This is a genomic window from Kribbella polygonati (assembly GCF_050320105.1).
GTDB lineage: Bacteria > Actinomycetota > Actinomycetes > Propionibacteriales > Kribbellaceae > Kribbella.
The window spans coordinates 8547141-8602568 of sequence record NZ_CP190129.1; the positions used below are offsets into that span (position 1 = coordinate 8547141).

Consider the following 55428-nt stretch of genomic DNA (forward strand, 5'->3'; position numbering starts at 1 on the left):
ACGACGCTTCCGGCCGACCGGTCGGGAGACTGACGGGGCTAGTTGAGGAGGACCATGTCGCTGTTCGCGGACATCCGTCGACGGTTCGACCTGCGTCCGGCCAAGTCCCTGAACCTGGCGGGGTCGCCCGCCCGGATCGCGCCGGAGGCGTCGTCCACCGCACCACCGAGCGGACGGAGGGAACCGCTCGGCACAGCTGGTACCGACCACAGCGCCTATCTCGCGATCGCCGAGGCGCTGCGGGACGGTGCCGATGTCGTGCCTGCGTCGGACGAGACCGGACGCCGCCTCGCGGCCGACGGAGTCTCGCTGGTGGAGGCACTTGATGGGCTGAGTGCGCTGTACCGCTCGATCGCCGGGGGCGAGCCGGCTTTCGCCGCGGTACGCGCACTCAGTTCCAGCTGGGCCGAGGCATCGCTTGTCTACCTGCACTCGCTGTCCTGCGAGGACCCGCTGACCGGGCTGTCCAGCCTGGCGCACCTGCGGTCCCGGCTCGGCGAGCTCTACCGAGAGGCGGAATTCCGTGGAACTTCCGTACCGCAAACCCACGCACTGGTGGTTGTCGAACCGCTCAATCCGGAGGGCACCTCGCCGTTCGACCGCGAGCTCCGGCTCGTCGACGTCGCGGAGTGCCTGCGGATCGTCTTCTGCGGCGGTGACGTACTGGGCCGCGTCGGCTCACGCCGCGCGGCGGCGCTCGTCGGCCGCGAGCCGAACCTGCCGGAGCAGGTCGCGACGGTACGAGCCCTGATCACCCAGTGGCGGCTGGACACCGACGTACCGCAGCTGGCCCGGATCTGGATCGAGGGCCTGCCCGGTAGCGACGCGATGGCCGGGAGGCTCCTCGACGAGCTGGCCAGAACCTGAGACCTGCGTCCGGCCGCCAACAGGGGGGCGGCCGGGCGCACTTCGACCGGCGGCGGATCGCCTAACACGGGGTGGGCGATCCGCCGCCGCTTGCCGTCAGCAACCGCTCGACGAGCTCGGCGTACCCGATCCCGGCGCCCTTCGCGGCGACCGGGACGAGGCTGCCCGGCGTGAGTCCGGGGAGTGCGTTGACCTCCAGGCAGTACGGCGTACCGGACGCGTCGCAGCGGAAGTCCGCCCGGGAGTACGTCGTACCGAACCCGAGCGCCCGGTGTGCCCGGAGCGCGAGCTCCTGCAGCTGCTCGGCGAAGTGCGGCGGTACGTCGGCCGGGCAGACCTCCCGGACCGCGCCCGGCTGGTACTTGGCCTCGTAGTCGAACACCGCCGTGGTCAGCTCGATCTCCACCACGGGCAGCGTCGTCGCACCGATGACTGCGACGGTGAACTCGCGCCCGCTCAGGAACGGCTCGACCAGCACCTCACCGTCGGCGCGCAGTTCCTCCAGCGAGTCGACCTTCCGTACGGCGACACTCGACCCGTCGGCGACCGGCTTCACGACCACGGGTCCACGCGCCAGCAGGTCCTTGACCGCGACCGGCGGCTCGGGCTGCTCCGCCGCGTTGTAGAGCACCCGCGGCGGCACCGGAATCCCGGCCGCCTCGAGTACCGCCTGGCTCCGGCCCTTGTGCCAGGCCACCGCGCACACGTCGTGGCCCGCGCCGGTGAACGGGACTCCGGCCAGCTCGAGCAGCGCCTGGACGTGACCATCCTCACCCCAGCCGCCGTGCAGCGCGACGAACACCCGATCGGCTCGCCGCAGCTCCTCCAGGACCCGCCCGCCGGTGAGGGCGGCGTACATCCGCTCCCTGAGCGCGGCCCGCTCCGCCGCCGACGGTGGCACGGACGGCACGGGTACCGCGGCATCGTCGACGGACACGCGCTCGGCCAGCACCGGCTCCGGCGCCGCCGGGTCGATCAGCACCACCTCGTGGCCGCGCTCGGTGAGCGCCTTCGCGACCGCCCAGCCGGACGACCGGGACACGTCCCGCTCCGAGCTCTCGCCGCCGCACAGCACCACGACTCGCATGGCCTCTCCTTACTTACTGCTCGTAGCTGTCGAGGAAGCGCCCGATCCGGCGGATCGCCACCTCCAGGTCACCAGCTTCGGGCAGCGTCACGATCCGGATGTGGTCGGGGTCCGGCCAGTTGAAGCCGGTGCCCTGGACGATGTGGATCTTCTCCCGGAGCAGCAGGTCGAGCACGAACCGCTCGTCGTCCTTGATCCGGTGCACCTCCGGATCGATCCGCGGGAACGCGTACAGCCCGCCGAGCGGTTTGACGCAGGAGACGCCGGGAAGTTCGTTCAGCGTCTGCCAGGCGGTGGTCCGCTGCACCTCGAGCCGGCCGCCCGGGCGGACCAGGTCGTCGATCGTGTCGTCGGCCAGCGCGGCCTCGATCACGTGCTGGGCGAGCGCGTTCGGGCAGAGCCGCATCCCGGCCAGCATGGTCAGGCCTTCGAGGTAGCTGGCCGCGGCCGCGCGGGGTCCGGAGACGATCAGCCAGCCGGCCCGGAAGCCCGCGATCCGGTGACTCTTCGACAACCCGCCGAACGTCAGGCAGACCAGGTCGGGAGCCAGCGCGGCGAAGTGGTGGTGGACGGCGCCGTCGTACACGATCCGCTCGTAGATCTCGTCGCTGAAGACCATCAGTTCGTGCTTGCGGGCCAGCTCGGCGATCTGCCGCAGTACGTCGGGGGAGTAGACCGCACCGGTCGGGTTGTTCGGGTTGATCACCACGATCGCCTTCGTCCGCGGGGTGATCTTCGCCTCGATATCGGCGAGGTCCGGCTGCCAGCCGGAGTCCTCGTCGCAGCGGTAGTGCACCGGTACGCCGCCGGCGAAGCGGGTGACCGCCGTCCAGAGCGGGTAGTCGGGACTCGGGATCAGCACCTCGTCGCCGGTGTCGACCAGGGCCTGGATCGCCATCCCGGCCAGCTCGGAGACGCCGTTGCCGAGGTAGACCGAGCGCTCGTCGATGCCCTGGAAACCATGATCGGCGTAGTACGTCGCCACCGCCTCGCGGGCCGAGCTGATGCCGCGGGCGTCGGTGTACCCGTGGGCATGCGGAAGCCGGGCGATCAGGTCCGCGAGGACCGCGTCCGGGGCGGCGAACCCGAACGGTGCCGGGTTGCCGATGTTCAGCCGGAGGATGCTGTGGCCGGCGGCCTCGAGTGCGTTGGCCTGCTCGACCACCGGGCCGCGGATCTCGTAGCACACGCCGGTCAGCTTGGTGGACTGCCTGAACTCCATGGGCCGCATCGTACTTGGTTATTCCAAGTACGCGCTTGGGAGGTCCAAGCTATGGTGGACCGCATGCCTCGCCGGAGCTATGCGCAGTACGACGCCGTCGCCCGTGGACTCGACGTGGTCGGTGAACGTTGGACGCTGCTGATCGTCCGGGAGTTGGCCCTCGGCCCGCGGCGGTACACGGATCTGCACGCGGACCTGCCGGGGATCAGTACCGACGTACTCGCGGCCCGGTTGAAGGAGCTGGAGGCCGACGGGATCGTCGAGCGCCGGACCTTCGCGCCCGCGGCGCCGGTGCGGGTCTACGACCTGACCGATCGTGGGCGCGAGCTGGTGCCGGTAGTGACGGCGCTGGCCGCGTGGGGGAGTCCGTTGCTGGCGGCGCACCAGGAGACGGACGCGGTCCGGCACCACTGGTATCTGCTTCCGCTGGCCGCGCTCCTGCGGGACCTCGGTGGGGTGGTCGAGCTGCGGGTCGAGGGGAGCGGTTGCCGGATCGACCTGGCGTCGATGACCGTCGTACCGGAGGCTGTGCCGGATGCCGTGGTGACGATCCCGGCGAAGGTCGCCGACGAGCTACTGGCCGGCCGGACGACCCTGGCCGCCGCGATCGACGACGGCCAGGTGACCGTTCAGGACTCCTGAACCGCCGGCACCGCTTCCGGCTGCGGCTCCAGATGGATGTACCGCGGCCCGCGGAACAGCGACGCCGCCGCGCCGACCAGCGACATCGCGATCGCCACCGCGAACACGATCACCAGCCCGTGGTGGAACGGCCCGGAGATCAGCTCGGGGAAGAACTGCTTGCTGGTCAGCGTGCCCAGGTCCGCCCCCTTGATCGCGGACGCCGGTACGGCGTTCAGCGCGGTGCCGATCGGGTTGTACCCGAGGAACGCCGCGAACAGGCTGCCGACCGGCGGCTGGTTTCCGATGCCGGCGGCAACGGCCTGCGGCACGCCGTGCGCGTGCAGCCCGTCGGTCAGCGTTCGCGGCAGGGTCGTCGCGAGTCCGGCGATCATCATCGTGAAGAACACGCCGATCGACAGCGACGTACCGGAGTTCAGGAACGTGCCGCGCATGCCGGACGCGGCGCCGCGGCGGTTGGCCGGGACGCTGTTCATGATCGCGGTGGTGTTCGGCGCCGAGAAGAGGCCGGAGCCGACGCCGTTCAGGACCAGCAGGCCGGCGAAGGCCCAGTAGCTGAAGTCCGTTGGCAGGACCATCAATCCGGCGAAGCTCACCGCGACCAGGAGCAGTCCGCCGGTGGCGAGCGTACGGGCGCCGAGACGGTCGGAGAAGTAGCCCGACAGCGGTCCGGCGATCAGGAAGGCGATCGTTAACGGCAGCAGGTAGATGCCCGCCCACAACGGCGTGCTCTCGAAGCTGTAGCCGTGCAGCGGAAGCCAGATGCCCTGCAGCCAGATGATCAGCATGAACTGCAGTCCACCCCGGCTGATCGACGACAGCAGGCCGGCGAGATTGCCCGCGGAGAACGCCTGGATCCGGAACAGCGACATGTCGAACATCGGGTCCGTCGTACGCGCCTCGACCAGGCAGAACGCCACCAGCAGGGCGAGCCCGGCGATCAGCCCGCCCAGGACCCACGGGCTGGTCCAGCCCATCTCGTGCCCGCCGTACGGCTGGATCCCGTACGTGATCGCGACCAGGATCGCGGTCACGCCGATCCCGAACAACGCGTTGCCCCACCAGTCGATCCGGGCCGCCGTACGGGCGCTGGTCTCGCGCAGGCTGTGGTACGACCAGACCGTGCCGAGCAGGCCGAACGGGACCGAGACGAAGAAGACGAGCCGCCAGTCGACCGGCGCCAGTACGCCGCCGACGATCAGCCCGATGAACGAGCCGCCGATCGCGGCCACCTGGTTGATCCCGAGCGCGAAGCCGCGCCGGTCCGCCGGGAACGCGTCGGTGAGGATCGCGGTCGAGTTCGCGAACAGCATCGCCGCGCCGACACCTTGGACGACCCGCCAGACGATCAGCCAGAGCGCACCGGCGCCCTGCGTCAGCGGATCGAACACCAGCGCCACGGAGCCGATCGTGAAGACCAGGAATCCGAGGTTGTAGATCTTGACCCGGCCGTAGATGTCCCCGAGCCGGCCGAGCGTGACGACCAGCACCGCGGTCACGACCAGGAAGCCCATCAGCATCCAGAGCAGGTAGCTGACGTTCCCCGGCCGGAGCGGGTCGAGCTTGATGCCGCGGAAGATGTCCGGCAGCGAGATGATCACGATCGACGAGTTCACCGTCGCCATCAGGACGCCGAGCGTCGTGTTGGACAAAGCCACCCACTTGTACCGCGGGTGGTCCTTCTCGACCGCGAAACGACGTGAAGTCACAACAGCGCTTCCCCAGGAGAGAGAAAATTGCTTAGCAATGCTAAGTATATCTCGCTACCCGGAGGCCGACCTCCGGTGGGGGCGGTTACGGCACGACAACGACGACCGGGGCGTCCTTGCGGCAGGTGAGCCGGTGGCCGAGCGAACCGGTCAACCGGTGCCAGCGCTTCGCCGACCGGCCGACCACGACCAACCGTGCGTCGACCTCCCGAGCGACCCCGGACAGCGTCCCGATCGCGTCCCCGAACTCGCTGACGAAGCTCAGCTGTACGCCGGTCTCCTCGGCGCGGCGTTCTGCTTCCGCCTCGATCTCGGCGGCCAACTGCTGCCGGTTCTCCTGTGCGGCGCCGTAGTCGTACGGGACACCGAGGGCGGCGGTGGGATCGGCGTACGGCATCACGTAGACCGCGACCAGGCGGCCGTTCGTACGCAGCGCCTCGCCGGCCGCCCAGGCGAAGGCGTCCCAGCTGGTGCCGGAACCGTCCAGCCCGACGACGATCGCCGGTTCGCCGAGACGTCGGTTCTGGGGAAGGGGAGTGCGCCGGGCTTCGGCGTCGTAGTTCATCTGGTCACCTCTTCGGCAACGGGGTACGGCTGTCCTGGTCCTCGCCGGCCAGTTGGATCAGGCGGAGGAGTGCGGGGGTGGCGTCGTGCAGCGCGTCGGCGTCCTGGTCGTCGAGCTTGTCGATCAGGTCGGCGATCGTGACCGCGCCCTCGGCCCGCATGTCGCGGAGCCGGCGGCTGCCGGCGGCGGTGATCGCGACCAGCACGACCCGCGCGTCGGCGGCGTCCCGGCGGCGCTCGGCCAGGCCCTGGTCGGCGAGTTGGGTCACCAGCGCGGTCATCGACGGCTGGGTCACCTCTTCGCTGACGGCCAGGTCGGTCAGCCGCCGCGGGCCGGTGCGCTCCAGCGTCGACAGCACCGAGGCCGCGGTCAGGCTCAGCGTTCGCGGCCGGCGCCGGATCGCGACCGTCGCCAGCCCGAACAGCGCCTCGCCGATCGTGGCGGTCCGAGTACTCATACGACAAGTATAGGCACAGTTATATAGATCGGACTATGTGATCTGCCCCGGTCTAGGCTGGGGCTCATGTGCGGTAGGTATGCCTCCAGCCGGTCCCCGTCCGACCTCGTCGCCGAGTTCGAGATCGAGGCCGGCAACGTGCGCGAGTCGGTCGAGGAGCTCGGCGAGAACTACAACATCGCCCCGACCAACCAGGTGATCGCCGTGGTCGAGCGCAAGGACCGCGAGCAGCCGGACACCACGGTCCGGAAGCTGACCACGGTCAAGTGGGGGCTGGTGCCGTCCTGGGCCAAGGACACCTCGATCGGCAGCCGGCTGATCAACGCGCGGATGGAGACCGTCGCGGAGAAGCCCGCGTTCAAGAAGGCGTTCGCGACCCGGCGCTGCATCCTCCCCGCCGACGGGTACTACGAGTGGTACACCGCCGAGGAGAAGGTGAACGGCAAGCCCGTCAAGCAGCCGTACTTCATCCACCCACCGGACGGCAGCGTGCTCGCGATGGCCGGGCTGTACGAGATCTGGCGGGACAAGTCGGTCGCCGACCCGGACCAGGACGCGGCGTGGCTCTGGACCTGCACGGTGCTGACCACGTCCTCCACCGACGACCTGGGCCGGATCCACGACCGGATGCCGTTGCTGGTGGAGCGTGAGCGGTACGACGCCTGGCTCGACCCGTTGTCGTCGGACCCCGACGACCTGCTCGAACTGCTGGTACCGGCCGCGCCCGGCCGCCTCGAGGCGTACGCCGTCTCGAAGGCCGTCAGCTCGGTGAAGAACAACGGCCCGCACCTGCTCGACCCGCTGCCGCCGGACGGCGAAGACCCACAGGACGCACCGACCACCCTGTTCTGAGATTTCCCGCGGTCCTGATGACAGGATGGGGCGGGTGACCGACGAACGGATTGTGGGGACGCCGCACGGTGAGGCCCGGATCGTGGCGCACCGCGCCCGCCGACCGGTGGCGACGCTGGCCCTCGGTCACGGTGCCGGGGCCGGGATCGAGTCGGGCGACCTGGCCGCGCTGGCCGCACGGCTGCCCAAGCAGGACATCAACGTGTTCCTGATCGAGCAGCCCTGGCGGCGGGCCGGCCGCAAGCTGGCGCCGGCGCCGAAGGTGCTCGACGAGGCGTGGATCGCGATCATCGGGCAGCTCCGGGTCCGGACGCCGCTGGTGATCGGCGGGCGCAGCGCCGGCGCCCGGGTCGCGTGCCGGACCGCGAGCGGCCTCGGGGCTTCCGCCGTACTGGCGCTGGCCTTTCCGCTGCACGCCCCCGGCAAGCCGGAGAAGTCGCGTGTCGACGAACTGCGCGGCGCCGGCCTGCCCACGCTCGTCGTCCAGGGGGAGCGGGACCCGTTCGGTACGCCGGAGGAGTTCCCGCCGCTGACCGAGATGGCCGTCGTACCGGACGCCGACCACTCGTTCAAGGTGCCGAAGCGCGCCGAGCTGGACCAGCAGGAGACGTACGACCTGCTGGTCGAAGCTGTGTTCGAATGGGTCGGCCGCGAGGTGTCCGGGTAGCACCGGGAATGCCCCCGTGGCCGGGCGTGTTGTGACGGACATGATGGCGACGAGAGAGGCTCCGGCGAGGACTTCTGGGAAGACCCCGGTATTCTCGATCCCGATGCCGACTCCCACCACGACCGAGACACCCGAGCAGCGCACCGCGCGGTTCGAGCGCGAAGCGTTGCCTTTCCTGGACCAGATGTACGCCGCGGCGATGCGGATGACCCGTAATCCGTCGGACGCCGAGGACCTGGTGCAGGACACCTTCGCGAAGGCGTACAGCTCGTTCCACCAGTTCACGCCGGGCACCAACCTGAAGGCGTGGCTCTACCGGATCCTGACGAACACCTTCATCAACGGATACCGGAAGCGTCAGCGGCAGCCGACGCAGTCGCCGACCGAGGAGATCGAGGACTGGCAGCTGACCGCCGCCGAGTCGCACACTCCCGGCGGCCTCAAGTCAGCCGAGGCGGTCGCCCTCGAGCACCTGCCCGACTCCGACGTCAAGTCCGCCCTGCAGGCCATCCCGGAGGACTTCCGGCTGGCCGTGTACCTGGCCGACGTCGAAGGCTTTGCCTACAAGGAGATCGCCGAGATCATGGGCACCCCGGTCGGCACCGTCATGTCGCGGCTGCACCGCGGCCGGCGGCAGCTGCGGGACCTGCTCGGCGACTACGCCCGGGATCGCGGCCTGATCCCGCCGGACGACAGCACGGACGCGGCCCCGTCGGCCTCCGACGCGACCGCGGAGAAGGAGGAGTCGTGAGCTGCGGCGAGCCCCACGACGCCGACTGCGGGGAGATCCTGCAGCGGGTCTACGTCTTCATCGACAACGAACTCGAGGACGCCAGTTCCGAGCAGATCCGCCAGCACCTCGAAGAGTGCGCCCCCTGCCTCGACGAGTACGACCTGGAACGCTGCGTCAAAAAACTGGTCCACCGCTCCTGCGGCTCCGACCACGCCCCCGACGCCCTCCGCCAGAAAATCCTCCTCCGCCTCACCCAAATCCAAATAGAAACCACCATCACCACCACCGACTGATTCGACAATCGGGTCAGATGGCGAAGGTTGTGATCTCGTAGTCCGCGGTATCTCCGCGGTGGAGTTTTTCAAGCAGCCGGCGCGCATCTGCCAGGTAAACCTTGGGTGAGTTCTGAAGCAGCGTGGCGGCCTTGTTCAGATGCTCGATTGCCGAGGCAGCGTTGTTCTGTGCGGCGTCGATTCTCGCCAGTTCGACGTACAGACGCCCTTCTCGCTCGAGATCGTGAGTGATCAGCGTGGTCTGCAGGCCGGCTTGAACGTGGTTGACGGCGTTGCCGAAGTCTCCGTGGCCGGCGTGTGCGATCGCGAGAAGATGGTGTGCCTCGGCCTGAAAGGTCGCGTCGCCCGCCTGCTCGACAAGGGCCAGGCCGGCGAGACCCGCTTCTACTGCCTCCTGGTACCGCCCGACCTGCACATGGGCGAAGGCTGCATTGGCGTACCGTTTGAAGGCTGCTCGGGTATCACCTGCCCGCTCGGCCAACGCGATGCCTTGGGCGAAGGCCTCGTCCGCCCGGTCGAAGTCTCCGGTGCGGTCGTAGAGGCTGCCGACGGCGATCAGTGCTACTCCCTCCAGCGTCGAGTCATGAATCGTTCGGCTCAGCGAGAGGGCGATCCTCCCGTACGCCAGCGCGTCGCCGATCTGTCCTTCCATGCCGAGCAGATAGGCAAGGGACGAGCAGCACCGAGCCTGACCGAAGAGATCGTCGATCCCGGCGAACATCCGCAGGGCGACCTGGATGGTTGCGATCGCCGCGCCGACGGCACCGTTCTCGGCGTCCGGGATGGCACTGTCGTGCTGCAGCCAAGCAGCCACCGCGGGCCGGCCGTGCTGCCGGGCGAGTTCTGTGGCGCCGGTACCCAGCTCGCGCATCTCTTGCCAACGTCTTCGGGACTCGAGATAGCCGAACAGCGCAAGCGGCAGCTCGGCCAGCAATGCACCGTCCCCGCGACCCGACTGACGGATCTGCCGGTAGCGGTCCATCACATTGCGCTGCTCCGCGTCCAGCCAGCTCAGGGCAAGTCCCCGGCGGCTGAAGGTCGGAAGCAGCCCACTGACTCCAACAGTCGCCAACGGCAGCCGTGGGCTGGTCGGGTGCGTGAAGGCTTGTGCTGCCCAGCCTGCCTCGACGTAGTACCGCAGGACCCGGTCCATCGCTTCGTCACGCTGGGCCGGTGTCCCGTCTCGCTCGGCGATCTCCCGGCCGTACGCGCGAATGAGGTCGTGGAAGCGGTAGCGCGCGGGGGCCAGAGACTCCAGCAGATTCAGGTCGACCAGGCGTTCGACGATGGACCCAGCCTGGCCGAGGGGAACCTTGAGGAGCGCGGCAGCGACGCCGGTGGTGATGTCTGAGCCGTCCGGAATCGCCAGCCAGGGCAGGGCGGCGGCGGCCTGGCGGTCGAGGTCGCGGTCGCTGTTTTCGAGGAAGTGTACGGAGCTGGCGATGCTGGCGCGTACGCCGGTTTCGTCGGAGCCGAGGCTGTCGAGGCGGCGTTCCTCGTCCTTCAGCAGGTCGACGAAGTGCTGGATCGGCCACGTCGGACGGGTCGCGAGCCGGCCGCCGACCAGGCGGATCGCCAGCGGCAGCCGGCCGGCGTACCTGGCGAGGACCTGGGTGGCGTCGGGCTCCGCGACGACCCTGGTCTGGCCGATCACGCCGGCGAGCAGGTCGACCGACTCCGACTCCGAGAGGGCGTCGAGGAGGATCTGCCGGGCACCCGGGAGATTCGCGAACGAACCCCGGCTGGTGATGATCGCCGACGAGCCCGCGTGCCCTGGCAGTAATGGCAGCACCTGGGTGATGTCCGCCGCGTTGTCGAGCAGCATGAGCACGCGCCGGCCGGCCAGCTGGCTGCGCAGCAAGGCCGTTGCCTCGTCGACGTTGTCCGGGATCGAGGCCACGTCGGAACCGAGCGAGCGCAGCAGGTGACGCTGGGCGTCCGTCGGCGTCATCGGCTCGCCGGGGCCGTAGCCGCGGAGGTTCAGGTAGAGGTGGCCGTCCGGGTAGCTGCCGGCCAGTTTGTGGGCGGCGTGGACGGCGAGCGTGGTCTTGCCGATGCCGCCCATCCCGGTGATCGTGACGAGCCCGACGGACGACGGATCCCGAAGTACAGAAAGGATTGCGTCGACCTGCGCGGCGCGGCCGGTGAAGTCCGGGGCGGCGGGCGGCAGCTGCCACGGCGTCGGCGCCTGGTCGGTCGCGGGGTCCTTCGGCGGCGTGCGCGGAGTGCCGAGCTTGCCGCGGGCAACGGTGCGGAACTGGTCGGCTTCGGTGGGTGTGAGGGCGAGCGCCTGGACGAGGGCGCGGACGGTGTCGGCGCGCGGGCGGCTGCGGGTGCCGCGTTCGAGGACGCTGATGGCCTGCTCGCTGAGGCCGGCGCTTTCGGCGAGGGCGGCCTGGGTGAGGCCGGCGCGGGTACGGAAGGTACGGAGCAGCTCGCTCAGGGTCGGCGTAGCCGGCTCGTTCACTCCCACCCTCCTTGATATCGGTCAGTACCGGAAACTTCCGGAGCTAACTCTAGGGGGGATCCGCCACCGCGTGCTGGCGGTTGTCCACAGGGAGCACCGAAGATCCAACGATCGTTTGAAAGATCGCATTCAGTATGCGGCTGAAGACTCTCCGAATACAGGACCTCTGATTAGCTGGTCTGGTGTAAACCTGTGACCAAATCGCAAAGACCCCGGATTTCTCCGAGGTCCTCGCTGTCTGTAGCCGCCTTACGTTCAGGCGTTGGGGCGCTTGCCGTGGTTGGCGCCCTTCTTCTTGCGTGCACGGCGCTTCCGGCCGGTCTTTCCCATTCCTAAGCCTCCTTGAAACAACTGCAAAGAGTCACAGTCTCTCATATCACGCCGAGTTCCTCACGTCCTCCGGCGGGTCACGGTTGGGCTTACAGTGTTTCGGCGCGGGCCTGATGAGCAAAATTCAGACGAGTCAGCGAAGAGCTGTCTGCCCCCTTACGTCCGGTGATCACCAGACGTAAGACCGCGACCGCTGATCGGAGGTGACGTATTATGACCGGCGACGTCTGGGACTGGTGAACCTTCTCTCGTGGAGGGCATGGGATGACGTGGCGCCCGCGGGTTAGGACGCTGCGGCTTGTTGTCTCGGTGACAACGGTCGTTGCCATCATCGCCCTGGTTTGGGCGATCCATGCGACTCGCTCGCCTCTCGTAGTCGCTGGGCTGTGCATGGTCGCCCTCGTCGCCAGTTCGCTGCGTTCCGTACATACGCAACGACAGATCGAGTTGGTCTCCGTCGTGCTCGTCGCGGTGTATGTCATCGCGGGACCTGAGGCGGCCGTGGTGGTTGCAGCCGCCGGATCCCTGGTTCAAGCTCCCGCTCCGGCGATCAAGCGCATCTTCAACAGCGCGCAGCGGGTGCTGTCAGCCGCGGGCGGTGCAGTTGCCTATGCCGCGCTGGGCGGCCCGGTGGGGACAGCAGCGTTGGACCGGATCCCAGCCGCGATCGTGGCGACGACCATGGCAAGTATCGCGCTGCAGGTGGTGAATGCACTCCTGATCTCCATGGTGCTCGGCCTCGAACGTGGCCCGAGTGGTGTGAAGGAATTTCTCCGGTATGTCGTCCGGTCGACCGCGATCCCGGTCCTCGGCTACGGACTGCTCGGCCTGTCGATGGGTGTGATCTGGATCGGTGGACTGAACATTCTCGCCGGGGTGCTGATCCTCGGGCCGCTTCTGGTCGCCCGCTGGGCCCTCTCGCAATACGAGGCCGAGCGGAAGGCACAGGCGGCGGCCTTGCGCGCCTTCATCCAGGTCATCGAGACCAAGGACCTGTACACCCGTGGCCATTCCGAGCGGGTGAGCGAAGGCGTCGGCATGCTGGGCCGCCAGCTGCAGTTGCCGAGCGATCGGCAGCAGGCGTTGGAACACGCAGGTCTGCTGCACGATGTCGGCAAGGTCGGCGTTCCGACCAGCATCATCCGGAAGGCGGGACGGCTGGACGACTCCGAAATGGATGCGATCAGGTTGCACCCCGCGCGCGGTGTCGAGTTGATCGGGAACATCCCCTTCCTCGAGGAGGTCAAGTCCGCGGTCCTCCATCATCACGAGAAGTACGACGGAACGGGATATCCCGCCGGGCTCAGTGGCACCAACATTCCGTACTTCGCGAGGATCATCGGCATCGTCGACGCGTTCGACTCGCTGACGTCGACCCGGTCGTACCGTCCGGCGCGCACTGTGGCCGAGACGATCGCGATCCTCGTGCAGGACCGCAATACGCACTTCGACCCCGAACTGGTGGACGCGTTCGTCGAGATCGTCGAGCGGGAAGGCTGGAAGCCGGCGGCAGCCGAGCAGCCGGCGCCGAACGGCGAACTCGAGACCCCCATCGACCACGACGACCTCAGCCTCGGCACCGGAGGCGGTGCCAGTGGGTCGGCGGCCGGGCCGGTATGAGAGCGTCCACCAAAGCTGAAGGGCACGAGCCCGAGGGCTTCGGCAGCGGGGTGGTGATCCTCGTCGCGGGAGCTGTGCTCGGCGTGGTGAGTACCGGGATGACTGCGCACCGCGGCGTCACCGGGTGGCCGTTCGCGCTGACCTTCGGGGTGCTGATCGCGGTCGGTGAGATGGTGCAGTTCCGGGTCGACCGGAGCCGTAACCGGGCACCGATCGCGACCAGCGCGGCTCTGGGCTATTGCCTGCTACGCGGACCTGACGTTCCGGTCCCGCCTGAGGTGGCGCAGATCGTGGCGGTGACGACGATCGCAACAGCGATCGGTGTGCTCCCACGGATCATTGCCGGTTTGTGGTGGGATGCCGTCGTCTCTTGCCGCCGCCTGCTGTCTGTCGGTGCGGCGGCGGTGGTCTTCGCCGCTATCGTGCCCAATGACCTTGCCTGGGACGGCTCGGTGGCGCATGCCTTGCCGCTGGGCGGAGCGATGTTGCTCGCGGTCTCGTCGGCTGCTGGGCTCGACGCCGTCGTCGGAGCCGGCCAGGTCACCGAGCGATACAGCAAGCCGTTCCCCGCGGCGTTGCGGGACGAGTTGGGCGTGACCGCACGGATCGGGATGGCCATGGCGATCAGCGGCATGCTGCTCGCGGCAGGGACGTCGATCGTCGGACTCTGGGCCCCGCCTCTGGTGCTGGTACCGCTGCTATTCACGCAGTTCGCCTTCAGGAGGTACTCGTCGGCGCAGCGGACTTATCGGACTACGGTGCGGTCGATGGCTCGGAGTACGGAGATTGCGGGGTTCAGTAGTCCGGGGCAGAACGCGCGGACGGCGGCGTTGGCGGTGGCGATCGGGAACGATCTGGGGTTGACGCCGGGGCGGATGGAGGCGTTGGAGTATGCGGCGCTGCTGTCCGGGGTGGGGCAGTTGGCGTTGGCGGATCCGAGTCCTGGTGGGGCTTCGTTGTTGCGGACGCGGGAGGAGCGGCAGCGGGCGGCGGAGATCGGGGCGGCGGTGATCGAGCGGTCCGGGGTGCTGGACCATGTGGCCGAGATCGTGCGGCACTCCAACGATCCGTACCGGCACGGGCGGGCGAACGACTCGTCGATTCCGGTGGAGAGCGGGATCGTGAACGTCGCGCTGGCGTACGAGCAGCTGGTGGGGGAAGGCTCGGGGCAGTCGCCGGACAAGGCGATGGAGTCGATCGGGCTGGGGATCGGGGCGGAGTACGACCCGGTCGTCGTGGAGTCACTCCGGCGCGTGGTCGGGCGCGGCTTCCGCTTCTGACGATCGCTCGCGGCCGGCTTCTGTTGCCGGCGGGGGCTCGTGGTGAGGCTCGGTTTGGGAGGAGAGTTCTCGGTTGGCTTTGGGGGAGAGGTGGAGGAGGGCGGGGGTGCCGGCGCAGGGTTCCAGGGTGTCCCAGATCGGGGCGGTGGTGGCGGGGACGTGGCCGTTGGCGCCCATGCCGGCGTACAGGAGGAGGCCGGCGCCGGCGGCGATGAGTACGTCGCCGGGGCTGATCGCCTGACCCAGTCCGGGGAGCGCCACGGGTACGACGTCTCCCAGCCAGGGCAGGCGGGTCGACGAACCGGCGAGCTCGTGGCGGGCGTCGGTGATCACCGCGTTGCCGACTCCGGCACGTTCGAGAGCACGCAGGGAGACGGGCATCGCGCCGTTCAGTGCGACGACGACGGCGTTGCTGAAGAAGCCCAGCGCCAGCAGGCCGACGCCGGGGTGGCGCAGGTTCAGGCGGAGGAAGACCGCGATGCAGATCGCGGATCCGATCAGCCCGATCGGGTACGCCGCGCCGCCGAAGAGCGAGCCGAGCAGTTGGCCGATCGCCGCCGCGGCGAGCCAGTGGATGCCGGTCAGCGTGTTGCCGGCCAGGTTGCCGAAGCGGCCGCCGGTCGCGAGTGCCGCCCCGCACGCGAGCACCATGACGAGGAGGACCAGCAGCACGGGTGTGATTCTGCCGAATCAGCGGCCCGAAACCGGGCAAGCTGACCCCGCAGCGTGTCGATTCAGCCGCAAATGGTGACGGCAGCCGAAGCTGCCGTCACCGTCGCTCACGACTTGGCGGGTTCGATCACCTCGGCGACACCGGGGTCGCCCCGGTCCGCGGTGTAGTCCGTGGGATGCGTGGTGTCCTGCCCGTCCGCGACCTTCAGGGCCCGCAGTACGAACGTCAGCACCACGACCACGATCACGTTGATCACGAACGCGGTCAGCGCGATGTACGCCTGCGTGTCGGTGAACGGGATCTTCGCCAGCGATCCGCCGAAGTGCTTCTTGGTCGCCGGGTTCACCACGTTGTACGCCGAGATCGTCCCGAACACCATCGCCACCGCCCAGCCGGCCAGCAGCGCCCACTTGTGGAACCAGCGGGTGTACAGCCCGACCACGATCGCCGGGAAGGTCTGCAGGATCCAGATCCCGCCGAGCAGCTGCAGGTTCAGCGCGATCGTCTTGTCCATCCCGAGCACGAACACCAGCGCGCCGACCTTCACCAGGAGGGACGCGAGCTTGGACACCTTGGCTTCCTGCGCCGGGGTGGCCTCGGGCTTGATGAACGCGCGGTAGATGTTGCGGGTGAACAGGTTGGCCGCCGCGATCGACATGATCGCCGCCGGCACCAGCGCGCCGACCGCGATCGCCGCGAACGCGATGCCCGCGAACCAGGACGGGAACTCCTGGTCGAACAGCCGCGGGATCGCCAGCTGCGGGTTGGCCAGGCCGTCGAGGCCCTTCACGTTCACGTTCGCCTTGATCGCCATGAAGCCGAGCAGGGCGAGCAGCCCGAGGAGCAGCGAGTACGCCGGGAGGATGGCGGCGTTGCGCCGTACGACGTTCCGCGTCTTGGTGGACAGCACCGCGGTCACCGAGTGCGGGTACATGAACAGCGCCATCGCGGAACCGAGGCCGAGCGTCCAGTAGGACACGTAGCCCGCGTCGGCCGGGATGAACGACCCGGTCGGCTTGCCGGTCACCGGGTTCGGCTTGGCCATCTTCTCCTGCGCCGCGTGGAAGATCCCGTCCCAGCCGCCGAGCACGTGCGGCAGGTAGAAGATCGCGACCAGGATCACCACGTAGATCAGGAAGTCCTTGACGAACGCGATCATCGCCGGCGCCCGCAGACCCGAGGAGTACGTGTACGCCGCGAGTACGGCGAACGCGATCAGCAGCGGGAGGTCCTTGGCCAGCGTGTTGTTGCCGCCGAGGCCCATCGTCTCGAAGACGGCCTGCATACCGACCAGCTGCAAGGCGATGTACGGCATCAGCGCGAGGATGCCGGTGACGGCGACCGCCAGCGAGAGCAGCTTGCTCCCGTACCGTCCCTGCACGAAGTCGGCGGGCGTCACGTACCCGTGCCGGTGCGAGACCGACCACAACCGGGCCATGAAGATGAACACGATCGGGTACGCGACGATGGTGTACGGCACTGCGAAGAACCCGCTGATCGCACCGGTGGCGTACATCGCGGCCGGTACGGCGATGAACGTGTACGCCGTGTACAGGTCGCCGCCGAGCAGGAACCAGGTGATGAACGTACCGAACCCGCGGCCGCCCAGCCCCCACTCGTCGAGGTTGTCGAGGTGGCCGGTACGGCGCCAGCGGGCCGCCATGAAGCCCATCGCGGTGACGCCGGCGAAGATCACCACGACGATGATCAGTTGCACCCAGTCGACCTTGGTGTTCACTGGTCACCGTCCTTGTCCGGGTCGCCCAGGCCCTGCTCGGCCCGGCGCCGGCGCTCCTCGGCGCGGAGCAGGCGGTAACTGATGCTGACCAGGATCGCGGACAGGAAGACCCAGAGCAGTTGGTACCAGTAGAAGAACGGGAAACCCCACAGGTGCGGGTCCTTCTTGGCGTACGTCGGCACCAGGAGCGGTACGACGACAGCCACCACCAGGAGCACACCGGAGATCCAGTACGCGGGTCTGATCGCGGACAATCGGGACACTGCAAACCTCCTCGGAGGGACATACAGGCGCAACGGAGCACGCTACCGTTCGTCCGGACAAGCGACCAGACCATCGGGTGGGTGCATGGGTAACGAAAAGGCATGGTTCGTACGGCGGCTCGTGCTGTCCGTGCTGTTCCTCGTCGTCGTTGCCATGCCGCTGTTCCCGGAGCTGTTCGGGCTCGACGAGCTGACCCCGTTCACGCAGGTCGCGGCGTTCCGCCCGCAGGCCCTGGTGATCGTGTTCGTGCTGGCCCTGCTGATGCTGGTACGACGGGGCTGGCGGATCGCGGCGGCGTTGATCGGCGTACTGGCGCTGATCGGCGCGGCGATCACCGCGCCGCGGCAGTTCTCGTCCGCGCGGCCGGCGCCGGCCGGGGCGCGGGTGCTGACGATCATGGTCGCGAACGTCTTCGGCGGCGGTGCCCGGGCCGCGGACGTGGCGCAGCTGATCCGGGACGAGAAGCCCGATCTGGTGTCGTTGCCCGAGGCACGGGCCGACGTCCGCGAGCAGATCCGCGCGTTGCTGCCGGACCAGCAGTACAAGGGATACACCGACCAGACGAGCAGTGCCGCGCCGAGCGCGACGAGCGTGCTGGTGGCACCGGCGCTCGGCGACGTGGCGTTCGCGTCCGAGACCGGTACGACGTTCGGGAACATCGTCGTGACGGGTGGGAACCTGGGGGACATCCGGCTGATCGCCTACCACGGCTACCCGCCGCTGCCGGACGCCGTGACGACCTGGGCGCACGACCTCCTGAAGGTCCGCGAGTGGTGCTCGCAGGACCCGCCGACGGTGATCGCGGGCGACTACAACGCGACCGTCGACCACGCGGACTTCCGGTCCGCGCTGGGCGGTTACTGCCGCAGCGTCGGCCCGTCGGTCGGCGGCGGGCTGCAGGGCACCTGGCCCGCGGACCAGCCCGCCGTACTGCGGACGCAGATCGATCACGTGGTGGTGACGCGCCAGTTCGAGCCCGGGCACTTCGCGACGTACCCGATCCGCGGCACCGACCACCGGGCCGTCGTCGCGACGGTCGCGCTGCGGCCCTAGGAGGTCGTCGCGGGCCGGTAGATGTACGGCTGCGAGGCCTGCACCGCTTCGGTCAGCATCAGCAGCATGTCCGCGCGGGCCTCGATCGGCCGGCCGAACAGCTCGTCGTCACCGGGGATCGGGAAGCCCTTCACGCCGATCGCGAGCTGGCTGAGCAGGACGTGCAGGACGCCGCGGGCGTTGAACACGTTCGGCGACGGCCACTCCGGGAGCGTCTCGTGCATCAACGGCTGCTGCCCCGCGGTCGCCGCGATCGGCTTCAGCCAACGCTCGAGCTCGTCGCTGGACAGCATGTTCCGGTGCAGGACCGTCATCACCGCGTGCGCCACCCGGTCGTGCTCCTCGTGCACCCAGCGGTACGGCGTGTCCTTCACGATCCGGTCCGCGAGTACGTCGAGCAGCGCCCGCAGCACGCCCGCGTCGCAGTGCCGGGACCGGGCCAGCGCGCCGATCGCGTCGGCGCCGTGGGCAACGGCATGCGCCCACCCGCAGTCCTGCACGTAGCCGCGCAGGTCCCGCTCGCGCAGCAGCCAGGTCGCCAGCCGGTCGCCCCAGCGCATCACCACCTCGTCGTGCACCAGGAACTCGGCGTTGTCGCGGTGGATCACCTCCGCCAGCGTCAGCGCGGTGAACGAGCGGCGGAAGACCGTGTCGGTACCGTCCTCACCGAGCCCGTAGTTCAGGCCGGCGCACAGGCCGTCCCCGAAGCCGGGCAGCAGATCGTCGTACACCCCGCGCTCCAGCCAGGTGGCGAGCGTCGGGTACGCGAGGGCGTCGCGGACCTGGGGGTTGGTGCTGGCCAGGCCGCGAACGAGCTCCTCGGTGAGATCGGTCAGCGTACGGTCGTGCGGTACCGCGTAGTCCGCGGCCATCACGTCCTGCCAGTACGTCGACTCCACCCGAGCATCCTTTCATCTGTCGCTGCTCAATCAACACCCACACACGCCAACTTGTCGAGCGGACCAGTAATCAGCCTGGTATAAGCCGATCGGTAGCATCGGACCGTGCCGTCTTTGACCGATGTGGCGCGCAACCACACCACGCTCGACCAGGCCGACCTGGACCGCCTGCAACTGCTCGTCTCCGACTGGCAGATGCTCGCCGACCTGTCGTTCGCCGACCTGGTGCTCTGGCTTCCCGACACCGAGGGGCTGGGCTTCTGGGCCGGCGCGCAGATGCGCCCGACCACCGGGCCGACGGCGTACCTCGACGACATCGTCGGGAGCTTCATCCCGCGCGGCCGCCGGCACCTGCTGGACCAGGCGTACGACGGCGGCCGGATCTGCCGCGAGGGCGACCCGGAATGGCGCGACGACGTACCGGTCCGGGTCGAGACGATCCCGGTCCGGCGCGGCTCCCGGGTGATCGCGGTGATCGCCCGGAACACCAACCTGCTCGGCGTCCGGACCCCGTCCCGGCTGGAGATCGCGTACCTGCAGAGCGCGACGGACCTGGCCCGGATGATCACCGACGGCATCTTCCCGTACGGCGGCGAACGGCTGCTGTCCACCACCCCACGGGTCGGTGACGGCTGTATCCGGGTCGATCGGCACGGGATGGTGACGTTCGCCAGCCCGAACGCGTTGTCGGCGTACCGGCGGATGGGGCTGGTGACCGACCTGGTCGGCTCCCGGCTGAAGGACGTCACCGCGGAGTTGCTGCATTCTGGACACAAGGTCGACGACGTACTCGCGTCGGTGGTCACCGGGCGGGCCGCCAAGGAGATCGAGATCGAGAACGCCGACGCGACGCTGTTCCTGCGCGCGATCCCGCTGCGCTCGGACGGCCAGCACGTCGGGGCGCTGATCCTGCTCCGGGACGTGACGGAGCTGCGCAGCCGGGAACGGGAACTGGTCACCAAGGAGGCGACCATCCGGGAGATTCATCATCGCGTCAAGAACAACTTGCAGACGGTCGCCGCGTTACTGCGGATGCAGGCCCGCCGGATCACGGTGCCGGAAGGACAGGACGCGCTGGCCGAGGCGGTCCGCCGGGTCGGGTCGATCGCGATCGTGCACGAGACGCTGTCGGAGTCGTTCGACGAGCACGTGGACTTCGACGACGTCGCGGACCGGGTCGGGGCGATGGTCGCGGACGTGTCGACGGTCGCGACCACGGTGGAGACCCGGCGTACCGGGTCGTTCGGCGTGCTGGACTCCGAGGTCGCGACGCCGTTGGCGATGGTGCTGACCGAGCTGATGCAGAACTCGGTGGAGCACGCGTTCGGGGCCCGGGACTCCGGCGCGGCGAGCGGGACGATCGAGCTGGTCGCCGAGCGGGCGCTCGGCCGGCTGCACATCGACGTACTCGACGACGGCAAGGGTTTGCCGACGAACTTCGACACCGAACTCTCCGGCAATCTCGGCCTGTCCATCGTCCGCACCCTGGTGATCGGTGAGCTCGACGGGACCCTGGAGTTCGGCCCGCGGCACGACGGTAAGGCAGGCACCCAGGTCACCCTGGACATCCCGGTCGGGGACTAGAAACACAAAGGCCCCGCGGTGCGTTCCGCGGGGCCCCGAAGAGGACTTGCTCAGGCGGTGCGGATGCGTTGCCGGGCGTTGCGGCGCTTCAGCGCACGACGCTCGTCCTCGCTCAGGCCGCCCCACACACCGTGGTCCTGGCCGGCTTCCAGCGCCCATGCCAGGCACTGCTCACGCACGTCGCAGCGTCGGCACACCTGCTTGGCCTCCTCGATCTGCATGATCGCGGGCCCGGTGTTGCCGATGGGGAAGAACAGTTCCGGGTCCTCGTCGAGGCATACGGCCCGGTGGCGCCAATCCATGGCGGATCCCATCTCTCTCAGTAGTTGACGTATGCTGCCGGGTAGGTCTGTGCCCGATCAGCGGTGCTGTAGTCGGTTCGCGAGGCTCCGGGGGTTGGTGCCGCGTTGTGTTGTGAACGCTTTCACGAACGAGACCATGTTCCCAATCTTCGTGGATCGAAACAAGGGTTATGAAGTTGTCGTTCCGATCACAACGCTTCCTTAACACTAAGTACTGGCACACAACGGCGCTCTTCATCCGGTTATCGGACGAAGCGGCCCAACTGCAAGTACCCGTTCACTGCAGGTAACCGTTCCAACCATCTTTTGGTTACGCACAACCTCGAATCACGGCACTAAGCTGGTGAAGTGCCGACCGACTCCCCAGTTGCCGCAGTCCCGAGACCGCTCAAATTAGCGGCGGTAGTGGTCGCTGTGGAAGGGCTTGTGCTCATCGTTCTCGGAATTGCCCAAGCCTTGACGGTCGACAGCTCTCGCCTGGTGCTCGGGCTCACCACCACGGGCTTCTTCCTGGTGTACGGCGTGGGCCTCGTCTTCGTCGCCGTCCGTGGTCTCTGGAAGGCCGCGCGCTGGAGCCGCGGGCCGACGGTGTTCACGCAGCTGATCCAGCTGCTGATCGCGTACAGCCTGTGGGACGGCGGATCCAAGGGAATCGCGGCCGGCCTTGCCGTACTCGCCGTCGTGATCCTGGCGTGCGTTTTCCAGAAGGCGTCCACCGAGGCACTGACCGCTGGTGACTCCAACGATCACGTTCTCTAGCGCTACTCCTTGAGCAGGCCCGTCCGGAGTTCGGTGAGGGTACGGGCGAGCAGCCGGGAGACGTGCATCTGCGAGATCCCGATCTCCTCGGCGATCTGCGACTGCGTCATCCCGCGGAAGAACCGCAGCGTCAGGATCCGCTTCTCCCGGGTGTCCAGCTGGGCCAGCAACGGCTTCAGGGACTCCCGGTACTCGACGCTCTCCAGCGCCTCGTCCTCGCCGCCGAGCCCGTCCAGCACCGTGGTCGCGTCGGTCTCGTTCTGATCGGGAGCGTCCAGCGACAAGGTGTTGTACGCGTTCGCGGACTCCAGGCCCTCGATCACCAGGTCCGGCGACAGCCCGAGCCGGTCGGACAGCTCCGCCACCGTCGGCGCCCGGCCGAGCTCCTGGGTCAGCTCCGCCGTCGCGGCGGTCAGCGACAGCCGCAGCTCCTGCAGCCGCCGCGGCACCCGGATCGCCCAGCCCTTGTCCCGGAAGTACCGCTTGATCTCGCCGAGGATCGTCGGCGTCGCGTACGTCGAGAACTCCACCCCACGGTCGGAGTCGAACCGGTCGATCGCCTTGATCAGCCCGATCGTCGCCACCTGGACCAGGTCGTCGTACGGCTCGCCGCGGTTGCGGAACCGGCGGGCCAGGTGCTCCACCAGCGGCATGTGCAGCGCCACCAGCCCGTCGCGCGCGGCCGGATACCCTGGATCCTGCGAACCGGCCGCCATCTGCTGGAAGAAACCGGCGGTGCGGGTCCGAAGATCAGGCGATTCCTGGGCTTGTTCCTCAGTCACAGGCTCTCCGTGGCGGAGGCGGTGGCCGTCACGGTGATCGTTAGCCGGCCGTCGATGGTCTCCGCGGCGGCCGACTCGACCAGCGCGGTCAGCACGGTCCAGCCGAACGACGTGGTGTCCGGGCGCCAGCCGTTCGGTACGACGGCGCTCGTCCGCACCGTCAGCTGCGGCGGCGCGATCTGGAACACGCACTCCAGCACCCCGTCCGCGGACTGCGGCAGCAGCAGCGCGCACGCCTCGTCGACCGCGATCCGCAGGTCGTCGATCGCGTCCAGCGTGAAGTCGTTACGGGCCGCGAGGTTACCCACCACCGACCGCGGTACGGCGATGTACGCACTGTCCGCCGGGATGCTCAGGCGAACCTCGGCGGCTCCTCCGGTGCTGCTCACATCGTCTCCCTCGTATCGACCCCACTCGCCGTACATCATCCAACCTCAACGGGTTCGACGCACGGCGAACGGGGGTCGGTCGAGGGAGCAGACGTCCTACGGGTGTTCGTGTTCGGAGCGCAGGCGGGTCAGGAACGCCTGGGTGCGCTGGTGCTGGGGGTTGCCGATCACGTCCTTCGGCGGGCCGGCCTCGACGACCACGCCGCCGTCCATGAAGACCACGGTGTCGGCCACGTCCCGGGCGAACGACATCTCGTGGGTCACCACGATCATCGTCATCCCGTCCAGGGCGAGCTCCCGCATCACCGCGAGCACCTCGCCGACCAGCTCCGGGTCGAGCGCGGACGTCGGCTCGTCGAACAGCATCAGCTTCGGCTGCATCGCCAGCGCCCGCGCGATCGCCACCCGCTGCTGCTGACCACCCGACAGCTGCGCCGGGTAGGCGTCGCAGCGGTCCGCGAGACCGACCCGGTCGAGTAGCTTCATCGCCCGCTCCCGGGCACCCTTCTTCGCTTCCCGGCGGACCTGCGTCGGTGCCTCGACGATGTTCTCCAGCGCGGTCATGTGCGGGAACAGGTTGAACCGCTGGAAGACCATCCCGATCTCGCGCCGCTGCGCCGCGATCTCCTTGTTCTTCAGGCGGTACAGCTTGCCGTCGCGTTCGGCGTACCCCATCAGCTCGTCGTCGACCCAGATCCGGCCGCCGTCGATGGTCTCGAGCTGGTTGATGCAGCGCAGGAAGGTGGTCTTCCCGGACCCGGACGGGCCGAGCAGGCAGACCACCTGCCCGCGCTCGACGTCCAGGTCGATGCCCTTCAGTACTTCGTTGTGGTGGAAGGACTTGCTCACGTTGACCGCATGTACGAGCGGCATCAGGCACCTCCCGCCCCGGCCGGGCGCGCGGCCCGGGGGCCACGCGGTGCCTTGGTGGTCCCGAACCCGCGGCCGAAGTGCCGCTCCAGGAAGTACTGCCCGACCATCAGCACGCTCGTCGCGGCCAGGTAGTACAGGGTCGCGGCGACCGCGATCGGGAACGTCTTGTAGTAGTTGCTGCCGATCGACTGCAGCTGGTAGAAGAGCTCGCCGATCACCGGCACCGCGACCAGCAGCGAGGTGTCCTTCAGCATCGCGATGGTCTCGTTGCCGGTCGGCGGCACGATCACCCGCATCGCCTGCGGCAGCACGACCCGGCGCATCACCTTGCCGCTGTTCATCCCGAGCGCCTGGGCGGCCTCGGCCTGGCCCCTGTCCACGCTCATGATCCCGGCCCGGGCGATCTCGGCCATGTACGCCGCCTCGGACAGCCCGAGTCCGATCACACCGGCGACCAGGCCGGTGAACACCTGGTTCGCGTCCAGGTTCAGGAACCGCCAGTCACCGGACAGCCCGAACCAGCCGATCAGCTTCCAGTCGAACGGGAACCCGAACGAGATGCCCTGCGGGAACAGGATCCCGAGCGTGCCCATCGTGAACAGCAGGATGTACCGCGGGATGCTCCGGAAGAACCAGGTGAACACCCACGAGACACCCGACAGGATCGGGTTGTCCGACAGCCGCATGACCGCCAGCAGGACGCCGCCACCGACACCGACGATCATCGACAGCGCGGTGACCAGCAGGGTGCCCTTCAGGAACCCGTTGATCACCGGCTGCTGGTTCATCGCCTGGAAGACGAACTTCCAGTCGAAGGCGCTGTTGGTCACCAGCAGGTGCACCAGCATCGCCACCAGGATCGCGATCACCGCGATCGCGACCCAGCGGCCGGGATGCCGCACCGGTACGGCGTCGATCGCGCCCGGCCGCTCCGGGACGGCGTCCTGCGGCCGGGCTTCAGTCTCCGTACTCATGACTCAGCTCACGGGTTCACAGCGAAGTCGGTGATGGCGCCCGAGTCGTTGTTCCACTTCTGCAGGATCGACTTGTAGGTGCCGTCCGTGTTCAGCCCCTGCAGTGCCTGGACGATCGCCTGCGCGAACGCGGTCTCCGACTTCGGGATCACGTAGCCGTACGGCGCCGCGTCGTAGATCTGGCCGAGCTGCTCGAGCTGGCCGTTGGTCTGCTTGATCGCGTCCAGGACGACGGGGGAGTCGGCGAGCATCGCGTCGGTCTTGCCGGACGCCAGGTCCGCGGTCGCCTGGTCCTGCTTGTCCCGCGGCAGCACGTTGATGGCCGGCTTGCCGGCGTCCTTGCACTTCTTCTGCCGGATCGGCAGGTCGTCCTGCTGCTGCGTCGTACCGGTCTGCACTCCGACGGTCTTGCCGCACGCGTCGTCGGCGTTCACGCCCTTCGGGTTGCCCTTCTTGACGGCCCACAGCGTGCCGGCGCTGAAGTAGCTGACCATGTTGACCTGCTTCTTCCGCTCGGCGTTGACGGTGAACGACGAGATGCCCATGTCGTACTTGCCGCCCTGGACGCCGGTGATGATCGTGCTGAAGGTGGCCGGCTGCCACTCGACCGTGACGCCGAACTTCTGCGCCACCGCGTTGAACAGGTCGACGTCCATGCCGACGACGGTCGTACCGCCCTGCAGGAACTCGTTCGGCCGGTAGGTCGCGTCGACGCCGACGACGATCTTCTTGGCGGCCTTGATCTTCGGCGGCAGCGAACCGCTCAGGTCGGGACCGTTGCTCGACGGAGCGCTGGAGGGGGCGCTCGACGGGGCGGTCGACGGCGACGAGCCGCCGTTCTCGAGAGAGTTCGAACCGCAGCCGGCGGCCGCCAGAACCAGGACGCCGGACAGTACCAGCGCCCTCCGCAGGACAGACATCTGGTCCTCCAAGACCGGGCACCGGTCGGCCCGGTGCCGTGTGTCCGCATCTTGACACAACGCCCCGCGGGCCGCGCACGGACCAACCCGGAACAGAGACCTTTTCGTAGTCTGACCGCTGCCACGCTGCGTATCCGTCGACCGACCGGACACGCAGCGTGACTGAGAGTGCGCTCAGGTTTCCACGTGGGTCGGGTCCAGCACCCGGCGCAGGAAGGTCCGGGTGCGCTCCTCCTTCGGGGCGCCGATCACGTCCGCGGGCGGGCCCTGCTCGACGATCACGCCGCCGTCCATGAACACCACCCGGTCCGCGACCTCGCGGGCGAACGCCATCTCGTGCGTGACGACCAGCATCGTCATACCGTCCAGCGCGAGCTTGCGCATCACGGTCAGTACGTCGCCGACCAGCTCCGGGTCGAGCGCGGACGTCGGCTCGTCGAACAGCATCAGCGCCGGGTCCATCGACAGCGCCCGGGCGATCGCCACCCGCTGCTGCTGACCGCCGGACAGCTGGGCCGGGTACGCGTCGATCTTGTCGCTCAGCCCGACCCGTTCCAGGTTCGCGCGGGCGACCCGGTCCGCGTCCGCCTCACCGCGCTTCAGAACGGTGCGCTGGGCAACGGTGCAGTTCCCCAGCACGGACAGGTGCGGGAACAGGTTGAACTGCTGGAACACCATCCCGATCTGCTGCCGGGCGGCGTCCAGGTGACAGTCCGGGTCGGTGATGTCCTCGCCGCGGACGATCACCTGGCCCTCCTGGGGCGTCTCCAGCAGGTTGACGCACCGCAGCAGCGTGGACTTGCCGGACCCGGACGGGCCGATCACGCACACGACCTCGCCCTGCTCGACGGCGAAGTCGATGCCGCGCAGGACGTGGTTGCTGCCGAACGACTTGTGCAGGTTCTTGATCTCTACCAGGGCCATGTCAGCGGGTCCTCGCAGTCCGGGCTTCGAGCCGGCGGGCGAGGATGCCCAGCGGCAGGGTGATCACCAGGTAGCAGAAGCCGCAGACCACGATCGGCGTCAGGTTCGAGTCCGTGTTCGCCAGGTCCCGGCCGAAGCCGGTGAGCTCGTAGCCGTCCGCGGCGACGCCGATCATGAACACCAAAGAGGAGTCCTTGACCAGCAGGATCAGGTCGTTGGTCAGCGGCGGCAGCACGATCCGGAACGCCTGCGGCAGCACGATCTTCCGCATCGCCAGCCCGGCCGGCATGCCGAGCGAGCGGGCCGCCTCGACCTGCCCCTTCGGGACCGCCTGGATGCCGGCCCGGATCACCTCGGCCATGTACGCCGACGCGACGATGCCGAGCGCCAGCCAGACCACGCCGTACGGGTCCCACGGGATCGTCAGCCCCGGGAACGCCAGTGGCAGCAGGCTGAACGCGATGAACACCACGATCGCCGGCAGCCCGCGGAAGAACTCGATGTACGCCGTCGCGATCCAGCGGTACGGCGCCACCTGGCTGAGCTTCATCAACGCCAGCAGGGTGCCACCGGTGAGACCGATCACGAACGCGCCGGCGGTGTACTCGAGCGTCTTCACCAGCGCCAGCAGCACGCCGTTCTCGAACGTCGACCTGATGAACGACGGCCGGAAGAACACGCTCGCGATCTGGTGCCAGTTCGCGGCGAACACGGCGGCGACGATCAGTACGACGAGGATCGCGTACTGGATCCAGCGGGAGCGCTGCGCCCGCCGGCGCGGACTCAGTCCTTTTCGTTCAACGGTTGGGGTACTCACTTCTTCGGCTCAACCCCGAACCACTTCTTGTAGATCTCGGCGTACTTGCCGTCCGACTTGGCCTTCTTCAGCAGCTCGTTGAACTTGGCCACCAGCTTCGGGCCGCTGCCGTCCTTGAGCGCGCCGAAGCCGTACTGCTCGCCGGTGTTGAACTCGGCGACCACGGCCATGTCCTGGTTGTCCTTGACGTAGTCGTACAGCACGCCGTTGTCGTTGATCGCGGCATCGACCCGGCCCGACTTCACGTTGTTCTCCTGCAGCGCGAGGTCGTTGAACGGGATGACGGTGTAGCCGTTCGCCTGGGCGTTCTTGTCGGCGTACGTCTTGCCGGTGGTGTCGGCCTGCGCGCCGAGCTTCTTGCCGCGCAGGTCGGCCAGCGACTTGATGCCGGAGTCCTTCTTCGCCAGCAGCACCTGGGTTGCGTCCATGTACGGGTCGGTGATGCTGATCGCGGCCTGCCGGGCCGGCGTGATCGTCATCGCGCCCATGCCCATGTCGCACTTCTTCGCCTGGAACGCGGCGCCCGAGGTGACCTGCGCCCACTCGATGTTCACCACGTCGTACTGCACGCCGAGGTCCTGGGCGACCAGGTCGAGCAGGTCGACGTCGAAGCCGACGACCTTGGTGCCGTCCTTGTACTGGAAGGGCTTGTACGGCAGGTGCGTGCAGATGGTGAGCTTGCCGGGCTTCACGAGCGTGATGCCGGCAGCCTTCGCCTTGTCGTCGGATCCGCTGCTGCCGGAGCCGCCGCAGGCGGTGAGCGCGAGCGCGAGGACGGCGACCGAGGCGACGGCCTGCGCCCGGCGCTTGCGGAGAGTGGGGACGATGTTCATCGCGGATTCTCCTCGACAGGGGTTGTGAATCCCCGCATCCTGGCACACGCCAGGACGATGTGGGGCCCCTCACAGCAGACCAGTTGGCGCTGTGGTTTACTCGTGACAGACGGGTGACCCCCTGGCAACGGCGCCGTTCGACGCACCCTCATCGAACGCCCACACAACACGTTTCCGCTCGCTCTTTCCCGAAGGGTCCCCGCATGGTCGCCCAAGCTGTTGAGCCCGTTGTTCCCTCCGATCCGTACGCCGGTGACGCCGTCTTCGAGCTGCACCGCGGCGGCAAGATCGAGGTCACGTCGTCGATCCACGTCCGCGACGCCGACGACCTGTCCAAGGCGTACACCCCCGGCGTCGCGCGGGTCTGCACCGCGATCGCCGAGGACCCGTCGCTGGTCCGCCGCTACACCTGGAAGTCCAACGTGGTCGCGGTCGTCACCGACGGCACCGCCGTCCTCGGGCTCGGCGACATCGGGCCGGCCGCGTCGCTGCCGGTGATGGAGGGCAAGGCCCTGCTGTTCAAGGAGTTCGGCGGCGTCGACTCGGTGCCGATCGCGCTGGACTGCACGGACGTGGACGAGTTCGTCGAGACGGTCGCGCGGATGGCGCCGACGTTCGGCGGGATCAACCTCGAGGACATCTCCGCGCCGCGCTGCTTCGAGATCGAGCGCCGGCTGAAGGAGCGGCTGGACATCCCGGTGTTCCATGACGACCAGCACGGTACGGCGGTCGTCGTACTCGCGGCGCTCCGGAACGCGCTCCGGGTGACCGGGAAGTCGATCGAGGACATCCGGGTGGTGATCTCCGGGGCCGGTGCGGCCGGGGTCGCGTGCGCGCGGATCCTGCTGCAGGCGGGCGTCGGCGATCTTGCCGTGGTCGACAGCAAGGGGGTCCTGCACGAGGACCGCTCCGACCTGAACCCGGTGAAGTTGTCGCTGGCCCGCGACACCAACACCGGCGGGCTGTCCGGCCGGTTGGTGGACGCGCTGGTCGGCGCCGACCTGTTCCTCGGGGTCTCCGGCGGCACGGTCCCCGAGGAGGCGGTCGCGCAACTGGCGCCCGACGCGATGATCTTCGCCCTCGCCAACCCGAACCCCGAGGTCCACCCCGACATCGCCCACCGCCACGCCGCGGTCGTCGCCACCGGCCGCTCGGACTTCCCCAACCAGATCAACAATGTGCTGGCCTTCCCCGGCATCTTCCGCGGCGCCTTCGACGCCAACGCCAGCCGAATCACCGAAGGCATGAAACTCGCCGCCGCCAACGCCCTGGCCGACCTGATCACCCCCGAAGACCTCCGCCCCGACTACATCATCCCGTCCCCCTTCGACCCCCGAGTAGCCCCCGCCGTCTCCACCGCGGTCGCCGCCGCCGCCCACACCGACGGCGTAGCCCGCCCCTAACCCGGCCCAGCAGGCCCCGCCCCCCACCCGGGGTGCGGGGCCCGTGCGGCCCTGCCCCGAGTCCCCCGCCCCCGCGCCCGCCCCGCGCGCCCGCCCCGCACCCCAGCGCCCTCGAGCCCCGCGCGGGCGGTGCGGCTCGCGCCGGGCGAGTCAGGGGGTGGGCGAGGGTGTGGTCGGGCTGAGCACGCTGCGGCGGGCGACGCCCCCGCAAGCCCGAGGCGTGGGGCGCGGGGTGGTGTGGCCTGCCCCGCGCCCGTCGAGCCAGGTACGGGCGGTGCGGCTCGCGCCAGCCGGGTGCGGGCGGTGCGGCTCGGGCGCGTCGAGTTAGGGGTGGGGTTTCGTGGTGTCGCCGGAGGCGTTGGGCTTTTGGGTGGGGTGGGGCGGTGATGTCGGTTACTGAGGGCCGGAGGATGGGGGCCTAGGGTGGTTCGCATGCTTGCTGCTTATGCTGCGAAGTTCGATGTCGAGGACCCGGTCGCCGCGCTGGAGGTGGGGGAGCGGCCTGAGCCGAGTGTGCCCGACGGGTGGGTGACGATCGACGTACGGGCGACTGCGCTCAATCACCACGATCTGTGGTCGTTGAAGGGCGTCGGACTGGCCGAGCAGAACCTGCCGATGATCCTCGGGTGTGACGCGGCGGGTGTGGACCCGGACGGGAACGAGGTTGTCGTGCACGCGGTCGTCTCGGACCCGGCGTGGAAGGGCGACGAGACGCTCGACCCGAAGCGGTCGCTCCTCAGCGAGCGGTACCAGGGCACGCTCGCGCAGAAGGTCGCCGTACCCGCACGCAACGTCGTACCGAAGCCCGCGGGCCTGTCCTTCGAGCAGGCGGCATGCCTCCCGACCGCGTGGCTCACGGCGTACCGCATGCTCTTCACGCAGTCCGGCCTTAAGCCGGGCGACACCGTGCTCGTGCAGGGCGCCGGCGGTGGGGTCGCGACCGCGCTGATCACGTTGGCGCGCGCCGCCGGGATCCGCGTCTGGGCGACCAGCCGCGACGAGAACAAGCGGGCGAAGGCCCTGGAGATCGGCGCGCACGACGCGTTCGAGTCGGGCGCGCGGCTGCCGGAGCGGGTCGACGCGGTGATGGAGACCGTCGGCCAGGCGACCTGGTCGCACTCGCTGAAGTCGCTCAGGCAAGGCGGCACCCTGGTGATCTCCGGCGCGACCAGCGGCCAGGCGCCGAAGTCCGCCGAGCTGAACCGGATCTTCTTCCTCCAGCTCCGCGTCCAGGGCTCCACGATGGGCACCCGCACCGAGCTCGCCGAGCTGGTCCAGTTCATGGCGAACGCCGGCATCTCCCCGCACATCGACACCGTCCTCCCGCTCGCCGAGGCCCGCACCGGCTTCGAGAAGATGAACAAGGGCGACGTCTTCGGCAAGATCGTCTTTACTGTCTGAGTGCAACCCGAGATCAGGCCCGCCACGGTCGACGACGCCGAGGCGGGCGCGTGGTGTCATCTGCTGTGCTGGCGGGAGGCGTACGCCGGTCTCGTGCCGGCCGAGCAGCTTCTGGAGCGTACGTCGGACATCGAGCGCCGGACCTCCCGGTGGCGCGCCAATCTCGGTGAGGGCCGGAAGCGCTGGATCGCGCTGAACCCGGACCCGTCGGCGCCCGTCGAGGACCGGGTCGCCGGCTTCATCGGTACCGGGCCTGGACGTGACGACGACGCGCCGCTCCCGTTCGAGCTGGAGGCGATCTACACCCGGCGGGCGTTCTGGAAGACCGGCCTCGGTACCCGACTACTAGACGTTGCCGTCGGCAAGCAGCCCGCGTTCCTCTGGGTGTTCGAGGGCAACGCCCAGGCGCGCGCCTTCTACCAGCGCCACGGCTTCGCGCCCGACGGCACGTCGAAGTACGACCCGTACTTCGGCCTCCAGGAGATCCGCATGATCCGTCACTAAGTTTCACGCCTGAAACATTCGCGTCGCACCCAGGCAACGAGGTGGAGCGAGGCTGTTCCTACCGCCTGAGCGACGAGGAGCAGCTGATGAGGCCTACTTTGACGGTGATCGTTGACCCGGCCGACAACTGGATGGCGAAGGCCGCGTGCGTCGGGCAAGCGCCGTCGTACGACGAGACGGCCAGCCAGTGGGAGCAGCGGAAGGCGCAGGCGATCTGCCTGACGGCCTGCCCGGTGATCGACCAGTGCCGCGAGTGGGCCCGCCGGACCAAGTTCACCGGCACCGCCGCCGGCGAGAAGTTCCTCTCCGGCCGCCGCCGCGGCCGCCCCGGCCCGCAGGAACGCCGTACCCGCCCGCCGGTCCTGACCCCTGACATCCTCGGCGACCAGCAGGCGAGCTAGACCTCGACGAGCTCGCGGTCCTCGGCGACCTCGGGGGTACGACGGAACGGCGCGGTGATCGTGGGGACGAGCTGCTTGCGGTTGTGGACGGCCGCGCCGATCGCGAGCAGCAGGTAGATCGCGCTGATCACGTAGCGGCCCGTCTGACCGGGTACGGCGAACTGGACGGCGAACAGGCCCAGCAGCGTGAAGGCCGCCCAGCGGGGGAAGCGCAGGTTGAGCAGGATCGCGATGCCGAGCAGGGTCTGCGTCGCGGTCAGCAGGAACTCCTCGATCTGGCGCCCGTCGAGGTGCAGCGCGGCGCCACCGCCGCCGATGCCGTACGCGATCGGCAGGCTGCCGATCAGCAGGGTCCACTGGTTCACCTTCGCGGAGATCAGCAGGCCGAGCGCGGCCGCGCCCTTGCCGCGCCAGGCGAACAGGATCGCGACGATGAACTCCGGCGCCTCGGACGCCAGCGGTGCCAGCCACTGCACCAGCAGGAACTGGTCGATCCCGAGCGCCTGACCGCCCGCGACGAGCGAGTCCGCGAACGGCTCCGCCGCCGCCAGGATCACCCCGGCGGAGACGAGGAACATCGCGGTCACCAGGATCCGGCGCTGCAGTTGCGGCAGCGCCCCGATCGTCGCGGCCGGCCCGATCAGGTCCGGCTCGTCGTCGTGGCCGGCGGTCGCCGCGCGGTACAGGTAGAACGCGAAGAACGCGAGCAGCAGTACGCCGAGCACGAGGTGGATCTGCCCGGTCACCGGGATCACGAACGCGACCACGCCGGCGACCGCGAGGAAGCCCAGCTCGCGCCTGTACCCGGACTCGAGGACCAGCGACTTCACGGTGCGCCCGCTGCGCCGCGAGGCGACGTACAGGCTGATCAATACGACGACGGACCAGCCGAGGCCGAGGAGCAACCGGTTGGAGCCGGTCATGTTCGCGGCGGCGTACTGCACGTAGTCCGGGTTGGAGCCGGCGGTGTGCGCGAAGTACAGGTCGACGGCGTACTCCGGGAGGACCGCGATCACCGCGAGCAGCGCGATCGCCAGGCCGCCCGAGATGTCCATCTCCGCCGCTTCGGCGGCCCAGGCGAGCACGAACGACGCGGCGACCACGGCGAGGCCGAAGATCGCGATCGAGGCGGCGGCCGGGGGATGGGTGCCGGTGAGGCGCAGGACGACCGCGGGGATCGCCACCAGGAGCAGCAACAGCACGGGGCGGATCGCTCGGAACATGGTTCCATCCTGCCTCGGTTTTGATACTTTCGCAATTGCGAAAGTGTGAGACCGTCCTCACCTCGGCCCGGCGCGCTGTCCGCAGAGTCGTGCTCCAGCCACAATGTGTCTGGGACGCCACCGCGGTACCTGCTGACGATGACCCGGTGCACATGCATCGCTCGGAACGTGCCGACCACGACGACAACCCCCAGAACTTGTCGTAGACCAGGTGTTAGATGTGGAGTCATGGGAGTGACAACCAGTTCTGCGCGGTTCACCTACCGCCTGCGTCTCGGCTCGGGGGCCGAACGATTGCTGCTGTCGGAGTGGGATCGTTGCCGCTGGGTATGGAACGAGTGCGTTGCCGCGTCGAGGACGGCGTACGAGCGGGGTCAGAAGATCGGTCCCTCGATGCTGGACAAGATGTGCACGCAGTGGCGTGCGGACAACGAGTGGTTGCGGGCCGGTACGTCGATCCCGCAGAAGCAAGTCGTTCGCGACTTCAGCAGATCGCGTGCGAAGGCGGTCAAGGACATCGCGGACAGGTTGCCGGTGGGCCGCCGGGCTGGGATGCCAGGCTTCAAGAAGAAGGGAACATCGGATCCGACGCTCAACTACACGCGCAACGGCTTCCGTCTCAAGGGCGGGAAACTCAACCTTGCCGGCGGAATCGTCGCCAACGTGGTGTGGTCGCGGCGGTTGCCGTCGGTGCCGTCCAGTGTCCGTGTCTACCGCGACCCGCTCGGGCATTGGTACGCGTCGTTCGTCGTCCAAACCGAGACGCTGCCGCTGCCGGTGACCGGCGCGGTCCTGGGGATCGACTGGGGCGTCAAGGAGATCGCGACAACCACCAGCGGAAACTACGACCTGCTGCACCCAGGCTTCGGGCGGAAGGCGTCGGCCAAGCTTGCGGCCCTTGACAAGGCCGTATCGCGGCGACGCAGGCCGAAGGGCCAATCGCTAAGCAACGGCTACCGCACGGCGAAGAGGCGCCGGGCGAGGCTGCTGAAGAAGATCTCCCGGCAGCGTCAGGACTACGGCCGCAAGTGGGCCAAGAAGGTTGTCCGCGACCACGATGCGCTGGCCGTCGAGGACTTCCGCCCGAAGTTCCTCGCCAGATCCACGATGGCCAAGAAGGCTGCCGACGCCGCCATCGCCGCTACCAAGCACGCCTTGGTGGAGATGAGCCACAAGCACGGCAGGACCGTCCTGCTGGTACACCCCGCGCACACCACAATGGACTGCGCGCAGTGCGGAGCGAGAGCCAAGCACGCACTGCCGCTGGGTGAGCGCACCTACACCTGCATCGCGTGCGGAGCGGTCTCGCCCAGAGACAAGAACTCCGCGCGTGTAATGCTCAACCGGGCAGGTCTGAACCCGGATGGTGCTGATCGCGGAAGACCTCTTCGGTCGCCGACTGGAAAGGCAGCGTGAGCCATGGATCCCAACATCGCCACTGGAGACGGGAGTCCCCCGCATTCAGGGCAGGGAGCAGTCAACAACCCTGAACCGACGAAGGCGCAGCTCGAATCCGCCGCGGGCACCTTCGCCATGCTCTCCGCTCCGGTCCGGCTGCACCTCGTGTCGCTGGCCGCCCAGGGGGAGTACGACGTCGGAACCCTGGCGGAACGCGTCGGCGTGAGCATCGCCACCGCGAGCCAGCACCTCGGCAAACTCCGCCTGGCCGGCATCATCACCGCCCGCCGCGAGGGCCGCCGGCACATCTACACGGTCGACGACCCGCACGTCCTCAACCTGGTCGACCAGATCTTCGAACACATCGCCCCTGACGGCTCCCTGGCCCCCGACCCGCCGCGGCGTACCCGGCCGCCGCACACCGACTGATGCAGCGCGCCGATCTGGCCGCCGCCGTGCGGTCCGCGCTGCAGTCCTGCAGCCCCGCGTCGACGACGAGCCTGCTGGGGTCGCTGGCGTCCGGGACGGCGGATGCGTACAGCGACATCGACGTCCAGTGGGTGGTTCCCGATGCGGACTTCCCGAGCTGCCTGGAGCGGGGTCTCGCGGCGCTGAGTTCGGTTCGGGAGGTCGAGTCGGTGCGGGTCGACCCAGACTTCCGGCATTCGGATCGGCGGCGGGTGCTGTTCGTCCGCTTCGTCGGCGTACCGCTGTTCTGGCGTCTCGACCTCGCGGTGTGCGCGGCCTCCGTCGCCGACGATCCGCGGTACGACGCCGACAACCCGGGGGCGCGCGCCGCGGACGACGAGTGGTCCCGGCCGGACAGCGCACTCGCGAACGCGCTCGGAGCTCTCAAAGCAGTACTCCGGGAGCGGCCCGCTGATGCCCGCGCCCTGCTGGACCGCGGCTTTGAACGGATCGGCGTGCCGGAGCGCGCGACCGGCGTCTGGCCGGACGACATCCGCCGGCTGGCGCACGCGGCGGCAGCTCAGGACGCGGGCCTCGCGGATCTCGCGATTCGCATCACCACGCTGACCGACCACGAGCTGGCCTGACTTACAGCACGTGCCGGAGGTACCGCCCGGGTGCTTGCAGGTAGGACTGCCAGTTCTGTACCAGGGTCAGGTCGGACCAAGTGGTGGGGCGGATACCCCAGTCGCCGACCTCGAGGATGGTCGCGCCGGGGAGGGCTGCGATCACGGGGGAGTGGGTGGCGCAGAGGACCTGGGAGCCGGATTCGGCCAGTTGGTTCAGTACGCCGACCACGGCGAGGCTGCTGGAGAACGACAGGGCTGACTCGGGTTCGTCGAGGCAGTAGAACCCGTGCCTGGTGAACCGGTCGCTGATCAGGTTGAGGAAGCTCTCGCCGTGGCTCATCTCGTGGAAGTGCGGGTCCTCGCGGGCCTGACTCGGGTTCTGCTCCAAGTACGTGTAGAAGCCGTGCATTGTCTCTGCGCGGAGGAAGAACCCGGCGCGTTTGGCGCCGACGCCGCGGGTCAGTTGGAGGTCGGCGGCGAGGGGGGACTCGGTGGCGCGGGTGGTCAGGCGTGCGCCGGTCGAGCCGCCCTCCGGGGACAGGCCGAAGGCCATCGCGACCGCTTCCACGATGGTGGACTTGCCGGCGCCGTTCTCGCCGACGAGGAACGTCACGCCCGGCTCCAGGTCCAGCCCGTCGGTCAGCAGTTGGTGTACGGCGGGAATCGTGTGCGGCCAGGCCCCGGACACACGAACGCCCTCCGCCGCGGCGACCCGGCGTACGGGCTGCGTGGCGAAGGGCATTCGCTCAGAATAACTACTCGTCCTCGTCGTCCAGCCGAGCCAGCCAGGTGGCGAAGCGCTCGACGGGCGTCTCGAACTCGGGGTTCAGGTCGACGAACTCACGGAGCCGCTCGGCGACCCACGCCAGCGTGACATCCTCCTCGCCACGCCGCTTCTCGAGTTCCTCGATCCCTCGGTCGGTGAAGTACATGTCAGCTGAAGGCCTGCTTCAGCAGGGTCGCCTGCTCGGTGCCGTGGACACCGTGCGAGCCGACCGCCGGAGCGGACATGGCCGGCCGGGACACCCGGTAGAACGGCTTGCCGCCCAGGTGCTCGGTCAGGTTCAGCGCCATGAACGGCCACGGACCCTGGTTCGCCGGCTCGTCCTGGACCCAGCGGATCTCGGTGGCGTTCGGGTACTTCGCCAGCTCGGCGACGATCTCCTCGTGCGGCAGCGGGTACAGCTGCTCGACCCGGAGGATCGCGGTGCTGATCTTGTCCGGCTCGACCTTCTTGCGCTCGGCGAGCAGGTCGTACACGATCCGGCCCGAGGCCAGGATGACGCGCTCGACGGCGGACGGGTCGGCCTCCGCCTCGGCGTCGCCGAGCACCGGCCGGAAGGTGCCGTGGGTCAGCTCCTCCGGCTGCGACACCGCCTCCTTGCGCCGGAGCAGCTGCTTCGGCGTGAAGACGACCATCGGGACGTGCTCCTCGCCGAGCGTGTGCCGGCGGAGCAGGTGGAAGTACGACGCCGGGGTCGACGGCTGCGCCACCGTCATCGCGTCCTCCGCGCACAGCGCCAGGAACCGCTCGATCCGGGCCGAGGTGTGGTCCGGGCCCTGGCCCTCGTAGCCGTGCGGCAGCAGCAGCACGACGCCGGACTTCTGGCCCCACTTCGCCTCACCGGACGAGATGTACTCGTCGATGACCGACTGGGCGCCGTTGACGAAGTCGCCGAACTGCGCCTCCCAGAGCACCAGCGCCTCCGGCCGCGCCACGGAGTACCCGTACTCGAAGCCGAGCGCGGCGTACTCGCTGAGCAGCGAGTCGTAGACGAAGAAGCTCGCCTGGTCGGCGTCCAGGTGCTGCAGCGGGACGTGGTCCTGGCCGTTCACCCGGTCGATGATCGCGGCGAACCGCTGGACGAACGTGCCGCGGCGGCTGTCCTGGCCGGCGAGCCGGACCGGACGACCGTCGAGCAGCAGCGAGCCGAACGCGGTGATCTCCGCGCTGGCCCAGTCGAGCGGGCCCTCGGTGATCGCGTGCGCCCGGCGCTGCAGCTGCGGCTGCACCTTCGGGTGCACGGTGAAGCCCTCCGGCAGCGTGGTGTACGCGTCGGCGATCTTCTTCAGCACCTCCGGCGTGATCGCGGTCGCGTCCGGGCCCTCGGGCTTGTCCGGGTACTCCGGCGCCGTCACGTACGGCGGCGGGGTGTCCGGCTCGTTCTTCGCGTCCCGGACCTCGGCGAACACCCGCTCGAGGCGCTGCTGGAAGTCCTGCATCGCCTGCTCGGCCTCTTCGATCGTGATGTCGCCACGACCGATCAGGGCCTCGGTGTACAGCTTGCGGACCGAGCGCTTCTGCTCGATCAGGTCGTACATCAGCGGCTGCGTGAAGCTCGGGTCGTCGCCCTCGTTGTGACCGCGGCGGCGGTAGCAGACCAGGTCGATGACGACGTCCTTGTTGAACGCCTGGCGGTACTCGAACGCGAGGTCCGCGACCCGGATGCAGGCCTCGGGGTCGTCGCCGTTCACGTGGAAGATCGGCGCCTGCACCATCCGCGCGACGTCGGTGGAGTACATCGACGAGCGGGACGAGGCCGGCGAGGTGGTGAAGCCGACCTGGTTGTTCACGATCACGTGGATCGTGCCGCCGGTCCGGTAGCCGCGCAGCTGGGACAGGTTCAGCGTCTCCGCCACCACGCCCTGGCCGGCGAACGCCGCGTCACCGTGGACCAGCACCGGCAGCACCGGGAACGCCGCGCCGCGGTCGAGCAGGTCCTGCTTGGCCCGGACGATGCCCTCGAGCACCGGGTCGACGGTCTCCAGGTGCGACGGGTTCGCCGCCACCGAGACGTTGATCTTGTCGCCGAACTCGGAGACGAACTCGCCCTCCGCGCCCAGGTGGTACTTGACGTCGCCGGAGCCCTGCACGGTCCGCGGGTCGATGTTGCCCTCGAACTCGCGGAAGATCTGGCCGTACGACTTGCCGACGATGTTCGCCAGCACGTTCAGCCGGCCGCGGTGCGCCATCCCGATCGCGACCTCGTCCAGCCCGGCGCCGGCGGCCTCCTCGCAGAGCTCGTCGAGCAGCGGGATCGTGGTCTCCGCGCCCTCCAGCGAGAACCGCCGCTGGCCGACGTACTTGGTCTGCAGGAAGGTCTCGAAGGCCTCGGCCTCGTTCAGCTTGGCCAGGATCCGCAGCTGCTCCTCGCGCGGCGGCTTGGTATGCGGGCGCTCGACCCGCTCCTGGATCCACTTGCGCTGCTCCGGGTCCTGGATGTGCATGTACTCGATACCGGTGGTCCGGCAGTACGAGTCGCGCAGGATGCCGAGGATCTCGCGGAGCTTCATGAACCGCCGGTCGCCGCCGCCGAACGAGCCGGTGGCGAACTCGCGGTCCAGGTCCCACAGCGTCAGGCCGTGGGTGGCGACGTCCAGGTCCGGGTGGCTGCGCTGCTTGTACTCCAGCGGGTCGGTGTCGGCCATGATGTGGCCGCGCACCCGGAACGCGTGGATCAGCTCGAGGATCCGGGCCTGCTTGCTGATGTCCTCCTCGTGGCTGTGCGGGAGGTCGGCGGCCCAGCGGATCGGCTCGTACGGGATCCGCAAGCTCTGGAAGATCTCGTCGTAGAAGCCCTCGCCGCCGAGCAGCAGCTGGTGGATCCGGCGCAGGAACTCACCCGACTGGGCGCCCTGGATGATCCGGTGGTCGTACGTCGAGGTCAGCGTCATCACCTTGCTGACCGCGAGCTTGGCCATCGTCTCCTCGGCCGCGCCCTGGTACTCCGGCGGGTACTCCATCGCGCCGACGCCGATGATGCAGCCCTGGCCGGTCATCAGCCGCGGCACCGAGTGCTGGGTGCCGATGGTGCCCGGGTTGGTCAGGCTGATCGTGGTGCCCTGGAAGTCCGGCAGCGCGAGCTTGTTGTCCCGGGCCCGGCGGACGATGTCCTCGTACGCCATCCAGAAGTCGGCGAAGTTCATCGACTCGGCGGCCTTGATCGACGGCACCAGCAGCTGCCGGGTGCCGTCGGGCTTCTGCATGTCGATGGCCAGGCCCAGGTTGATGTGGGCCGGCTGCACGTGCGTCGGCTTGCCGTCGGTCTCGTCGTACGACGCGTTCATCTCGGGCAGCGTCTTCAGCGCCTTGACCAGCGCCCAGCCGATCAGGTGCGTGAACGAGATCTTGCCGCCGCGGGCGCGCTTCAGGTGGTTGTTGATCACGATCCGGTTGTCGATCAGCAGCTTGACCGGCACCTGCCGGACGCTGGTCGCGGTCGGGACCGTGAGGCTGGTCTCCATGTTCTGCGCGGTGCGCGCCGGTGCGCCGCGGAGGATCTGCCGCTCGGCGTCCGCGCTGGTCGCGGGGGCCGGCTTGGGCTGAGCGCTGGGCGGCTGGTTCACCGTGCCTCCGGTCGGGGCTGCTGTGGCTGCGGTAGCGGCCTGCGCAGGGGCCGGTGCTGCGGGTGCTGCGGGTGCGGCCGGGGCGGGCGCGGCGGTCGTACCGCGGCTCGGCGCCTCGGGCGTCTTGTTGTCGGACACCGCATCCGGCCGGGGAGCGTCGGCCGGGGTGGTCGTCACCGGCTTCGCTGCACCATCGGGGCTGTAGGTCTTGAAGAAGTCGTGCCAGGCGGGATCCACCGAATTCGGGTCCTGCTGGTACTTCTCGTACAGCTCGTCGACCAGCCATTCGTTCGCACCGAAGGCTGCTAGGGGATTGGTGTCTGATGGCTCGGTGGCCACTTGGCAGTTCGCCTCTTCCGATTTCGGGTCCGGTACCACGGGTGGTTAATGCTGATGTTATGGGTGGTGTCCCAAGCAAAGGCTAATAGCACGCGGAGTACTTCCACAGCCGGGGACCACCGGACCAGTGTGTCGAGTGGTCGGGCCTCAGTGGGACGATCCGTCCGCGCCTGAAACACTGCCCACAAAGGTGTTTCAGGCCACACTCCCGCCGCGCACCCCGGCCGGCTGCGGACAGCGACGGTCATAGTTCCGGGACGCCTTGCAGAGGTGGCTTTCCGGCGCCCTCTCCGGGATCGCCGCGACCGCCCGCTGAGCGCGGTTGCGCACTGTATGCAGTTGCGCACTAGCCGCTCGTGATGGTCACAGGTGTGGTCAATGTCACGCTCCGAATCAGTCCACCTGGGCATGATTGGCCTTCAGCCCTCGGGCGGTGGCACCGCCGGCGCCATACTGAGGGGATGGCGCTGACGGACGAGGCGATCGTCAAGATCAAGGGGATGATCACCTCCGGGGAGCTCGGACCGGGGGATCGGTTGCCGAAGGAGGCGGACCTGGCCGCCCGGCTGGGGCTGTCCCGGAACTCGCTGCGGGAGGCCGTCAAGGCGCTCACGCTGGTCAACGTGCTGGACGTCCGGCACGGCGACGGGACGTACGTGACCAGCCTCGACTCGGCGCACCTGCTGGACGCGCTGAACTTCATGGTCGACCTGCACCGCGACGACTCGGTGCTGCAGTTCTTCGAGGTACGCCGGTTGCTCGAGCCCGGCGTCGCCGCGCTGGCCGCGAGCCGGATCACCCCCGAGCAGGTGATCGAGCTGCGGCTGCTGTGCAGCGACCTCGCACCGGACGCCGGGGTCGAGGAACTCGTCGCGAACGACCTGCGGTTCCACCGCGGGATCGCCGAGGCGACCGGGAACCAGGTCGTCTGCTCGCTGCTCGACGGCGTCTCCGGCGCCACCCAGCGGGCCCGGATCTGGCGCGGCGTCACCCAGGCCGGCGCGGTCGAGCGGACGCTGTCCGAGCACGCCGCGATCCTGGACGCGATCGAGAGCGGCGACGCCGAGGCGGCCCGCGCCTGGATGACCGCCCACATCGCCGGCGTCGAAACCTGGCTCCGCAAGGCGCCTTAGGGGTACATCGGAGGTATGGCTTTCGAACCGCCTCCACCGCGCAGTGCGTTGACGCTGCGGATCGTGCTGTCGGTGTTCGGGGTGGTGCTGTTCACCGCGTCGACCGTACTGGCGGTCGGGTACCGGCTGCCGTTCGGGTGGGTGGTCGTGTTCGGGCTGCTCACCGGGGTCGCGCTGGTCGATCTCGTGGTCGTTGCCTGGCGCAAGCACTCCGAAAACGGTTGAAGGGTCCGGCCGGACTCCATAAGCTTTGCGGTGTCACACTCCCGACGACAGGGGTTCGAGTTGTCGAACTGAGGTCCTCTCCCAGCCGATCGATCGCCGCCGCTCTGGCGCGCGGTCTCGTCCGAGACCTCAGTAGGAGTCGACAACTCATGAGTTTTTCCCTGTCCTGTACCGACCTGTCCTTCGCCTGGCCCGACGGCGAGGTGCTCTTCGACGGCCTGACCTTCGTGGCCGGCCCGGTCCGCTCCGGGCTGGTCGGCCGCAACGGCGCCGGCAAGTCGACGCTGCTCCGGCTGATCGCCGGGCGGCTCACTCCGCAACGCGGGGCGATCCGGGTCGCCGGCGAGCTCGGGTACCTGCCACAGGACCTGACCCTGGACACCTCGCTGCGGGTCGACCAGGCACTCGGCATCGACGCCGTACGGCGGGCCGTGACCGCGATCGAGTCCGGCGACGCGTCCGAGCAGAACTTCGCGATCGTCGGCGACGACTGGGACGTCGACGAACGCGCCGAGGCGCTGCTCGGCAAGCTCGGCCTGGGCGCGATCGGCCTGGACCGCAGCGTCGGCGAGCTGTCCGGCGGCGAGACGATCCTGCTCGGGCTCGCGGCCGAGCTGCTGCGGCGTCCCGACGTACTGCTGCTCGACGAGCCGACCAACAACCTCGACCTGCGCGCGCGGCGGCACCTGTACGACGCCGTCGACCAGTTCCGCGGGGCGCTGCTGATCGTGTCGCACGACCGGGAGCTGCTCGACCGGGTCGACCAGATCGGCGACCTGCGCAAGGGCGAGGTCACCTGGTACGGCGGCAACCTGACCGCGTACGAGGAGGCGGTCGCGATCGAGCAGGAGGCCGCCGAGCGGATGCTCCGGGCGGCGGAGGCCGACGTACGCAAGCAGAAGAAGGACCTGGTCGAGGCGCGGATGAAGATGGACCAGCGCCGGGCCCGCGGGCAGCGCGCCTTCGAGCAGGGCGGGATCCCGAAGATCATCGCGGGCGGGCTGAAGCGGTCGGCGCAGGTGTCGGCCGGCAAGCACCTCGGCATGCAGTCCGAGCGGCTCGAGTCGGCGCAGGAGGCGCTCGCGGACGCCGAGGACAAGGTCCACGACGACGACGCGATCCGCGTCGACCTGCCGAAGACCGCCGTACCCGCGGGCCGGATCGTGCTGAAGCTGGCGGATCACGTACTGCGGACCGGGGCGCACGTCGACCTGGAGATCCGCGGGCCGGAGCGGATCGCGCTGACCGGGGCGAACGGTGCCGGGAAGACCACGCTGCTGCAGTCGATCGTGGCGGGCGAGCTGCCGGCGGTGCCGTTCCGGTACCTGCCGCAGCGGCTCGACCTGCTCCGCGACGACCTGTCGATCGTGGACAACCTGGCGCTGCTGGCGCCGGGAACGGAGAATCAGGAGCGGCGGGCGCGGCTGGCGCGGTTCCTGTTCCGCGGGCGGTCGGCCGATCAGCTGGTCAGTACGTTGTCGGGCGGCGAACGGTTCCGGGCGACCCTCGCGGCGTTGCTGCTGGCGGAACCGCCGCCGCAGCTGCTGATGCTGGACGAGCCGACGAACAACCTCGACCTGGCGAGCGTAGGGCAGCTGAAGGACGCGCTCGCGTCGTACAGCGGCGCGCTGGTGATCGCAAGCCACGACGTACCGTTCCTGCGCGACATCGGCATCACCCGCTGGGTCGAGCTGACCCCCGGCGGTCTCACCGACATCGATCCGCTCTGACCGACCCACTCGCGGTCCCGCCCACTCGCGGTCCCGCCCATCTGGTCTCGCCCGCCGGGTCCCGCCCGCCCGGTCCCGCCCATCCGGTCCCGCCCGGTCCCGCGCGAGCCCGCGCCACCTCCACCTGCCCGGCTCGACCTGCTCGGTTCCACTCGGCAGGACCGCCGTCGGTCGGCCCGGTCGCGCCGAGTCGTGGCGATTGGTTCGTGGCCAGTTTCGCGAGTCGTGGATTGTGGCTGCTTTTGAGAGCCCATTCTCACGACTCGGGAAAAGAGGGGTTGAGTTGGATACCCCCAGGGGGTATGGTTTGGGTATGGGTGAGCATGAGGGACACGCGGGGCACATGGGTGGGATGGACCACGGTGGACACGAGGCGCCGGGAGGGCATGGCGCGCACGGGCACGGGGATCATGCGGCGCAGTTCAAGGACCGGTTCTGGATCAGTCTGGTGCTGGCGGTGCCGGTGGTGTTCTTCAGTCCGATGTTCTCCGACCTGCTCGGGTACATGCCGCCGGAGTTCCCCGGGTCGGCGCTGATCGCGCCGGTGCTCGGCACGGTGATCTTCCTGTACGGCGGGCAGCCGTTCCTGACCGGCGGCTGGAGCGAACTGCGGACGCGCCGCCCCGGGATGATGCTGCTGATCTCGATGGCGATCACGGTGGCGTTCGTCGCCTCCTGGGTGACGACGCTGAAGCTCGGCGGGTTCGACCTGGACTTCTGGTGGGAGCTCGCGCTGCTGATCGTGATCATGCTGCTCGGGCACTGGCTCGAGATGCGGGCCTTGGGCGCCGCGTCCGGTGCGCTGGACGCGCTCGCCGCGTTGCTGCCGGACTCGGCCGAGAAGGTGACCGACGACGGCGTGGTCGAGGTGTCGCTGCACGAACTGCGGGCGGGTGACGTCGTCCTCGTACGCTCCGGCGGCCGGGTGCCCGCCGACGGAACGGTGGTCGAGGGCCAGGCCGAGGTCGACGAGTCGATGATCACCGGCGAGTCGCGGCCGGTGTCGCGTGCCGCCGGCGACGCGGTGGTCGCCGGGACCGTTGCCACCGACAACGCGCTGCGCGTCGAGATCACCGCGGTCGGCGACGACACCGCGCTGGCCGGCATCCAGCGGCTGGTCGCGGAGGCGCAGGCCTCGTCGTCCCGGGCGCAGGCGCTGGCCGACCGGGCGGCGGCGTTCCTCTTCTACTTCGCGTCGATCGCGGGGCTGATCACGTTCGTGGTGTGGGCGCTGCTGGGCAAGCTGGACGAGGCTGTCACGCGAACCGTGACCGTGCTGGTGATCGCCTGCCCGCACGCCCTCGGGCTGGCCATCCCGCTGGTGATCGCGATCTCCACGGAGCGGGCGGCGCGGGCCGGCGTACTGGTCAAGAACCGGCTGGCGCTGGAGCGGATGCGGACGATCGACGCGGTGCTGTTCGACAAGACCGGCACCCTGACCAAGGGCGAGCCGGCCGTCACCGGCGTCGCCGCAGTCGGAGCGGTCTCCCACGACGAGCTCCTGGCGCTGGCCGCGGCCGTCGAGGCAGACAGCGAACACCCACTGGCCAAGGCAATCGTCCGGGCCCATGGCGAGCGCGTACCGGTCGGCGCCGGGCGGCTGGTCGCGTCGGAGTTCCGGTCGTTGACCGGGCGGGGCGTGCAGGCGGTCGTGGACGGATCCGAGGTTGCGGTTGGTGGGCCGGCGTACCTGCGGGAGAACGGGATCGCCGAGCCGGGCGTGCTGGAAGGTTCGGTGGCGGAGTGGAAGGCGCGGGGTGCGGCGGTGCTGCATGTGGTTCGGGATGGGCAGGTGCTGGGGGCGGTCGCGCTCGAGGACGAGGTGCGGGAGGAGTCCCGGCAGGCGGTCGCCGCGCTGCACAAGCGGGGCGTGAAGGTCGCGATGATCACCGGCGACGCGCATCAGGTGGCCGACGCGGTGGCGCGGGAGCTCGGGATCGACGAGGTGTTCGCGGAGGTGCTGCCGCAGGACAAGGACGCCAAGGTCGCGGAGCTGCAGGCGCGCGGGTTGAAGGTCGCGATGGTCGGCGACGGCGTGAACGACGCGCCCGCGCTGGCCCGGGCCGAGGTCGGGATCGCGATCGGCGCCGGTACGGACGTCGCGATCGAGTCGGCCGGGGTGGTGCTGGCCGCGGACGACCCGCGCGCGGTGCTGTCGGTGATCGAGCTGTCGAAGGCGAGCTACCGCAAGATGTGGCAGAACCTGGTGTGGGCGACCGGTTACAACGTCATCACGGTCCCGCTGGCAGCCGGCGTACTGGCCTTCGCCGGGGTCGTCGTCTCGCCGGCCGTCGGGGCGCTGCTGATGTCGATCTCGACGATCGTGGTCGCGCTCAACGCGCAGTTGCTGCGGCGGCTCGACCTGTCACCGAAGCGGCTCGTTTCGTAGACCGCTCAGCGTCACCGCCACCAGGCGCCGTACCGCCGCCTTCGACGGTACGGCGCCTGCCGCGTCGAGGGCGTGTACGGCGTACGCGGCGAGCTCCCTCGCCGGTACGTCGCTCCGTACGTCACCGAGGCGCTCCGCGACGAACTCGATCAGGTGGTCGTGGGCATGCTGCCCGCGGTGGAGATTCGGCGCGGCCGCCGGCGGATGCTCGTGCCGGATGAACGCGTACGCCTCCAGTACGTCGTCGATCCGATGCGTCCGCTCCCACACGCCATCGAGCTGCCGCAGATGCGCGGCCACCTGCCGGTGATGCCACGCGGTCAGTACCGCGTCGACGTCCCCGAAGTACTTGTACAACGTCGCCCGCCCGACCCCGGCGCGCTGCGCGACCTCCGCCATGCTCACCCCGGTCACGCCGCGCTCGTCCACCAGTGCGGCGGTCGCGTCGAGGATCGCCTCCTGGACCGCGGACCGGTGCGAGGCGATCGTGTGCTCCCACAACTTCGGCATAGCGTGATTCTATGCCTATGATCGAGACAGAGTGTCTCGAAAAAGGAGTACGCCGTGCCTGCTCTCGAAGCTCAGGTGGAAACCCCACGCGCCGACCGCTACCTGACCCAGCTCGCCAGCCACCTCTCCCACGGGCCTGGCGGCCTCCAGGTCGTGTCCGAGTCCCCGGACCAATTGGTGGTCGACCTCGGCCCGGCGACCTGGACGATCCGCTCGACCCCGGAGCGCCTGCTGCTCCGGCTGGAGGCGGAGGACCCGGCCGCCCTGGAAGACCAGAGCAGCCGGGTCGCTCACCGGATCGAACAGCTCGGCCGCCGAGACGACCTCCGGGTCGTCTGGCAGCCGTCCTGACGGGCTCAGGCTGCTGGGAGTCTGCCCAGTAGCCCCTGCATGGTGGCGATCTCGGTGGTTTGCGCCGCCTGGATCTGCTTCGCCAACGCGACGGCTGCCGCGTCCTTGCCGGTGGTTTCCTCGGTCTTGGCCATCGTGACCGCGCCCTGGTGGTGCTTGATCATCATCGTCACCCACATGCGGTCGTACATGCCGCCGGTCGCCTTCGACAGGTCGTCCATCTCCTGCGGGCTCATCATCCCGGTCATCATGTGACCGGCATGCTCGCCCGGCGTCGGAACCGGCTTGCCCCAGGTGGTCAGCCAGCCGGACATCAGCTTGATCTCCGGGTCCTGCGCCGCCTTGATCGCGGTCGCCAGCTTCTTGACCTCGGCGTTGGTTGCCTTCTGCAACGCTCCGTCGGCCATCTCGACGGCCTGCTGATGATGCGGGATCATCTGCGACGCGAAGGTCACATCGGCGTCGTTGTGACCGGCCTCCGGTGTGGCTGACTTTCCACACCCGACGGCGGCCAGCAAGACAAGTAGTACAACAGTCGTACGGTAGACGTGCGTCATCACATTCCTTGGTTTGTGTTGTAGGTACGGCGGAACAAGGCGCACGTCGGCCTATATCCGCAGTACCCCCAAGGACGACAGCACCACCAGCGGCGGCGACCGCTCGCCCAGCACCCGCGTCAGCCGATACACCGGTACGCGAACTGCACGCCACACCAGCAGACTCCGCAGCCCGAGCAGCAGCGACAGCAAGAGGACCAGACCGGTCAGCACCGCCAGGCACGCGCCGCCCATGTCGGGCATCTCGTCGCCCGGCAGCACGTGCACCTCGGCCGGATGCTCCATCGCGACCATCGACGTACCGGGCATCGCCATCGCGGTGTCGTGGTCGGAGGTCAGGCCGTGCATCGCGAACACCCCGGCGACCACGGTGAGTACGCCGAGTATCCGGAGCAGTCGCGCTCCGCGGTCGTGTCTGCGTCCGGCCATCGCGACAAGAGTACCGACCTGGGCGAGATGCACAGTCAGCACGCGCCGGGTGTGCACACTGGACGGTGATGCGGGCGCCCAGCAGCCGTACGTTCGGTGAAATCCCAGAGCTGGAGGTCCCACGATGGCCGGTTCTTCTGTTGGTGCTGACGACTACGCGCTCGCCCGGGTGCCCGAGCATGCGCGCTACTCGTGGTGGTCCGTCGCGACCCAGCGGTTCGGGCAGATCTCGGCGCTCAGCCAGTTCCTGCTCGGCGCGACGCTCGGGTTCGGGATGAGTTTCTGGCACGCGTTCTGGGCGCTCACGCTCGGCGCGGTGATCCTCGAGCTGGTCGCGGTCCTGATCGGCGTGATCGGTGCGCGGGAGGGGCTGCAGACCTCGGTGATCGCGCGCTGGACCGGGTTCGGCCAGGCGGGGTCGTCGCTGATCGGGCTGGCGATCGGGATCAGCCTGATCGGGTGGTTCGGGATCCAGTCCGCGGTGTCCGCGGCCGGCCTGAGCCAGCTGATCGGCGTACTCCCGACGTGGGGCTGGTCGCTCGTGTTCGGCCTGCTCGTCACGCTCGTCGTACTGCGGGGCTTCCACTCGATGGCGTGGGTCGCGTACTTCACGGTGCCGGCGTTCCTGCTGCTCGTCGGGTGGTCGATCATCAGCGAGCTGTCGAACCACAGCCTCGGCTCGCTGGTGAATGCGGCCCCGCCGGGTCCGCACCTGAGCCTGCTCGAGGGTACGACGCTGGTCGCGGGCGGCTTCATCGTCGGCGCCGTGATCACGCCGGACATGACCCGGTACAACCGCACGGTCGGGGACGTGGTCAAGCAGACGATCCTCGGCGTGACGCTGGGGGAGTACGTGATCGGGCTGGTCGGCGTACTGCTCGCGCATGCCGTTGGTTCGGCCAACGTGATCACGATCGTCACGTCGTCGGTCGGCTGGGTCGGCACGCTGGTGATCATCCTCGGCACGCTGAAGATCAACGACTGGAACCTCTACAGCTCCGGCCTGGGCGTGGTGAACTTCATCGGCACGGTCTTCGGCCGGCGGGTCAACCGGGCGGTCGTCACGCTCGCGGTCGGCGTCCTCGGGAGTGTGCTCGCGGCCGGTGGGATCCTGGACAAGTTCACCGAGTTCCTGATCGTGCTGGGGGTCGCGTTCCCGCCGATCGCCGGGATCATGGTCGCGGAGTACTTCGTGGTCAAGCGCTGGCGGCCCGACCTGGAGGCGTCCCGCGCCGGCGGCACGCTGCCCGCGACCGCACCCACCTGGGTCCCGGCGACGCTCGTCATCTGGGTCGGCGCGGCCCTGATCGGCAAGTACGTCGCGTGGGGTCTGCCGAGCATCAACTCCCTCGTCGTCGGCTTCCTCGCGTACGTCGTGGCCGGAAAGCTCGGCCTGATCCGCGGCATCGGCACCAGCCACACGATGGAACCCGAACCCACCACCGACCCCACCGCCCTGCCTGCAACCAACTGATCTGCCCCAACGGGAGGAACTGGAATGCGTATCGGTATCGATGTCGGTGGGACGAACACCGACGCCGTGCTGCTCGACGGCACCACCGTGCTGGCGGCGAACAAGTCCGCGACCAGTGCGGACGTGACGGCCGGCATCATCGACACCCTGGACCGGCTGCAGGCGGAGCGATCCTTCGACCCGGCGCAGGTGCAGGCCGTGATGATCGGCACCACGCACTTCATCAACGCGCTGATCGAGGCCCGCCGGCTCGCCCCGACCGCGGCCCTGCGCCTCGGGCTCCCGGCGACCGCGTCGCTGCCCCCGCTGGTCGACTGGCCGGAGCGGCTCGTCGAGGCGATCCGCGGGCGCAGCTACCTGGCGCACGGCGGGCACGAGTTCGACGGCCGGCACATCGCCGAGCTGGACGAGGACGAGCTGCGCCGGCACGCCGACGACATGCGGCAGCACGGCGTCCGGTCGGTGGCGATCTCGTCGGTGTTCTCCCCGGTCAGCAACGAGTTCGAGCTGCGTGCCGCCGAGATCCTGCGCGCCGAGCTCGGCGACGAGGTGGCGATCTCGCTGTCCCACGAGATCGGCCGGATCGGCCTGCTGGAACGCGAGAACGCGACCATCATCAACGCCGCGCTGCGCGAACTCGCCGCGTCGATCGTCGACGGGCTGGCCAGTGCCGTCGCGGGACACGGCATCTCCGCGCCGCTGTACCTGAGCCAGAACGACGGCACGCTGATGGACGTCGACTTCGCCCGCCGGTACCCAGTCGCCACGTTCGCGTCCGGCCCGACCAACTCGATGCGCGGCGCGGCCCTGCTGTCCGGGTTGGACACGTGCGCGGTGGTCGACGTCGGCGGTACGACGAGCGACGTCGGCGTACTCACACACGGGTTCCCGCGGGAGGCGACCACCGAGGTCGACGTGGCCGGCGTCCGGACGAACTTCCGGATGCCCGACGTACTCAGCATCGGCATCGGCGGCGGGAGCCTGGTTGCCTCGGACAACGATGTTGTGACGGTCGGTCCGCGGTCGGTGGGCTATCGGCTGACCGAGGAGGCGCTGGTGTTCGGCGGCCGGACGCTGACCGCGACGGACATCGCGGTCGCGGCCGGGCGGGCCGAGGTCGGCTCCGCGGAGGCTGTCGCGGACCTCGATCCGACGCTGGTGAAGGCCGCGCTCGCCCGGGTGGCCGCGGACATCGCGGACGCGGTCGAGCGGATGCGTACGTCGCCGGACCCGCTGCCGGTGGTGGCGGTCGGCGGCGGGTCGATCCTGCTCCCGGACGACCTGCCCGGCAGCCTCGCCGTCCACCGGCCGGAGAACTTCGCGGTCGCGAACGCGATCGGCGCCGCGATCGCCCAGGTCGGCGGTGAGGTCGACCGGGTGTACGCGATCGACCCCGGCCGCCGCGACGCGGTCGTCGACGAGGCTCGCCAGGAAGCCGTCGACCGCGCGGTCGCGGCCGGCGCCGACCCCGCGGCCGTCCGCATCGTCGACTTCGACGAGGTCCCGATCCCGTACCTCCCCGGCAACGCCACCCGCATCCGCTGCAAGGCCGTCGGCGACCTCCGGCTGGGGGAACCCCGATGAACGCGTACCTGCAGCCCATCACAATCGCCCGCCGAACGCCTGCCCCCGCTGGAGGCGCGGCGGACTCGACAATTGTGATGGCCTGGCCGTCCGCACCCCACCGGCCCCCTCGCACGGCGGCGGGTTGTGTTGCCGACGGCGCCTCGACTGATGCGGGAGTGGAGTGGTTGGGATGAAGTTGCGGGCTGAGGACCTGGGGGCGCTTGCTCGGGGGGCCGCTGTGTTGGGGACCGGGGGTGGTGGGGATCCGCATATCGGGCGGTTGCTGGCGCAGCAGGCGGTGAAGGAGCACGGGCCGGTGGAGGTTGTCGCCGTCGGCGAGCTTCCGGACGACGCGTGTGTGCTGCCGGTCGCGATGATGGGCGCGCCAACGGTCATGGTGGAGAAGCTGCCGTCGGCCGACCAGATCTCGGTCGCCGTGCAGACCCTCGCGAAGTACGTCGGCAAGACCCCGACCCACCTCGCCTGTATCGAGGCCGGCGGCGTCAACTCGACCGTACCGGTGATCGCCGCCGCCCAACTCGGACTGCCCCTGGTGGACGGTGACGGGATGGGCCGCGCGTTCCCCGAGCTGCAGATGGTGCTGCCGACGCTCGCCGGGATCGAGGCGACGCCGATGGCGATCGTCGACGAGAAGGGCAACCGTGGCGTCTTCGACACGGTCACCAACGAATGGGCCGAACGCCTCGCCCGCTCCGCGACCGTCGACATGGGCTGCTCGGCGATCGTCTCGCTCTACGCGATGACGGGCGCCGAGGTCCGCGGCTCGTTCGTTGCCGGCACGCTCAGCAAGTGCGTCACGATCGGCCACGCCATCGAGAAGGCCCGACGCGCGCACACCGACCCGGTCGCGGCGGTCGTGGACGAACTCGGCGGCCGCCTCCTGCACGTAGGCAAGGTCGTCGACGTGCAGCGCCGTACGACGACCGGCTTCGCCCGCGGTGACGCAGCCGTCGACGGCCTCGACGCCTCGCACGGCCGCCTGCTCACGCTGCGCTTCCAGAACGAGCACCTGGTCGCGGAACTCGACGGTACGGCGGTGGCGACCACGCCGGACCTGATCATCGTGCTCGACACCGAGTCCGGCGAACCGATCACCACCGAGGCGCTCCGGTACGGCCACCGCGTCAGCGTGCTCGCCGCCCCGTCCGACGAACGCTGGCACTCGCCGGCGGGCATCGAGCTGGTCGGCCCGCGGTACTTCGGCTACGACCTCGACCCGATCCGCGCCCTGGAGACAGTATGAGCTGGGAACTCGGCATCGGCCACCTCCGCGACCTCGCCCGCGGTGCGGCGATTCTCGGCACCGGTGGCGGCGGCGACCCGCTGATCGGCCGGCTGCTCGTCGAGCAGGCGATCCGCGAACACGGGCCGGTCACCATCCTCGACCCGGACGAGCTCGCCGACGACGCGTTCGTGATCCCGACCGCGCAGATGGGCGCGCCGACCGTGATCGTGGAGAAGATCCCGCGCGGCAGCGAACCCGTCGGCGCACTGCGGGCGCTGGAGAAACACCTCGGCCGCCGCGCCGACGCCACGATGCCGATCGAGTGCGGCGGCATCAACTCGATGATCCCGCTGCTGGTCGCGGCCCGGACCGGTCTGCCGGTGGTCGACGCGGACGGGATGGGGCGGGCGTTCCCGGAGCTGCAGATGGAGACGTTCTCGGTGTACGGCGTACCGGGGTCGCCGATGGCGATCGCGGGGGAGCATGACGAGACCGTGGTGATCGACACCGCGACCGACAACAAGCAGATGGAGTGGCTGGCGCGCGGGATCACGATCCGGCTCGGCGGCGTCGCGCACATCGCGGAGTACTCGATGACGGGTGCCGAGGTTCGTCGTACGGCGGTACCGCGGACGCTGTCGCTCGGGCTGTCGATCGGGCGCGCCGTACGCGAGGCGCGGGCGGCGCACGCGGACCCGGTCGAGGCGATCCGGGAGGCGTTGGCGCCGACGTTGTACAGCCACCTGCGGGTGCTGTTCCGCGGCAAGGTCGTCGACGTGGAACGCCGTACGGTCGAGGGCTTCGCGCGCGGGCGGGCGCGGTTCACGTCGTACGACGGGACGTCGCGGCTGGAGCTGCGGTTCCAGAACGAGAACCTGGTCGCGGAGGTGGACGGCGAGGTGGTGTGCACGGTGCCGGACCTGATCTGCGTACTGGAGGGCGACACCGCGGAGCCGATCACCACCGAAGGCCTGCGGTACGGGCAGCGCGTGACGGTCGTGGGCATCTCGACGCCGGACCTGATGCGTACCCCCGAGGCGCTGGCGGTCTTCGGGCCGGCGTGCTTCGGTCTGGACGTGGAGTTCAACCCGGTCGAGCGGCACGCGCTCGTTTCCTAGCCCCCTGGCCCGCCGTGCTGACCCCTCCGCGGCGGGCCGGGGTTCCACGCGGACCTCCAGCACTCATCAATGGTCCCGACGGCGCGGCCGCCACGCTCAGGCAGCCGCCGCGCGGGGCGGTTTGGCGCGTTTGGTGAGTGGTGGCGGTGCGCGGTGGCAGGATCGGTCCATGACCACAGTGGTCCGCGAGCAGGACCTGGAGGCGCTGGTCGTCGGGGTCACGCTGCTGGGCTCCGGCGGCGGGGGCGACACGGGCGCGTTCGGGCGGATGCTGCGGCGACGGCTCGGGGTGGGGGAGCTGATACTGCGGGACGCGGCCGATCTGCCGGGGGTATCGGTGAGCCCGATCGGGGTGGTCGGGGCGACCAGCGTGCTGATGGAGAAGCTGCCCAGCGGCGGGGAGTTCGAGACGGCGGTACGGGCGGTCAGCCGGTGGACCGGGGCGGACGTGACCGCGCTGATGTCGCTGGAGGCCGGCGGGCTGAACGGGCTGACGGCGCTGATCGCCGCGCTGGATCTGGGGCTGCCCGTGGTCGACGCGGATCTGATGGGGCGGGCGCTGCCGCGGTTGGACCAGTTCTCGTGGGCGGTGGCGGGGCGGTCGTTGACGCCTTGTGCGTTGAGTGAGCCGAGCGGGCAGGTGATCGTGGTCGACAACGTCGACGCGGCTGGGCTGGAGCGGGCAGTGCGGAGTTTTGTTGCGCAGACGGGTGGGTGGGCGGTGCTGGCGCTCGCGCCGACGCCGATCGAGGCTGCGGCTGTTGATGCGGTCGAGGGGAGTCTTACGCGGGCGCTGACCCTTGGGCGGGCGCATGGCGCGCTTGAGCCGGGTACGGCGCCGGCTGCGGTTGCCGATGGGTTGGGCGGGCGGTTGCTGGGGAGCGGGCGGGTGGAGGAGGTCGCTCGGCATGTGATCGCCGACGGCGGTGCGGCGTTCGGTCGGGGGAGCTTGTGCGTGGTGGACTCCGCCAGTCGGGCGGTGATTCGCATCGAGACGGAGAACGAGTATCTGCTCGCGTTGGTGGACGGTACGCCGGTTGTCACCACGCCGGATCTCCTGTGCGTGCTGGACCACCGTACGCTCCAACCGATCGCCGTGGACGGCGTACGCACCGGCGACGAGGTCGTCGTACTGGCCCTTCCCGGTCCCACGTGGTGGCGGCACCCGGACCGTCTCCGCCACGTAGCCCCAGAAGCTTTCGGCCTAGCCTGCCCACCCCAACTCCTGGAAGCCTCGTGACAACCCTTCTGACCGCCATGCTCACCTCCCCCGGCTGGCAAGACGTAGTAGTCCTAGCCGGCCCCACCGGTGTGGGGCCGGTGAGTGGGTCTTTTGTGGCGTTGGGGTTGGATGCTCGGCCTGCTGGGCTTGCCGGGCGGGTGCTGGTGGTGTTGGTGGTTGAGGATCACCGGGACTGGCGGGTGGATGCCTTGATCAGTCGAGCTTCGGCGGCGGGGGCTGGAGCGTTGCTGCTGGCGGGGACCGAGCCGTTGGGGCGTGGGGCTCAGCTGTTGGCGGAACGGTTGGGGCTACCGGTGCTGGGGTGTCCGGATCCGCTGGCAGCACACGAATACCTGCGACGCGTGACAGCCGAGCCCGAGGTGGTGCGTTCGGACCTCGTACTGCGGGCGGTGTCCGAGCTCAGGCGGACCGGTGGTGATCTCACGGCAGTACTGCGGACAACGTCCACCGTGCTGCACTGTCCCGTCACACTGGCCGGTGCAGACGGCGGTACGCTCGCCGGTGAACCGCTGGAGCCGGCAGAACGCGCAGCGATGGTCGACGTACTGCCGCAAGCCCCAGTCGCATGGGCCGCGCCGTACCGCGTCGACCTGCCGAACGGCGCCGTACTGCTCGCCGTTGCGGTCCTCAGCGCAGGCCCTGTGTGCTGGCTGGTCGCAAGGCTGCCCGGTGTGGTCCCGGCTGAGGTTGCCGCCGTACCTGAGGTGCTCACGGTGGTGGCACCCGCGGTAGGAGAGCGGCTGGCGCTCAGGCGGCTCGAGCTGGAGCGGGATGCGCGTCAACGTACGTCGTTGCTCGGCGAACTGGTGCACGGCGAGCCGTCGGAGGC

Annotated in this window: 56 protein-coding genes (1 of these 56 cut by a window edge); 29 read left to right on the forward strand and 27 right to left on the reverse strand. The window is 69.2% G+C overall.

Annotated features, from left to right (window positions below; all coding sequences use genetic code 11):
- Nucleotides 1–54 precede the first annotated feature (54 nt).
- A complete protein-coding gene (locus ACQHIV_RS41205; RefSeq protein WP_427890066.1) occupies nt 55–867 on the forward strand; it encodes a hypothetical protein in 813 nt (270 codons plus the stop codon).
- A gap of 61 nt (nt 868–928) precedes the next feature.
- Here ACQHIV_RS41205 and ACQHIV_RS41210 read toward each other — a convergent pair whose 3' ends face one another.
- Nucleotides 929–1954 (reverse strand): D-alanine--D-alanine ligase family protein, encoded by a 1026-nt coding sequence (locus ACQHIV_RS41210; protein ID WP_427890068.1) that lies wholly within the window; start codon nt 1952–1954, stop codon nt 929–931.
- A gap of 13 nt (nt 1955–1967) precedes the next feature.
- Complete coding sequence (locus ACQHIV_RS41215) at nt 1968–3176, reverse strand: pyridoxal phosphate-dependent aminotransferase (RefSeq protein WP_427890069.1); 1209 nt, start codon at nt 3174–3176, stop codon at nt 1968–1970.
- Between the two features lie 63 nt (nt 3177–3239).
- Between ACQHIV_RS41215 and ACQHIV_RS41220 the strand changes: the two genes are divergently transcribed.
- Nucleotides 3240–3818: a winged helix-turn-helix transcriptional regulator gene (locus tag ACQHIV_RS41220; protein WP_427890071.1), complete on the forward strand. Its 579-nt coding sequence runs from the start codon at nt 3240–3242 to the stop codon at nt 3816–3818.
- On the opposite strand, the gene ACQHIV_RS41225 is transcribed toward ACQHIV_RS41220, so the two are convergent.
- The 3 genes from ACQHIV_RS41225 to ACQHIV_RS41235 form a co-directional block, all read right to left on the reverse strand.
- On the reverse strand, nt 3806–5527 hold the full coding sequence (locus ACQHIV_RS41225) for an MFS transporter (protein WP_427890073.1): 1722 nt from the start codon (nt 5525–5527) through the stop codon (nt 3806–3808). The genes ACQHIV_RS41220 and ACQHIV_RS41225 overlap by 13 nt on opposite strands.
- Before the next feature lie 85 nt (nt 5528–5612).
- Nucleotides 5613–6092, reverse strand: coding sequence for a universal stress protein (locus ACQHIV_RS41230; protein WP_427890075.1), 480 nt, complete (start codon nt 6090–6092; stop codon nt 5613–5615).
- 4 nt (nt 6093–6096) lie between these two features.
- A complete protein-coding gene (locus ACQHIV_RS41235; RefSeq protein WP_427890077.1) occupies nt 6097–6549 on the reverse strand; it encodes a MarR family winged helix-turn-helix transcriptional regulator in 453 nt (150 codons plus the stop codon).
- Nucleotides 6550–6615: 66 nt separating this feature from the next.
- On the opposite strand from ACQHIV_RS41235, the gene ACQHIV_RS41240 reads away from it, so the two are divergent.
- From ACQHIV_RS41240 to rsrA, 4 genes are all read left to right on the forward strand, one after another.
- Complete coding sequence (locus ACQHIV_RS41240; protein ID WP_427890079.1) at nt 6616–7401, forward strand: SOS response-associated peptidase; 786 nt, start codon at nt 6616–6618, stop codon at nt 7399–7401.
- Nucleotides 7402–7426: 25 nt separating this feature from the next.
- Entirely contained in the window at nt 7427–8068 is a 642-nt protein-coding gene (locus ACQHIV_RS41245; protein WP_427890081.1) for an alpha/beta family hydrolase, read from the forward strand.
- 103 nt (nt 8069–8171) lie between these two features.
- On the forward strand, nt 8172–8819 hold the full coding sequence (locus ACQHIV_RS41250) for a sigma-70 family RNA polymerase sigma factor (RefSeq protein ID WP_427890083.1): 648 nt from the start codon (nt 8172–8174) through the stop codon (nt 8817–8819).
- Nucleotides 8816–9094 (forward strand): mycothiol system anti-sigma-R factor, encoded by a 279-nt coding sequence (rsrA, locus tag ACQHIV_RS41255; protein WP_325037436.1) that lies wholly within the window; start codon nt 8816–8818, stop codon nt 9092–9094. The genes ACQHIV_RS41250 and rsrA overlap by 4 nt, the downstream gene beginning before the upstream one ends.
- 13 nt (nt 9095–9107) lie before the next feature.
- On the opposite strand, the gene ACQHIV_RS41260 is transcribed toward rsrA, so the two are convergent.
- Both ACQHIV_RS41260 and ACQHIV_RS41265 read right to left on the reverse strand, forming a co-directional pair.
- The gene (locus ACQHIV_RS41260) at nt 9108–11561 is read right to left on the reverse strand and encodes an ATP-binding protein (protein ID WP_427890085.1); all 2454 of its coding nucleotides are present in this window, start codon (nt 11559–11561) and stop codon (nt 9108–9110) included.
- 255 nt (nt 11562–11816) lie between these two features.
- Nucleotides 11817–11891, reverse strand: a complete 75-nt coding sequence (locus tag ACQHIV_RS41265; protein WP_369759046.1) for a 50S ribosomal protein bL37 — start codon at nt 11889–11891, stop codon at nt 11817–11819.
- A gap of 309 nt (nt 11892–12200) precedes the next feature.
- Here ACQHIV_RS41265 and ACQHIV_RS41270 point away from each other — a divergent pair, with 309 nt between their 5' ends.
- Both ACQHIV_RS41270 and ACQHIV_RS41275 read left to right on the forward strand, forming a co-directional pair.
- Nucleotides 12201–13511, forward strand: coding sequence for an HD-GYP domain-containing protein (locus ACQHIV_RS41270; protein WP_427890086.1), 1311 nt, complete (start codon nt 12201–12203; stop codon nt 13509–13511).
- A complete protein-coding gene (locus ACQHIV_RS41275) occupies nt 13508–14791 on the forward strand; it encodes an HD-GYP domain-containing protein (RefSeq protein WP_427890088.1) in 1284 nt (427 codons plus the stop codon). Before ACQHIV_RS41270 ends, ACQHIV_RS41275 begins: the two co-directional genes overlap by 4 nt.
- Here ACQHIV_RS41275 and ACQHIV_RS41280 read toward each other — a convergent pair.
- The 3 genes from ACQHIV_RS41280 to ACQHIV_RS41290 form a co-directional block, all read right to left on the reverse strand.
- Entirely contained in the window at nt 14753–15463 is a 711-nt protein-coding gene (locus ACQHIV_RS41280; RefSeq protein WP_427890090.1) for a DUF5317 domain-containing protein, read from the reverse strand. The two genes, ACQHIV_RS41275 and ACQHIV_RS41280, sit on opposite strands and share 39 nt — an antisense overlap.
- Nucleotides 15464–15570: 107 nt before the next feature.
- Complete coding sequence (mctP, locus tag ACQHIV_RS41285) at nt 15571–17202, reverse strand: monocarboxylate uptake permease MctP (protein WP_427890092.1); 1632 nt, start codon at nt 17200–17202, stop codon at nt 15571–15573.
- A complete protein-coding gene (locus tag ACQHIV_RS41290; RefSeq protein ID WP_380194502.1) occupies nt 17199–17465 on the reverse strand; it encodes a DUF3311 domain-containing protein in 267 nt (88 codons plus the stop codon). Before ACQHIV_RS41290 ends, mctP begins: the two co-directional genes overlap by 4 nt.
- Before the next feature lie 85 nt (nt 17466–17550).
- Between ACQHIV_RS41290 and ACQHIV_RS41295 the strand changes: the two genes are divergently transcribed.
- On the forward strand, nt 17551–18519 hold the full coding sequence (locus ACQHIV_RS41295) for an endonuclease/exonuclease/phosphatase family protein (RefSeq protein ID WP_427890094.1): 969 nt from the start codon (nt 17551–17553) through the stop codon (nt 18517–18519).
- Here the strand turns inward: ACQHIV_RS41295 and ACQHIV_RS41300 are convergent.
- Complete coding sequence (locus ACQHIV_RS41300; RefSeq protein WP_427890095.1) at nt 18516–19418, reverse strand: DUF2785 domain-containing protein; 903 nt, start codon at nt 19416–19418, stop codon at nt 18516–18518. The two genes, ACQHIV_RS41295 and ACQHIV_RS41300, sit on opposite strands and share 4 nt — an antisense overlap.
- A 105-nt stretch (nt 19419–19523) precedes the next feature.
- Between ACQHIV_RS41300 and ACQHIV_RS41305 the strand changes: the two genes are divergently transcribed.
- Entirely contained in the window at nt 19524–21002 is a 1479-nt protein-coding gene (locus ACQHIV_RS41305; protein ID WP_427890097.1) for a sensor histidine kinase, read from the forward strand.
- Nucleotides 21003–21052: 50 nt separating this feature from the next.
- On the opposite strand, the gene ACQHIV_RS41310 is transcribed toward ACQHIV_RS41305, so the two are convergent.
- The gene (locus ACQHIV_RS41310; RefSeq protein WP_130383822.1) at nt 21053–21304 is read right to left on the reverse strand and encodes a WhiB family transcriptional regulator; all 252 of its coding nucleotides are present in this window, start codon (nt 21302–21304) and stop codon (nt 21053–21055) included.
- 426 nt (nt 21305–21730) lie between these two features.
- On the opposite strand from ACQHIV_RS41310, the gene ACQHIV_RS41315 reads away from it, so the two are divergent.
- On the forward strand, nt 21731–22063 hold the full coding sequence (locus tag ACQHIV_RS41315) for a hypothetical protein (RefSeq protein WP_427890100.1): 333 nt from the start codon (nt 21731–21733) through the stop codon (nt 22061–22063).
- A 2-nt stretch (nt 22064–22065) separates the two neighbouring features.
- Here the strand turns inward: ACQHIV_RS41315 and ACQHIV_RS41320 are convergent, their stop codons facing one another.
- From ACQHIV_RS41320 to ACQHIV_RS41355, 8 genes are all read right to left on the reverse strand, one after another.
- Nucleotides 22066–22845, reverse strand: a complete 780-nt coding sequence (locus ACQHIV_RS41320) for an RNA polymerase sigma factor SigF (protein WP_427890102.1) — start codon at nt 22843–22845, stop codon at nt 22066–22068.
- Entirely contained in the window at nt 22842–23234 is a 393-nt protein-coding gene (locus ACQHIV_RS41325) for an ATP-binding protein (protein ID WP_380194511.1), read from the reverse strand. Before ACQHIV_RS41325 ends, ACQHIV_RS41320 begins: the two co-directional genes overlap by 4 nt.
- Nucleotides 23235–23330: 96 nt before the next feature.
- The gene (locus ACQHIV_RS41330; protein WP_427890104.1) at nt 23331–24107 is read right to left on the reverse strand and encodes an amino acid ABC transporter ATP-binding protein; all 777 of its coding nucleotides are present in this window, start codon (nt 24105–24107) and stop codon (nt 23331–23333) included.
- Nucleotides 24107–25081 carry an amino acid ABC transporter permease gene (locus ACQHIV_RS41335; RefSeq protein WP_427890106.1) on the reverse strand — a complete coding sequence of 325 codons (975 nt, stop codon included), beginning with the start codon at nt 25079–25081 and terminating at the stop codon, nt 24107–24109. Before ACQHIV_RS41335 ends, ACQHIV_RS41330 begins: the two co-directional genes overlap by 1 nt.
- Nucleotides 25082–25089: 8 nt before the next feature.
- The gene (locus tag ACQHIV_RS41340) at nt 25090–26001 is read right to left on the reverse strand and encodes an ABC transporter substrate-binding protein (RefSeq protein ID WP_427890108.1); all 912 of its coding nucleotides are present in this window, start codon (nt 25999–26001) and stop codon (nt 25090–25092) included.
- 174 nt (nt 26002–26175) lie between these two features.
- The gene (locus tag ACQHIV_RS41345) at nt 26176–26925 is read right to left on the reverse strand and encodes an amino acid ABC transporter ATP-binding protein (RefSeq protein WP_427890110.1); all 750 of its coding nucleotides are present in this window, start codon (nt 26923–26925) and stop codon (nt 26176–26178) included.
- A 1-nt stretch (nt 26926) separates the two neighbouring features.
- Nucleotides 26927–27742: an amino acid ABC transporter permease gene (locus ACQHIV_RS41350; RefSeq protein WP_427890111.1), complete on the reverse strand. Its 816-nt coding sequence runs from the start codon at nt 27740–27742 to the stop codon at nt 26927–26929.
- Entirely contained in the window at nt 27739–28575 is an 837-nt protein-coding gene (locus tag ACQHIV_RS41355) for an ABC transporter substrate-binding protein (protein ID WP_427890113.1), read from the reverse strand. The genes ACQHIV_RS41350 and ACQHIV_RS41355 overlap by 4 nt, the downstream gene beginning before the upstream one ends.
- A 203-nt stretch (nt 28576–28778) precedes the next feature.
- On the opposite strand from ACQHIV_RS41355, the gene ACQHIV_RS41360 reads away from it, so the two are divergent.
- The 4 genes from ACQHIV_RS41360 (at nt 28779) to ACQHIV_RS41375 (ending at nt 32284) form a co-directional block, all read left to right on the forward strand.
- On the forward strand, nt 28779–29978 hold the full coding sequence (locus tag ACQHIV_RS41360) for an NAD(P)-dependent malic enzyme (protein ID WP_427890115.1): 1200 nt from the start codon (nt 28779–28781) through the stop codon (nt 29976–29978).
- 432 nt (nt 29979–30410) lie between these two features.
- On the forward strand, nt 30411–31379 hold the full coding sequence (locus ACQHIV_RS41365; protein WP_427890117.1) for a zinc-binding dehydrogenase: 969 nt from the start codon (nt 30411–30413) through the stop codon (nt 31377–31379).
- The gene (locus tag ACQHIV_RS41370; protein WP_427890119.1) at nt 31380–31883 is read left to right on the forward strand and encodes an N-acetyltransferase family protein; all 504 of its coding nucleotides are present in this window, start codon (nt 31380–31382) and stop codon (nt 31881–31883) included.
- A gap of 86 nt (nt 31884–31969) precedes the next feature.
- Entirely contained in the window at nt 31970–32284 is a 315-nt protein-coding gene (locus ACQHIV_RS41375; protein WP_427890121.1) for a WhiB family transcriptional regulator, read from the forward strand.
- Here the strand turns inward: ACQHIV_RS41375 and ACQHIV_RS41380 are convergent.
- Nucleotides 32281–33507 (reverse strand): sodium:proton exchanger, encoded by a 1227-nt coding sequence (locus ACQHIV_RS41380; RefSeq protein ID WP_427890123.1) that lies wholly within the window; start codon nt 33505–33507, stop codon nt 32281–32283. The two genes, ACQHIV_RS41375 and ACQHIV_RS41380, sit on opposite strands and share 4 nt — an antisense overlap.
- A gap of 228 nt (nt 33508–33735) precedes the next feature.
- Here ACQHIV_RS41380 and ACQHIV_RS41385 point away from each other — a divergent pair, with 228 nt between their 5' ends.
- Genes ACQHIV_RS41385 through ACQHIV_RS41395 form a run of 3 tightly spaced genes read left to right on the forward strand, consistent with a single transcriptional unit; the run spans nt 33736 to nt 35960 of the window.
- A complete protein-coding gene (locus ACQHIV_RS41385) occupies nt 33736–34923 on the forward strand; it encodes an RNA-guided endonuclease InsQ/TnpB family protein (protein WP_427896666.1) in 1188 nt (395 codons plus the stop codon).
- A gap of 15 nt (nt 34924–34938) precedes the next feature.
- Nucleotides 34939–35334 carry an ArsR/SmtB family transcription factor gene (locus ACQHIV_RS41390; RefSeq protein ID WP_427896668.1) on the forward strand — a complete coding sequence of 132 codons (396 nt, stop codon included), beginning with the start codon at nt 34939–34941 and terminating at the stop codon, nt 35332–35334.
- Nucleotides 35334–35960, forward strand: coding sequence for a hypothetical protein (locus tag ACQHIV_RS41395; protein ID WP_427890125.1), 627 nt, complete (start codon nt 35334–35336; stop codon nt 35958–35960). Before ACQHIV_RS41390 ends, ACQHIV_RS41395 begins: the two co-directional genes overlap by 1 nt.
- Nucleotide 35961: 1 nt before the next feature.
- Here the strand turns inward: ACQHIV_RS41395 and ACQHIV_RS41400 are convergent, their stop codons facing one another.
- The 3 genes from ACQHIV_RS41400 to ACQHIV_RS41410 are packed head-to-tail and all read right to left on the reverse strand — an operon-like array spanning nt 35962 to nt 40628.
- Nucleotides 35962–36684, reverse strand: coding sequence for an AAA family ATPase (locus tag ACQHIV_RS41400; protein ID WP_427890127.1), 723 nt, complete (start codon nt 36682–36684; stop codon nt 35962–35964).
- Between the two features lie 13 nt (nt 36685–36697).
- Entirely contained in the window at nt 36698–36874 is a 177-nt protein-coding gene (locus ACQHIV_RS41405; protein ID WP_185759093.1) for a DUF6104 family protein, read from the reverse strand.
- A gap of 1 nt (nt 36875) precedes the next feature.
- Nucleotides 36876–40628: a multifunctional oxoglutarate decarboxylase/oxoglutarate dehydrogenase thiamine pyrophosphate-binding subunit/dihydrolipoyllysine-residue succinyltransferase subunit gene (locus tag ACQHIV_RS41410; protein WP_427890129.1), complete on the reverse strand. Its 3753-nt coding sequence runs from the start codon at nt 40626–40628 to the stop codon at nt 36876–36878.
- 461 nt (nt 40629–41089) lie between these two features.
- On the opposite strand from ACQHIV_RS41410, the gene ACQHIV_RS41415 reads away from it, so the two are divergent.
- The 4 genes from ACQHIV_RS41415 (at nt 41090) to ACQHIV_RS41430 (ending at nt 46105) form a co-directional block, all read left to right on the forward strand.
- Nucleotides 41090–41761, forward strand: a complete 672-nt coding sequence (locus ACQHIV_RS41415) for a FadR/GntR family transcriptional regulator (protein WP_427890131.1) — start codon at nt 41090–41092, stop codon at nt 41759–41761.
- A gap of 15 nt (nt 41762–41776) precedes the next feature.
- Entirely contained in the window at nt 41777–41986 is a 210-nt protein-coding gene (locus ACQHIV_RS41420; protein ID WP_427890133.1) for a DUF6343 family protein, read from the forward strand.
- Nucleotides 41987–42135: 149 nt separating this feature from the next.
- Nucleotides 42136–43716, forward strand: a complete 1581-nt coding sequence (locus ACQHIV_RS41425) for an ABC-F family ATP-binding cassette domain-containing protein (RefSeq protein ID WP_427890135.1) — start codon at nt 42136–42138, stop codon at nt 43714–43716.
- Nucleotides 43717–44029: 313 nt separating this feature from the next.
- Nucleotides 44030–46105 (forward strand): copper-translocating P-type ATPase, encoded by a 2076-nt coding sequence (locus tag ACQHIV_RS41430; RefSeq protein ID WP_427890137.1) that lies wholly within the window; start codon nt 44030–44032, stop codon nt 46103–46105.
- On the opposite strand, the gene ACQHIV_RS41435 is transcribed toward ACQHIV_RS41430, so the two are convergent.
- Nucleotides 46082–46615 carry a TetR/AcrR family transcriptional regulator gene (locus tag ACQHIV_RS41435; protein ID WP_427890139.1) on the reverse strand — a complete coding sequence of 178 codons (534 nt, stop codon included), beginning with the start codon at nt 46613–46615 and terminating at the stop codon, nt 46082–46084. The two genes, ACQHIV_RS41430 and ACQHIV_RS41435, sit on opposite strands and share 24 nt — an antisense overlap.
- Nucleotides 46616–46669: 54 nt before the next feature.
- Between ACQHIV_RS41435 and ACQHIV_RS41440 the strand changes: the two genes are divergently transcribed.
- Nucleotides 46670–46966, forward strand: coding sequence for a DUF2218 domain-containing protein (locus ACQHIV_RS41440; protein ID WP_427890141.1), 297 nt, complete (start codon nt 46670–46672; stop codon nt 46964–46966).
- Between the two features lie 5 nt (nt 46967–46971).
- Here the strand turns inward: ACQHIV_RS41440 and ACQHIV_RS41445 are convergent, their stop codons facing one another.
- Both ACQHIV_RS41445 and ACQHIV_RS41450 read right to left on the reverse strand, forming a co-directional pair.
- On the reverse strand, nt 46972–47523 hold the full coding sequence (locus ACQHIV_RS41445; protein ID WP_427890143.1) for a DUF305 domain-containing protein: 552 nt from the start codon (nt 47521–47523) through the stop codon (nt 46972–46974).
- 51 nt (nt 47524–47574) lie between these two features.
- Complete coding sequence (locus ACQHIV_RS41450) at nt 47575–47952, reverse strand: DUF6153 family protein (protein WP_427890145.1); 378 nt, start codon at nt 47950–47952, stop codon at nt 47575–47577.
- A gap of 124 nt (nt 47953–48076) precedes the next feature.
- Here ACQHIV_RS41450 and ACQHIV_RS41455 point away from each other — a divergent pair, with 124 nt between their 5' ends.
- The 6 genes from ACQHIV_RS41455 to ACQHIV_RS41480 all read left to right on the forward strand — a co-directional run.
- Complete coding sequence (locus ACQHIV_RS41455) at nt 48077–49426, forward strand: purine-cytosine permease family protein (RefSeq protein ID WP_427890147.1); 1350 nt, start codon at nt 48077–48079, stop codon at nt 49424–49426.
- A 24-nt stretch (nt 49427–49450) separates the two neighbouring features.
- Nucleotides 49451–51010, forward strand: coding sequence for a hydantoinase/oxoprolinase N-terminal domain-containing protein (locus tag ACQHIV_RS41460; RefSeq protein WP_427890149.1), 1560 nt, complete (start codon nt 49451–49453; stop codon nt 51008–51010).
- Between the two features lie 172 nt (nt 51011–51182).
- Nucleotides 51183–52256, forward strand: coding sequence for a DUF917 domain-containing protein (locus ACQHIV_RS41465; RefSeq protein ID WP_427890151.1), 1074 nt, complete (start codon nt 51183–51185; stop codon nt 52254–52256).
- Nucleotides 52253–53356, forward strand: coding sequence for a DUF917 domain-containing protein (locus tag ACQHIV_RS41470; RefSeq protein WP_427890153.1), 1104 nt, complete (start codon nt 52253–52255; stop codon nt 53354–53356). Before ACQHIV_RS41465 ends, ACQHIV_RS41470 begins: the two co-directional genes overlap by 4 nt.
- A 169-nt stretch (nt 53357–53525) precedes the next feature.
- The gene (locus ACQHIV_RS41475) at nt 53526–54596 is read left to right on the forward strand and encodes a DUF917 domain-containing protein (RefSeq protein WP_427890155.1); all 1071 of its coding nucleotides are present in this window, start codon (nt 53526–53528) and stop codon (nt 54594–54596) included.
- Nucleotides 54597–54940: 344 nt separating this feature from the next.
- On the forward strand, nt 54941–55428 hold the beginning of the coding sequence (locus ACQHIV_RS41480) for a PucR family transcriptional regulator (protein ID WP_427890157.1). It continues 691 nt past the right edge of the window; the window shows 488 of its 1179 coding nt (coding positions 1–488); it begins with the start codon at nt 54941–54943; its stop codon lies beyond the right edge, outside the window.

Coding starts and splice junctions, on each gene's coding strand:
- ACQHIV_RS41385 (WP_427896666.1), top strand. CDS start 33,736: ATGGGAGTGACAACCAGTTCTGCGCGGTTCACCTACCGCCTGCGTCTC.
- ACQHIV_RS41420 (WP_427890133.1), top strand. CDS start 41,777: ATGGCTTTCGAACCGCCTCCACCGCGCAGTGCGTTGACGCTGCGGATC.
- ACQHIV_RS41465 (WP_427890151.1), top strand. CDS start 51,183: ATGAAGTTGCGGGCTGAGGACCTGGGGGCGCTTGCTCGGGGGGCCGCT.
- ACQHIV_RS41395 (WP_427890125.1), top strand. CDS start 35,334: ATGCAGCGCGCCGATCTGGCCGCCGCCGTGCGGTCCGCGCTGCAGTCC.
- ACQHIV_RS41275 (WP_427890088.1), top strand. CDS start 13,508: ATGAGAGCGTCCACCAAAGCTGAAGGGCACGAGCCCGAGGGCTTCGGC.
- ACQHIV_RS41335 (WP_427890106.1), bottom strand. CDS start 25,081: ATGAGTACGGAGACTGAAGCCCGGCCGCAGGACGCCGTCCCGGAGCGG.
- ACQHIV_RS41360 (WP_427890115.1), top strand. CDS start 28,779: ATGGTCGCCCAAGCTGTTGAGCCCGTTGTTCCCTCCGATCCGTACGCC.
- ACQHIV_RS41435 (WP_427890139.1), bottom strand. CDS start 46,615: ATGCCGAAGTTGTGGGAGCACACGATCGCCTCGCACCGGTCCGCGGTC.
- ACQHIV_RS41380 (WP_427890123.1), bottom strand. CDS start 33,507: ATGTTCCGAGCGATCCGCCCCGTGCTGTTGCTGCTCCTGGTGGCGATC.
- ACQHIV_RS41375 (WP_427890121.1), top strand. CDS start 31,970: ATGAGGCCTACTTTGACGGTGATCGTTGACCCGGCCGACAACTGGATG.
- ACQHIV_RS41230 (WP_427890075.1), bottom strand. CDS start 6,092: ATGAACTACGACGCCGAAGCCCGGCGCACTCCCCTTCCCCAGAACCGA.
- ACQHIV_RS41215 (WP_427890069.1), bottom strand. CDS start 3,176: ATGGAGTTCAGGCAGTCCACCAAGCTGACCGGCGTGTGCTACGAGATC.
- ACQHIV_RS41445 (WP_427890143.1), bottom strand. CDS start 47,523: ATGACGCACGTCTACCGTACGACTGTTGTACTACTTGTCTTGCTGGCC.
- ACQHIV_RS41475 (WP_427890155.1), top strand. CDS start 53,526: ATGACCACAGTGGTCCGCGAGCAGGACCTGGAGGCGCTGGTCGTCGGG.
- ACQHIV_RS41355 (WP_427890113.1), bottom strand. CDS start 28,575: ATGAACATCGTCCCCACTCTCCGCAAGCGCCGGGCGCAGGCCGTCGCC.
- ACQHIV_RS41295 (WP_427890094.1), top strand. CDS start 17,551: ATGGGTAACGAAAAGGCATGGTTCGTACGGCGGCTCGTGCTGTCCGTG.
- ACQHIV_RS41345 (WP_427890110.1), bottom strand. CDS start 26,925: ATGGCCCTGGTAGAGATCAAGAACCTGCACAAGTCGTTCGGCAGCAAC.
- ACQHIV_RS41245 (WP_427890081.1), top strand. CDS start 7,427: ATGGGGCGGGTGACCGACGAACGGATTGTGGGGACGCCGCACGGTGAG.
- ACQHIV_RS41430 (WP_427890137.1), top strand. CDS start 44,030: ATGGGTGAGCATGAGGGACACGCGGGGCACATGGGTGGGATGGACCAC.
- ACQHIV_RS41220 (WP_427890071.1), top strand. CDS start 3,240: ATGCCTCGCCGGAGCTATGCGCAGTACGACGCCGTCGCCCGTGGACTC.
- ACQHIV_RS41330 (WP_427890104.1), bottom strand. CDS start 24,107: ATGCCGCTCGTACATGCGGTCAACGTGAGCAAGTCCTTCCACCACAAC.
- ACQHIV_RS41425 (WP_427890135.1), top strand. CDS start 42,136: ATGAGTTTTTCCCTGTCCTGTACCGACCTGTCCTTCGCCTGGCCCGAC.
- ACQHIV_RS41460 (WP_427890149.1), top strand. CDS start 49,451: ATGCGTATCGGTATCGATGTCGGTGGGACGAACACCGACGCCGTGCTG.
- ACQHIV_RS41340 (WP_427890108.1), bottom strand. CDS start 26,001: ATGTCTGTCCTGCGGAGGGCGCTGGTACTGTCCGGCGTCCTGGTTCTG.
- ACQHIV_RS41450 (WP_427890145.1), bottom strand. CDS start 47,952: ATGGCCGGACGCAGACACGACCGCGGAGCGCGACTGCTCCGGATACTC.
- ACQHIV_RS41250 (WP_427890083.1), top strand. CDS start 8,172: ATGCCGACTCCCACCACGACCGAGACACCCGAGCAGCGCACCGCGCGG.
- ACQHIV_RS41455 (WP_427890147.1), top strand. CDS start 48,077: ATGGCCGGTTCTTCTGTTGGTGCTGACGACTACGCGCTCGCCCGGGTG.
- ACQHIV_RS41400 (WP_427890127.1), bottom strand. CDS start 36,684: ATGCCCTTCGCCACGCAGCCCGTACGCCGGGTCGCCGCGGCGGAGGGC.
- ACQHIV_RS41310 (WP_130383822.1), bottom strand. CDS start 21,304: ATGGATTGGCGCCACCGGGCCGTATGCCTCGACGAGGACCCGGAACTG.
- ACQHIV_RS41470 (WP_427890153.1), top strand. CDS start 52,253: ATGAGCTGGGAACTCGGCATCGGCCACCTCCGCGACCTCGCCCGCGGT.
- ACQHIV_RS41365 (WP_427890117.1), top strand. CDS start 30,411: ATGCTTGCTGCTTATGCTGCGAAGTTCGATGTCGAGGACCCGGTCGCC.
- ACQHIV_RS41205 (WP_427890066.1), top strand. CDS start 55: ATGTCGCTGTTCGCGGACATCCGTCGACGGTTCGACCTGCGTCCGGCC.
- ACQHIV_RS41235 (WP_427890077.1), bottom strand. CDS start 6,549: ATGAGTACTCGGACCGCCACGATCGGCGAGGCGCTGTTCGGGCTGGCG.
- ACQHIV_RS41240 (WP_427890079.1), top strand. CDS start 6,616: ATGTGCGGTAGGTATGCCTCCAGCCGGTCCCCGTCCGACCTCGTCGCC.
- ACQHIV_RS41405 (WP_185759093.1), bottom strand. CDS start 36,874: ATGTACTTCACCGACCGAGGGATCGAGGAACTCGAGAAGCGGCGTGGC.
- ACQHIV_RS41210 (WP_427890068.1), bottom strand. CDS start 1,954: ATGCGAGTCGTGGTGCTGTGCGGCGGCGAGAGCTCGGAGCGGGACGTG.
- ACQHIV_RS41415 (WP_427890131.1), top strand. CDS start 41,090: ATGGCGCTGACGGACGAGGCGATCGTCAAGATCAAGGGGATGATCACC.